The sequence below is a fragment of the Methanobacterium alcaliphilum genome, assembly GCF_023227715.1.
GTDB classification, from domain to species: Archaea; Methanobacteriota; Methanobacteria; order Methanobacteriales; family Methanobacteriaceae; genus Methanobacterium_E; species Methanobacterium_E alcaliphilum.
In genome coordinates this window covers 57,672-115,342 of the sequence record NZ_JALKIF010000001.1, presented here as the reverse complement: position 1 = coordinate 115,342, position 57,671 = coordinate 57,672, and the positions used below count along the sequence as shown (strand labels likewise).

Sequence of the window (57,671 nt, the reverse complement as noted above, 5' to 3'; positions counted from 1 at the left end):
ATGGAAGGTGTGGACAAAGTTCGAACTACTACCAATGATATCCACGAAGTAGAGAAAGTTTTAGGGATAGAGGCAGGCCGAAACGCAATTATTCATGAAGCACAACGTACAATGGATGAACAAGGTCTTACAGTGGATGTAAGGCACATTATGTTGGTGGCTGATATGATGAGTGCTGATGGTTCGATAAAGTCCATAGGTAGGCATGGTATTAGTGGTGAGAAGGCCAGCGTTCTTGCCAGAGCTTCTTTTGAAGAAACTGGAAAACATCTTCTCAGAGCCAGTATAAGGGGAGAAATAGATCACCTTACTGGTATTATAGAAAATATTATTATTGGACAGCCAATACCTCTCGGAACAGGTTCTGTTGGCGTCGAAATGAAACAAAAGAAATAGGAGGCAGTAGATGGACGTAGATAGAGGAATACGGGTCGCTGTAGACACTGGTATTGTTACTTTAGGATCAGAAAAATCAATTCAAGCTTTGAAATTAGGTGATGGTAAATTAGTAATCGTGGCTGATAACAGCCCGGAAGATATCCAAGAAGATGTCAACTATTATGCCAAACTATCCAATATTCCTGTTTACACTTACCAAGGAACCAGTGTGGATTTAGGTTCAGTTTGTGGTAAACCTTTTACCGTGGCCACTTTAGTCATTAAAGATCCTGGTGATTCTACTATACTGGAATTAATGGGGTAGTTTTTGTGACAATCAAATTCACTACAAATGAAATAAGATACATTGCACTTTTCGAAAGTATGACTGGTGCAATGGTAAAAGATTGCATTGTGGATGATGAAAACGGCAAGATCACTTTCCTTGTTAAAAAAGGGGATATGGGTCTAGCTATTGGAAAAAAAGGAAGTACTGTTACTAAAGTACAAAAAACCGTTGATAAAGGTGTTGAAGTCATAGAACATTCAGATGATCCTGTAGAGTTCATAGGCAATTTAATGGCTCCTGCTAAACTTAGAAGTATCAGAATGCTTCAAAGAGAAAACGGTGAAAAAATAGCTACTGTAGAAACAGATGCCAAAAATAAAAGAACCGCTATTGGAAAAGGTGGTCAAAATATTGAAAGAGCCAGATTACTGGCTAAAAGACAGCATAACATAAACAATATTGTTATAAAATAATGAAATAATTTTTATTTATTATTTCTTCAATTATTAGTAACGTTAAAGTTATAAGATAACTATTTTATAATTAAATACTTGTTATGATATATTGTTAGACTAATTAAATTACTAGTTGATTATGCTAATAACCGGAATTATGGTTTAATTACGGGATTAATTAACATAAAATTTCATAAGGAGGAATCTTATTTGCCAGGACTTTTCGCAGCTAAGAAGCTAAAAAAGAATAGACAACATTTTAAATGGAAAGATACCGAGTACAAAAGGAAAGCATTACGTTTAGACGTTAAAGCAGATCCATTAGAAGGTGCACCTCAAGCTCGAGGAATTGTAATTGAAAAAGTAGGTATTGAAGCTAAACAACCTAACTCTGCTATACGAAAATGTGTACGAGTACAACTTATTAAAAATGGTAAACAATTAACTGCTTTTGCCCCAGGTGATGGTGCTATAGGTTTCATCGACGAGCACGATGAAGTAGTCATTGAGGGTATCGGTGGACCTTCTGGAAGATCCATGGGTGATATCCCTGGTGTACGGTGGAAGGTAACTAAAGTTAACAACGTTTCCTTAGAAGAAATGGTTAAAGGAAAAATAGAAAAACCAGTGAGGTAATTTCATGACTCAAATATTTGATAAGTGGGATTTAGAAGAGGTGAAAGTGGAAGACATGGGTCTGACTAATTATCTATGTCTCGACGAAATCTTAGTCCCCCACACTATGGGCCGCCACGTTAAAAGACAGTTCGCCAAATCAAAAGTCTCCATTGTGGAAAGACTAATGAACAAGATTATGAGAACTGAAAGAAACGCCGGTAAAAAAAATAAAGCTTATAAAATAGTTCAAGGATCTTTGGATATAATCAACAAACGTTCCAAACAGAACCCAGTCCAAGTACTGGTTAAAGCAGTGGAAAACACTTCTCCTCGGGAAGAAACCACTCGTATTAAATACGGTGGAATCGGGTACCAAGTAGCAGTGGACATTGCTCCTCAAAGAAGAGTGGATTTATCATTAGGTTTCATAACCAAAGGAGCCATGCAATCCGCATTCAAAAGCAAAAGATCTATGGAAGAATGTCTGGCTGATGAACTTCTTTTAGCATCTGAATACGATACCAGAAGCTTCGCTATTCAGAAAAAAGAAGAAAAAGAAAGAATAGCCAGATCTGCCCACTAATTGCAATTAATATAACATTTTTCAGGTGATTTTAGTGAGTAGACGTACTAAAATGATTAATAAAATTAAAGAGCTGATGTACCAGCCTAAATACATCCGGAACATCGGTATCGTGGCTCACATCGACCACGGTAAAACCACTTTATCTGATAACTTACTCGCCGGTGCTGGTATGATTTCATCCGAGTTAGCTGGAGACCAGCGTTTCTTGGATTTCGACGAACAAGAACAGGCTCGAGGTATCACTATTGATGCAGCAAACGTATCTATGGTACACCCCTATGAAGACAATGAGTATTTGATAAACCTCATTGATACTCCTGGTCACGTAGACTTTGGTGGGGATGTAACTCGTGCTATGAGAGCAGTAGATGGTGCAGTAGTAGTAGTCTGTGCAGTAGAGGGTATCATGCCTCAAACTGAGACTGTACTAAGACAAGCTCTAAAAGAAAATGTTCGACCAGTATTATTCATTAACAAAGTTGACCGTTTAATAAACGAATTAAAACTTGATCCTAATGAATTACAGGCCCGATTCCTAAAAACTATCGCCAGTGCTAACAAACTCATCAAAAACATGGCTCCTAAAGAGTTAAAGGACAAATGGCAAGTTAAAGTAGATGATGGTAGTGTAGCATTTGGTTCTGCTTACCACAACTGGGCAATTAATGTTCCAATCATGCAGGAAAGTGGAATCAACTTTAATGATATCTTCAACTACTGTAATGGGGACAACCAGAAAGAACTTGCACAAAAAGTACCTTTAGCTGATGTGCTGTTAGGGATGGTAGTAGAACACTTACCAAGTCCTGACGAATCTCAAGCTTACAGGGTACCGACCATCTGGCCAGGAGACCTGGACAGTGAAGAAGGTCAAGCTATGATCAACACCAACCCAGATGGGCCACTAGCAGTAATGATTACTGATGTGAGTATTGATAAACACGCCGGTGAAATTGCTACTGGACGGGTATACGGTGGAACCATAGAAAAAGGAACAGAAATCTTTTTTGTAGGATCACATGGTAAAAACAGAATCCAGCAAGTAGGTGTCTACTTCGGACCAGAAAGAGTAAACACTGATAAAGTACCTGCAGGTAACATTGTTGCTATTACCGGTGCTCGAAATGCTGTTGCAGGGGAAACTGTGTGTAATGTTGGCCGTAAAATCGAAGCATTCGAAGGTTTAGAACACATATCTGAACCTGTGGTTACTGTGGCGGTAGAAGCTAAAAACACCAAAGATTTACCTAAACTCATTGAAGTACTAAGACAAGTAGGAAAAGAAGATCCTACAGTAAAAGTAGATATTAATGAGGAAACCGGAGAGCACCTTATATCAGGTATGGGTGAACTTCATTTAGAAATTATCACTTACCGGATTAATGATAAAGGTGTGGAAATCGAAACTTCCGAACCAATTGTTGTTTACAGGGAAACTATTGCCGGCACCGCGGGACCAGTAGAAGGGAAATCCCCTAACAAACATAATCGGTTCTACCTTGAAATTGAACCACTAGAAGATGCCATATTCCAAGCCATCCAAGATGGAGATATTAAAGAAGGAAGAGTCAAAGGTAAAGACCTGGCTTCAAAACTCATAGAACTAGGACTGGAAAAAGACCAAGCTAGAAAAGTATGGGATGTCAACAACCGGTCTCTCTTTATAAACTCCACCAGAGGTATACAATACCTGGACGAGATCAAGGAACTTTTAATGGAAGGTTTCGAAAGCGCATTAGATGATGGCCCAATTGCGCGAGAAAAAGTCATGGGGCTTAAAATAAGACTCATGGATGCAAAGATTCACGAAGACGCAGTACACAGAGGTCCTGCTCAAGTATTACCAGCTATCCGGAAAGCAGTTTACGGAGCAATTATGTTGGCTCAACCAAACTTACTGGAACCTGTACAAAAGGTATTCATCAATGTACCTCAAGATTACATGGGATCATCTACTAGGGAAGTCCAAAACAGAAGAGGACAGATCGTGGACATGTCTCAAGAAGGAGATATGGCAACTTTAGAATCCAAAGTTCCTGTTGCAGAAATGTTTGGATTTGCAGGTGACATACGATCTGCTGCAGAAGGTAGATGTCTGTGGTCCACTGAGAACGCAGGATTTGAAAGACTACCTCGTGAAATGCAGAAACAAATTATAAAAGAAATCAGGGAAAGAAAAGGTCTTACCCCAGAACCTTATGGGCCTGATCACTACCTGGGCTAAATAAGTTAATGAAAAACCCCCTCCTATGGAAAATCCATATAGGTGTTATGCCGAGTTAGTGTAACTCATAAAATTATACATTTATATGGGGGTTTAAACTAAACTTAACCTAAGCTCAGACTACTGACAAATAATGCTTACGCATATTAAATGGAGGTATTTTTAATGGCTAAAACAAAAGAACACATGAACTTGGCGTTTATTGGACACGTAGACCACGGAAAATCAACCCTTGTGGGACACTTATTACTCCAAGCCGGAGCTATTGCTGAACAGCAATTAGCAGACGGAGAAAACAAGTTCAGATTTGTAATGGATAAATTAGGTGAAGAAAGAGAAAGAGGAGTAACCATAGACTTAGCTCACGCTAAATTCGAAACTCCAAAATATGAATTTACTATTGTGGACTGTCCTGGTCACCGTGATTTTGTTAAAAACATGATTACTGGTGCATCACAAGCTGATGCTGCTGTATTAGTAGTGTCTATTGACGACGGTATCATGCCACAAACCAAAGAACACGCTTTCTTAGCAAGAACCCTGGGTATCAACCAATTAATCATTGGTGTAAACAAAATGGATCTTGTTAACTACGACGAAGGTAAGTTCAACGACCTCAAAGCTGAAGTCTCTGACTTAATCAAGACTGTAGCTTACAAACCAGATGAAATTAATTTCATCCCACTGTCTGCTTTCGAAGGAGACAACATAACCACTAGCAGTGACAACACTCCATGGTACAAAGGCCCATCTCTCGTAGAAGCTTTAGACACCTTCACTGCTCCTGAAAAACCAACCGATTTACCACTACGAGTACCTATCCAGGATGTTTACTCCATCACTGGTGTAGGAACAGTACCAGTAGGAAGAATCGAAACCGGTATTATGAGGAAAGGTGAAAATGTAATTTTTGAACCTGCCGGAGTAACTGGAGAAGTAAAATCCATCGAAATGCACCACGAAATGCTGGATTCAGCAGAGCCTGGTGACAATGTAGGATTTAACGTACGTGGTGTAGGTAAAAATGATGTAAGGAGAGGAGATGTAGCAGGACATCCTGACAACGCTCCAACCGTTGCTAAAGAGTTTTCCGCACAGATCGTAGTATTACAGCACCCTGGTGTTATCACCGTAGGATACACTCCCGTATTCCACTGTCACACCGCTCAGGTCGCATGTACTTTCTTAGAATTATCTCAGAAAATGAACCCCGCAACTGGCCAAGTTGAAGAAGAAAATCCTGACTTCCTCAAAACTGGTAACGCTGCAATCGTGAAAGTTAAACCAACTAAACCTATGGTAATCGAAAAAATCAAGGACATTCCTCATATGGGTAGATTCGCTATCCGGGACATGGGTCAAACCGTGGCCGCTGGAATGTGTATTGATATCGAGCCAGCTAAATAGGTTTAATTAAACTTTTCACCTTCTTTTTTCTTTTAACGGAGGAACAAAATGCACAATGCACGAATTAAACTCACAGGAACTGACCCAGAAAAACTGGCCTATGTATGCGAACAATTAAAAAAGATTGCAGAAAGGACTGGTGTCGACCTCTCAGGCCCTATTCCATTACCAACAAAAAAACTAGTAGTGCCAACCCGAAAATCACCTGATGGTGAAGGGAAAGCTACATGGGAAAAATGGGAACTTCGAATCCACAAAAGATTAGTGGGAATCGAAGCCGATGAAAGGGCTATGAGACAGGTTATGAAGGTTAATGTACCTGATAACGTGAGTATTGAAATTGAATTAAAGAGCTAAATTGCAACGGGGGTTGCAAAATAGCTAAAACCCCTATTTTTTATTATCTTATTCATCTGTAATCCGTATGCCGGGATAGTCTAGTCTGGTAAGGCGCGGGACTTGAAATCCCGTGGAGACTCTCTCCGCCTGGGTTCAAATCCCAGTCCCGGCGTTTAATTTTATTGTTTTTAATTAATTAAATTTCAAACTAATAGCTTAAAAATAAAAAAAATATTAAATTACCATTTTTTTACTATAATTTTCCCATTCTCTTTTCCTGTATAACTGTAGGAACATACATAATTGCAAAACCAATGACAATGGACAGTATAAGGTCGAATGTATTCAGTATTCCAGATCCCCAGACATTATAATAAATGTATAATGCCAGAGGAGTATATATGGCACTAGCAGTCACGACTCCGGGAGAATATTCCCCCGTATATAACGTGTATCCTGCGTGGATTAAAAAATTTGAAAATATCCATGCTGCCGTGGAAAATCCAAGAATAAGTGTCCATGCACCGGTATAAAAGATGGCAAGAGATACAGATATAAGAACATACGCCATGAAAATAACGTTTCCCAGAACGAACTGACCAAAGGTTTCCGGTGCACCAATATATTTCTTTGCCCAAGGCACAAATCGCGGTGATTCTTCTAAAATATGTATAAAATAGGCTACTGGCACTAGCCATAAAATTGTTAATTCCATTGAGATTATCTCCTATTATAATATTGGTTTATTATCTGGATATTGATCTACCTTTTAATCACAGAACCAATGGTTCCCCCAATTCCTCCAACAATACCATATAAAATTATAACCACAATAGCCATTATAACACTGGTAACTGGCCAGAGCTGTTTTGCATAATCTCCAAATCCAATCAGATATAAAATCAGTATAATCAATCCGCCGATAATACCACCGACAATCCCCACCAGCGCCCCGTGTGCGGCACCATTTAAATAATTTTTATCAGCTCTGTAACCAACATACATTGTTGCTGCGAGAAACCCAACAACCCCTCCAATATCTCCGGCAACCTCTCGAAGAACCATCCACAGGACCAGGGATAACAACAAACCCCTTCTCACGGTAAGCCAGTTTATCTCCATCATACAAATAACCCCCTTTTAAATCTTGATTATAATATGTCCTGGATTAATTAAATTATTTTTCATAATAGCTACCTTAAATTCTAAGTAATTCTGTGTCAATAAATTCTAAAGATTTTATGCATCACTAAATTTAAATTCTAAAATTTAAAAAAAAATATTATAAGTGGTAAGCAGGGTTTTGGATCTTTTTAGCAGCAATTATTTTAATATTAGTGATAATTCTGGCCATTTTACCAAGGCCTTATACTCCTTAAATAGTCGGTGCTAACAGCATAGTCTCATTGGAAAATGTTGATCTGGGAGGAGTAAGACAAACTATTCATCAAGAGAAAAGATAATCCTAGGGGTTTACTTGCATGGCGGGCAGGGTATTCTTTATGCCTCATGCCCATGTATTTGACGCAAACTGGAAGAAAAATTTCTGCTTGTTCACTGGGACCAGATGGTCGTGGTAAATCATATAATAAAAACACCATCCCGAAGATTTAAAGATGGAGAAACAGATCTTTACATGGATGTGCTTATCATAAATTATTGGATAAATGAATGAAGTAAAAAATCAATATATGATGGGGGAATGATATGTCTAAAACCATTGAAGAATACTTTAAAAATCAAAAATCTCCTCAAAAAGAGATTTGTCTGCAATTAAGGGAAATTATTTTAAAAACATTCCCGAATATTAAAGAAGAAATGAAATGGGGTGTTCCCACTTATGGGGATGGCAGATATTATATTGTTGCACTTAAAACCCACGTGAATCTGGGGTTTGCCATAAAAGATTTATCTGAGGAGGAAATTGCATTATTCCAGGGCACGGGTAAGACCATGAGGGTTATAGAAGTTTACTTTGAAGATGAAATAGATGAAGAAATGATTGTAAAACTTTTAAAATTGATTCCGGAGAATTAGTATGGATGATATGAAAATAATTGACTTAAATCCAGATAATATCTCAGATTATGGGGTTTGTGGCTATAAAGACCTGAAAAAACACGTGGAATTAAGGAAAAAGATTGAGTGGTTCCAAGAGTATTATCCCCAAGGTTTGAGAATAAAGATAGTAATGTCTAAAAAGGGTGGTTATCAGGGGATGCTGGAATACATTCCAGGAGAATATGCCCACCGTCCGGTTGAAGCCAGGGGGTATATGTTTATCCACTGCGTCTTTGTAGGTTTCCGGAAAGAATATAAAGGGCAGGGGATGGCATCCATATTATTGGATGAGTGTATCCAAGAGACCCGGAATCAGGGGATGCTGGGAGTGGCTGTGGTTACCAGAAAAGGCCCTTTCATGGCAGGTAATGATATATTTCTGAATAGAGGTTTTCAGGTGGTTGATAGTGCTCAACCTGATTTTAATTTGATGGTTAAAAAATTTGATGATAAATCTCCAGATCCTAAATTCCGGGAAAATATGAATGAGTCTTTAAAAGAATACAGTAATGGATTAACTATCCTTCGCTCAGTCCAGTGTCCCTACACTGAAAAAAATGTAAATGCTATTATTGAATCGGCTGAAAATAAATTCAAACTGGAAACCAATCTGGTTGATTTAGAAAATGCCGTGGATGTTCAAAATTCCCCCTGTGCTTTTGGATCATTCTGTCTTATTTATGACGGCAAAATATTGAGTTATCACCCCATCAGCAAGACCCGATTTGAGAATATTATGAAAAAAGAACTCAAATGACTTAAAGAATATAATCAAATTCTCTGGTGAATAAAATGGAAGTTAAAGTAGTAAATTTTGAAGAAAAATTCTCTAAATTAGAAGAACTTCACTCTTATAGGATCATAGCTCAGATGAATGATTATTATTTTAAAATTGTGAAAGCTAAAAGAGAATTCATCTGGCACACCCACCCTGAAACCGATGAAGTTTTTGTTGTTATAAACGGAGAATTAAAAATAGATTTAAGAGATAAAACAATGCATTTAAAGTCGGGCGATATGGTGGTTATTCCCCAAGGAGTTGAACACAAACCATCTTGTCCTGATGAATGTCATATTTTATTAATTGAACCTACTGAAACAGTCAATACTGGGGATAAAGAATCTGAGCTGACTGATACTGATTTAGAATGGATATAAAAACTTAATTTTAGATCGGAATATGAGGACCATGAAAATAAGAAAAATGATTAAAGAAGATGTATGGGGGTTAGCATCACTTTATAAACAATTTTTGGAATGAAGATTCCTCAATTGCATTAATGGAAGAAAAGTTTATAGGATTACGGGAAAATCCCCACTATATTTTTTTAAGTGTTGTGGAATGTAATCAACTGGTTGGTTCTGTGATGGAGATAAATATATTGCTATAAATAAAATTAGATTTTTTCAACCTTATAAAACTGTTTTTGAAGTGATTGCCCTGAAGTTTATAGGAGATTAAATCACTTTTTAACTACAACCCCCACAATACCACCAATTAACCCTAAAATCAGGTTTATAGTTAATGATAGTTGAATAGTGATGTATCCATTGATTAAAAAGTTATCTGTGACTCCGATGAGGACATATAAAGTTACCCCACCTAGAAGTATTATTGCACTGATTATTAAACCACCAATTATTCCAGACATGGTTCCTATAACTGCCCCATCTTTTTCATCCATTTCATCATAATCTTCAAATCCTTCGCTTAGATAAGCTGCTACAAATCCTCCAATAATTGGCCCTATAAAGAATAATGGGAGAAATAGTGAGGATAAAATAGTAGTTATGATGGCATTAACGGCTGCACCAATCCCAATAGTTTTCCAGTCCATTTAATCAACTCAAATAAGTTTTTGTATTCTTCTATTACATATTCTTTTTTTAAAGACACCATGGGGATTTTATATTGTGGATATTAAATACCTCCAAGGGAAATATTTTTATAATATGAACCCAAACTTTAAAAAGCAGTTCATTTGCCGGGATAGTCTAGTCTGGTAAGGCGCGGGACTTGAAATCCCGTGGAGACTCTCTCCGCCTGGGTTCAAATCCCAGTCCCGGCGTTTAATCTTTTATAAAAACAATCTCTTATTTTAAAATTTTCCTTAACTTTTCATATACATTTCATGTATTTTACAAATTTTTAAAGGTAATCTTCCCCATATAAACTATTAAAAATAAAATTTAGAATGGATGGTGGTGATGTGAGCATATTAATTATAATTGGAATTATCCTGGCTTTGATATTAGTGATATCCTTACTGACCTGGATAATCGGAGTAATTAGGAGTAAAATTTCTCTAACCCTAAAACCAGACGGCGATAGTAAGGGCAAAGCCATTATTGTTTATGATCCGGGCATGACCAGCGGAACAAAAAATGCAGCTTTCTATATTGGTGATGAATTAAAAAGCCGTGGATTTGAGGTTAAATTGGCGGGGGTCAGATCCAGCGATGCTTTAGATTTGTCTGGAGCAGATATTTTGGTGGTAGGAAGTCCTACATATGGCGCCCAACCCACGGGACCTGTGAAAACTTATCTAAATAATTTACAATCACCTGAAAATATTATAGCTGGCGTTTTTACTCTGGCAGGGGCACCTACACAGGATTCTAATGTGATTATAGCTAATAACTTGGAAAATAAGTCCATTCCAGTTAAGGTGTCAACTAAATACGGTGCTTCAGCTATCAGTGCGCCTTCTGATAAAAATATCTACTCTGAATTTGTATCGGAGCTTTTAGGATAAATATTTATTAAAAAACTCGATCAAAATAGGTCATGCTTTCATCCACAGCAGATTTTTCAAAATATCTGCTGATTTGCCAGTTTTAACTGGCTTTCTCCCTTATGATTTTATTAACTCATGGGGTTTCATTGAAATATTTTTGAAAGAACTATTTTCATGATAGGCTTTTATTGAAGTTTTATTTACATAAAATACATGCTAAAATGAGGGAATAATAGGTATTCTTCTTCTTTTTTAAAATTTTTACTAATTTAGCAGGGACTTTATATTTAGGTATTTAGCTAATTAGTTGGATAATTTTGAGGAATTATAATCATGGATTCGTGGGCTGGACTAATCGTAAGATATGGGGCATTGTTAGAAAACACTAATCTTATTCATAGAATTTATTTAATTAAAAATATAAAATATAATTTAGTTGATTTTTGTGAGAAATGTTCAAATTGTGCTGGTAGATGGAAACATAGAAACAAAAGATATTAAAAATACTTTGGAATCTATTGGTTTTAACGTTCCTGCCGTGTTCTCCACTGGTGAAGAAGCATTAGAAAAAATATTTGATATTCGGCCAGATCTTGTTTTAATAGATATTTCGCTGCCTGGTGAAATTGATGGTATTGAACTTGCTCATAAATTTAAAGAGATGGAAATACCTTTTATATTCTCAACGAGTCATTACGATGGACCTATAATTTCCAGAGCAATGAAAACTCAGCCCTATGGCTATCTAGTCAAACCATATGAAAAAATTGAGCTGAAAATAGTCATAGAAATGGCTCTTTATAAAAAAAATGCAGAAAATAAACTCATCTGGACTAAAAACCGTCTACAAATCGGCATGGACATGGCCAAAATGGTATACTGGGAATATGATACTGAAAAAGATCTTTTCACATTCGATGATCAGTTTTATGCATTATATGGTACAAGTGCCGAGGAAGAAGGGGGCAATTTGTTATCTGCCAATGAGTATATTGAACGTTTCGTTGATCCCAGTGCCTATGAATTAATGGAACTGGAACTTAAAAAGACATTCGAAGTGAATGATCCTGATTTTATAAGTACGGTTCGCCACTGGATAATAAGGGGGGGCGGAGAGAGAAGATTTATAATTGTCCGTTTTAGAATCATGTTTGATAGAAATGGTCAAAAAATAGGAACAATGGGGGTAAATCAGGACATAACTGAACAAAAAGTTGCTGAAGATGCTCTGGCCAAATCATTGGATGAAAAAAATATCCTACTTAAGGAAATACACCACCGGGTGAAAAACAATCTCATGATTATGTCAAGCTTACTAAATCTCCAGTCGCGACAGATTAAAGATCAAGATGCACGTGAAGTTTTCAAAGAAAGCCAAAACCGTGCTAAATCCATGGCGTTGATTCATGAGAGACTATACTTGTCTACAGACCTTAAAAAAATAGATTTTGGTGAGTATATACGCAGCCTCGCCACGGATCTATACCACTCAATGGTTTCTGACCCAAACCAAATAAAACTTCAAATTGATGTGGAGGATTTGAAGATTGATATCAACACAGTGGTTCCAATGGGCCTTATTGTCAATGAATTGGTTACTAATAGTATTAAATATGCATTTCCTGACAATAAAAAAGGATATATTAATATAGGACTCTATAAACAAAATGAAAAAATCATTTTGAGGGTTATTGATAATGGTGTGGGTTTTCCTGAAGATTTAGATTATAAGAATACTAATTCATTGGGTTTACAGTTAGTGAATAATTTAATCATACAAATCAACGGCGAATTGGAACTTGATAAAAAAAACCAGGGAACTGTTTTCACTATTATTTTTGAAGAAGCAGAATAATCATTTCATTACCTTAAATGACTCATTATCTAAAGATTGTCAAATAATTCTAAATTTCATAATTATTAATAGCAGGAATAGTTTTAGATTATTTTAAACGATACCTAGTAAATAATAAATAACAATCTTTTTGTAATGGAGATTTTTCAGATGAATCAAAGGCACCAGGAATATGTAGAATATTATCAATCAAGACTGAAGAAATATGAAGATAACCCCCTATATCCTCATTCTTACAATTCTGAAAAAGCATTATATGATGCTATATACAACTCAGAAGATCTTGAAGAATTTGGTCTAAAACTTGAAAAAGAAAATCTTGCGGTTAAAAATGCCATAGCGCTTGTAAAAGATCAGGAAACGGCACGAAAAAATTTACTCATAAAATTAAAAGAAGAAATACGCTTACACGCCCCATTAAGAATTCTTGATATCATTGACTCTATGGAGACAGACGTTGAACTGGTAAATGCCATATCCGAAATTGAGGGTGAAGTAAATGTGGAGATTATTCTGGACTTATTCACAGACCAGCTTCGCTATGACCTGATGGTTTTAGAAGAGATAGAGGTTTATCAGTCTGCAGAAGTTCCTGAAGAATGGAAAAAAGAAATAAATCATGATAATCCTCAAAAAATTATAAATCAGGGCCGCAATGATTGGAAAGAGGAGATTCTTCCTAATGCCCGTAATTGGGATCCACAGTGGAACTACAATTTTGACCTGATATGGGAAGAAAGGCACCGCAGACTCATTCCCATACCAGATGAAGTTCTGGAAAAAAGAATCGAACAGTTCAAAATATACAGGGGAATTTAAAAATGCCTGTGGATGAAGAGATGGCTAATACTATCCTGGACACCTACCGCAACATGTATCGGGAAATGGAAGAAAAGGGGGCAGTTGGTGAATCTTTCCAAAAGATGGGCCGAGCATTGGGCAGGATGGAATCAGTGGCCAAGGAAACTGATGATGTAGCCAGTTTCACAGCACAACTTACCACAGAGAATTTGTTCATTGAGTTCACCAATGCATATTCTGAAACTTTGGGGGTGATGATGAAAGGAGAACACTCTGCTAGTGGAGGGGATGAGTTACTCATGGAGAAAACATTGGATGCCTATGAAAATTCCATTAAAAGCCTAAAAGGCCATCCTAATTATGAACTCCTCAAATCTCCAATACAGGAGTTAATTGAGCTTGGAAAATCGGGATTATCCTATCCTGTTTTTTTAAAAACTGCAGAGGAGAGAGGCCTTTACCAGGCTTTGCAGGGAGATGTGGTTGTGAGGAAAGCCATAATTTCTGATAAAATGTTTGCTGAATTCATGCACCTTCCCCTTGAAGTGGAAAAATACGATAAAATCCTTAAGATTCACGATGAACTAGCAGATCGTTCACAATTTAATTTGGTGGATAGCTTTGAATTTGGATTGGAAAGGCAAAAAATAGATTGGGAGTATGCGCCACTTATTAATAAATGGTCCATGATCATAAGGTCCTGGGAAAAGATGGTGGAGAATGTATATGATTGGCTGGATTCATTCTGCAATTTTGCACCATATGATGAGCGATGGACAGATTTGAGAGGCCATAAATATACCATGAGAAACATTAAACGTACTCAAGAATGCAATCCTGGAATTCTTAAGGCTAGGGAGAAAATATTCCAAGACCACTTCCAGTTGGTATGGGATGATATATTTGGTCATGAAACCTTTTTGAGCGAATATAAAGCCAACCGAGTATGGTATTCCGACGAAACTCTGGAATTGATAAAACAAGCTTACAAGCAGTGCCAACCATTCAACAAACCAGATGTAAATTTGATCCACGAAGCAGAAGCTATAAATTCTCAAAAGAGATATAAAAGACCTGAAGCTTTCCAGTATTCTCCTGAAGATAAAAAAAAGTTCATAGCCCTTTTTGGTAAGGAGAAGTGGGAGGAATTTTTCAAAAAACAGGATCAATAACATAGTATTGGTTAGGTTTGATGGGGGATTAGGGGGAATAATAAATAATCTAAACCTTAAACCGTTTAGTTATGGTCCCTAAATACTTCCATTGTCTCACCATATAATCAATCTCACCTTTTAGATTCTTATTATAAATTTTTAAAATATCGTCTGCTTTTTCACAGGATATTAATGCTTCAGCAGCTGCATAACCACTAAAAAGAGCACTGGATATTCCTTCACCTAAAGGATTTAATAAATTGGCAGCATCGCCTGCAAAGAGAATTCGTCCTTTCCCTAAATCTGTTCTAAAATTAGGTTGTATATGGGGCATTAAACCGGTTTCAGCTTTTTCAAAAGATTCAATTTTTAAATTATAATTGGTTTTAAGATATGAAACAAAACAAGAATGATAATCTTTTTTCTTAGAAGCATCTTTAACACCTACGCCTATAATAATGTAACCGTCTTTCACATTGAGCCATGCATCGTACTGGGAAAGAGAAGAATCTAAAAAAGCATGAAAAAATCCATTATCTAAATCTACACGACCATTACAGAAAGTTTGATAGGTGATAATCTGATCTAAGGGCACGTCCAGAACCCTTCTTTTAATTTTACTTCCAGCACCATCACATACAATAACTGCCTTGGCTTTTTCTACATAACCTTTAAAATGGACTTCTACATAATCCTCTTTTTCTACACAGTTTAATGCTGGAGAGGAAGTTCTAACTTCTGCTCCCGCATATTGGGTTTGCAGAGTCAACCATTCATCAAGTAGATTCCTCCAAATATTGTAACCATCACTTTCGAACTTGAATTCACTGCCTTTTTCATTGTAGATTATGATACCTTTGTTTATAGGTGGACTTGAGAAAACATCCTCTGGAATTTCACCAAATTCTTTTTCTATAATTTTAATTGATTTTTGGATGAGGATTCCTGAACATGATTTTTCCCGGGGTAAATCTCTTTTTTCAACTAGTAAAACAATGTAACCGGCATTAGTGCTTATTTTAGCTGCCATGGAACCTGCAGGTCCGGCACCTATTATTATAACATCGTACACGTTTATTTCTCCAAATGGTGACATCGGTTTATTTATTTTTTAAATTACTGCTTTTATTTTTCTAACAAAAAACTGCTTTTATTTGATTAAAAACAGTAAAATTATGAAATCAAGAAAATAAAAGATAGATTAATTGTATTCATTTAAACTACTCCCTATCTAAATTTTTCCATTCTGCAGGGTTTCTTTAACTTTAGCATCTAAATTGTCGGCATGGTGTAGAGTAATAGCTTCGGGAGTTTGGGGACTAACTGCAGAACCCCAACCATTTTGAACATCACCGTGATGGCTTAAAATAAGGTGCAACAATTCATTAATCAAATCTTCAGATATTTCAATAGTATTCATCTTATTTTTAACCATATCTGCAGAAATAAATAAATGATCCAACATTTTACCTTTTTCAGAATAGAATATGCTGCATGAATCAGACTCATAGGTCTCTATTTTACCAATATCATGGAGAATTGCACCGGAATAAAGCAAATCTTTGTTCAATTCTGGAAATATCACGGATATTTTTTTACATATTTCCAGCACTTCCACAGTATGTTCTAAAAGACCGCCTTGATAATTGTGGTGGTGAAACATGGCTGCTGGTGAAATTGAGAATTTTTTTATAAAAATTTCGTCATCAAAAAAAGATTGGAGAAGATTTTTTAAATGGATATTTTTTATATGGGTTATTGTTTTTGTTATTTTTAATATTAATTCATCTTTATTTTTATTTGAAACCTTTAAAAAGTCTTTAATATCATATTCATTTTCAAAAGTAGAATTTATTTGATTAATGATTATACTAAATCGTCCAGAATTTTTTGGAAATTCATTAGCATTACCCGAGATTTGATATACTTTACCTAAAATAATGGAATCATGAATAGATTCATCATCTGCATTTGAAAAATATCTCCCAATGATATCGCCTGTTTTATCTGATAAAAGGAACTCAACATATTTTTTCCCACTTTTAGCGATTCTAATTTCTTTATTTGAAATAATAAATCGTGATGAAATAGTTCTATTGTCCTGAATATTAGCTACAAAGTCTTCTTCCTTTTTAGACATTTTTTTTGGACCTCATTAAAACTTTTTTTATTTTTGGTTTGAACCAAAATACTGCCCTTAACTATTGTCTCTCCCTGGGAATTAACTGAATTTTGCCACCAATGTAAATGGTTTTTCCATCACTGGGAGTTACCACCATTTGTGAAAATCCCGGGTTATTTATTGATGTATCGGGATTAATATATTGAATTTCTTTGTTCATAAAATCATTCTCCTCAATCTTGTTTATATATTATTAATCAATAATATGGGTGATGTATATGTTAGACTTAAATATGAGGCATGGATTTTTAAAATATTTCCAAATAATTCTTTCAATAAAAAAGTTCAGATAGTGGAGTCTTGTGCCGTTTATAATTAATTATCTTAAGATCAGTGCTATAATATTAATTTGAAGTTTAGCTGTCTAAACTATTATTGCCCATCTAACTTATCTTTAGTATAACAAACATAGATTATCTTTTTTTATCTTTCGTGTTAGTTTAAATTAATAATTTTAAGAAAAAAAGTAATTGGGATTATTTATATTGTGAATTTCGATTTATAATTTGCAAAATTTATTAAATAATGGGATAACACTAATTTTAAGTAAGAATTATTCACACTCCAATTAAATTCATATGGTGGTATGATGGACGTTCTAATTGCGGAATATGAATCCGGCACTATTTTAGATTTAAAAAATGTTTTAGATGAATTGGGACATAATGTAATTGCTGTAGCTTCCAATGGGGAAGAAGCAATCAAATATCTTGAAGATTTAAGTCCTGATCTGATAATTATTAATATTCAGTTAAAAGGGAAAATTAGTGGGTTGGAAACAGGAAAGGAAATAGAATATATTCATAAAATACCAATTATATTTTTAACAGTTTTTATAAAAAATTGTCTGAATAAATCTCTGCAATTGCCAGAGGGGGCTATTGTTTTGAGTAAGCCCCTAACTCAAGAAAATGTGAGATATTCCATATACCGAGCTTTTTCAGGATAATAATCTTTTAAAACAAGTATTATTAAAATTCTAAAAAGCATGATTATTTTTTACTATTAATCTTTTGCAATGATATTTATTTTTTCATTTAAAATTCTATGATATTTTAGATTGGTATTATGATTCACTTAAAAATTTGATATTGGTGGAAAAACATATTTTATATTATAAAATGGGGCAGTAATGTTGGGAGATGATTCAGTATATTGCCTCTGTATCAAACTTGGCATGAGTAAGGACGCGATCAGGTGTAAAATATGAGTAGCATAGAAAAAGTTAAGGATGAATATCCGGAAGAATATTGTACCATACTTGAAGTGGCTTATGGCGATGGGTTTTTATCAGAAGGTGGCACTGAGGCTATTGATAATTTATTGGTAGGATTTGAACTTGAAAATAAAGAAATACTGGATATTGGTTCTGGATTAGGGGGTGCAGCAACATATATTGCTCAAAAACACAGGGCTCTGGTCACTGGCATTGAAATCAACCAACAGATGGTTGATGAATCTAACTGCAGATTAATTGATTCTCTAAAAGATGATGTTAAATTTTTATATTACAATGATATTAACCACCTCCCATTCCCCTCAGAATCTTTTGACCTTGTTTACAGTAAAGGAGTTTTTTTACACCTGGATGTTCCTGATAAATTAGCTTTATTTAAGGAAATTTTTCGAGTTTTAAAAAAAGACTCTTACTTCATAATTGGGGATTGGTTAAGTCCTAAAAATGGGGATTGGGGGGATAAAATGAAGCAGATGATGGAATCTGATGGTTTAACTTTATTTGCAAATACCGAAGAGGACTACCGCCAAGTAATCACTCGAGCGGGATTTAAACTTATTTCTATTTCAGATTTTAATGACCAGTATTTAAAATATAATATGGAAATAGTGGAACACCTAAAGAAAAATGAGATCCAAAAATTATTGAAGAATAAATTCGATGATAAAGAGATTAATAGCACTATTCACGGATATCAATTGATAGTGGACTCTATAAATGAAAAAGAATTATTAGTGCGAAAAATTCTATCTAAAAAGATTGATCCATCATCTTGATTTGGAAATTCAGAGTTGATAAACCTGATTTTTTTATTCCTAAAGAATTATAATTAAAATTATTCTGCAGCAATTTTTAAAAGTATCTGCACAAAATCTTTTGGAATAGAAGCCATGGGGATGTGAGACGTTTTTAACTCGATATAATTCCATTCAGATGGATTTAATTTAATTTTATCCATAATGGGGTGAGTAACTGCATTAAATTCGCTTTCAGTACATAAAATGTATGTTTTATGAATGTCCACTAAATTTCCCGGCTCAAAATCTATTTTTTCAATATACGGGGCATCCGGTTCTAACCCAATAAAAGATAGAGGGTCGCGACCACTAGAATAGATAAGATCAAAGAGTGATTCTCCAGGATTTGGAAGCGCAGCATCAACATACACTAAATGTCTAATTCTTTCAGGAATTCTAGATGCTACCGCTGTAATTATCATCCCTCCATAACTGTGTCCGGTTAATATAACTTCTTTTAGATTATTTCTTATTATTAATGCATATATCTCATTAATATGGTCATTAAGGTGGCTGACATGTTCATCCTGTAAGGTAGGTGAAAAAACATCATGCCCCTGGGCTTTAAGATCCGGCACGATACTATCCCATATCTTACCACCTAAAAGTTTCCCTGGAGGGTAATCATCGCTTTTGGCAAGAGCATTCCATGTCTCTGTGGACATATTTCCGCCGTGAACCATGACAAAGGGAAACTTTTTTTCACTATTCAACAATCCATAAACTCCTTTTTCTGCTTATTATCATTATTTATAATTTCAGTTGCTTTCACGGATTTTCAGGTTCTTCCAGACCTTAGACCTCAACAATATTATTGAAAATACAGCTATAATTACAGAACCATAGATTCCAGACCCAAAAGAAAACACGGGATGGATAGATATTGCAATATATGTTTCTGATGGTACTTGCATCATATCAATAATTAAATGGATTAATACTGCTATCCAAACACTACCTGTTTTTAAAACAGCGTAACTTAAGATGATACCAACTGCAATGGTAAAAAATATCATGGCCACATTTCCCAGAATAGGTTGGCCTGGAAAATTATTTCCAAGTAATATAGTGGGTGTGTGCCATATTCCCCAGATAATACCCAATACTAAAACGCCCCTATATCCACCTAGCAGGGGGAATAATCTGTCCTGGAGATAAACCCTCCAACCGTATTCTTCTCCAAAAACAGAAGGCCACAATAAGAAGATGCCCATAAACATCATATTTATAAATGTAACAAAGAATAAGTAAAGGTTAAATTCCTGGGAAGGAACACCTAACCCTGTAATGTAGTTTAAAATTAGACTAGCAAGGATTACAGTGAATATGGCAACAGGGAGAATGATGTAATATCTGAGATTTTTCCCAATGAATAGTCTGGATGGTTTGAGCCCTCTTCTCCACTGTTTTTTTAAGTGCAGCATAAAAACAGTTAAAAATCCTAAAATTGCAATAACTGATGATGCTAATGGTAAAACACCAATAGTTCCCATGATTGGATAAACATACGTTTCAAAGAAAAATAGAACCATATAACTGAAAAATAATGCGAATACAATTTTTGTTTCTCTAGTCAAGGCAGAGGATTTAAAATAAAACATACAAATTATGGCAGCGGCAGCTGGAAAGAGCATATGCGCCACAGGTGTGAGCCCCCATACTGTGGCGTTAGAAGTTGTTTTTAAGCCATAGATCATGTAAACCATAAAATCCAGCAAATAAGTTGCTGCAAAAGTAATAATTAAAAATACGAACAACTCTTTTTTAAGCTGTCTCTTTTCTAAGAACATTTCAGTCAAGATTCAACCCCCATTTAGTATTTAGCGAAAATCACCTGGATTAATCACATTAGAATCTATATTTGTTTTTCCACCTTTTTTATAACGAAAATCACATTTATCATTCCCTTCAGCTAAGGTTGTAGTCCTGCTAAGTCCCAGTCCACCCCACTCACTTTCTGCAATATCTGTAGCACACATATATGGGACGAATTCATCAGCTCCTTTAGAGTGGAAGAACTTACAAATTGCACATTCTTTAAAATCCAGGCCATAATCAAAATCTTCACCTTCACCATCCACGAATTCATAGACAAAGTTACCAGGATATTCACGCTTCTCAGATTCCGCGGCCAAATATTTTAAAAAACCTATGGCGCGGGGATCATCCATGCTCATGATTTCATGTCTATTCTTTTTAAAGGACTCCCAATGTCGATGGTAACAAAGCTCTCCAATATCCTGCAAATATTTACCCATTCTCTTTAAAACTAGATAAATCGCTAGATCTGGTGTGGTGGATGTAACTGTGATGGTTAAAGGGTTCTTTTCACCACCAATGTATGGAATTTCTTCAAGAAGAGATTTATATTCTTTTTCTATTTCTGGAAGGGCTTTTGAACTGAATTCTCCTCCAAAACGTTTTTCCATGAGTTTTTGAATATCTTTGAGGTCTTCTTGAAATCTTCTTGAAAGTTTAGATTTTTCTTCTGTAGAATAACCGGTCATACTTATTATTTTGTTAGGGATATGTTAAGATTTTTACTAAAACAGAGAGCTTATTGTTAAGTGGATTTTAATACTATTGTTGTGAATCAATTTTTTGTTTTTCAAGTATATTCGCATGTTTTGATTATTTATTAAATCTAGTTTGTAATTATAGGGTATGGTATGAGGGCCTACTTTGGTAATAATTTCGAAATATTTTTAATTAAAGCCATTATAGTTATAATCATTATACAAAAATTTTTAGTATAGATTGGTCTTTTTCACTTTATTTAGTTTTTAAAAGTGCACTATCTCCTTTTTTTTCAGTTATTTCCATTAAGATTTATCAGGCATAAAGGGGGTGAAAAAGATAAGAAGACAAGAAATTACAAATAAAAAAAATACAAAGACATTCAAACCAAAATTATCGATCATAGTAATCTTGCTAGTGCTGTTTTTCCTCTTTAATTTCACTATTTCTGCTGTATCTGCAGATAAAAGTACTATTTATGTGAATGATTCCAGTGGAAATGATAGTTGGGATGGGGAATACCAAGAGTGGTTATCTGGAACTATTAATGGGCCTAAAAAATCCATTAAAAATGCTATCGAAACGGTAAATGATAAAGGTGTAGTTCATATTGCAAATGGAGTATACACTGGTGAAAATAATACCAACATTGTGATTGACAAGAACGTGACTATTATTGGTGAAAGCCAAGAGGGCACTATAATTGATGCTCAAAAATCTGCGCAGATATTCAATGTTAACCCTTACTTAGTTTATAATATGGATGTAAAAATCCAGAATTTAACGTTAATAAATGGAACTGCTGATAATGGTGGTGCTATTTATAATCTTTATGGTACTTTAACGGTTGAAGATTGTACTTTTATAGGCAACACGGCCACTACAAATGGTGGAGCTATCAACAATAACATTAATGGAAATTGTATAATCACAGGTAGTACTTTTATTAATAATAGTGCCGGCTTAGGGGGGGGCCCTATTTAATGTGAATACTATGACGGCTAATTTCAACAGGTTCTACAATAACAATTATTTCACTATGTTTAATGGATTAGGTACAGCAAACTTAGAAAATAACTGGTGGGGTTCCAATAACCCTGATTTTAACAGCTTAATATTCGTTGTTGGTGGTTCAGTATCTAATAATACCTGGTTAAAATTTAGCCTCACGGCAAATCCGCTTTCAATATCTCCGGGTCAAATTTCAACAATCACTTTAGATTTTACCCACAATTCGGCAGGTCAAGATGTTTCGGCGAATCTCATAGGGTTTCCAGTAACCTTTAGCTTAGTGGATGGTCCGTTTGGAACACTAAACGAGCCCACTTCTAAAAATACTACTAATGGAATAGCTTCAGTACTATTCAAGTCACTTATATCTGGAATTCAACGCATTAGTGCAGTTGTAGATAATCAGTATGCGGAGGTTTCCGTAAATAGTCAGGGACCTCATAATACTGCTGATTTGGTGATTACGAAGACATTTGTGGATGCTTTGGGCAATCTCATTGACAACGTAAACTATCAGGGTACTGTATATGTCAAGATTAATGTGACTAATAACGGCCCTAATATAGCAAACGGAGTATATATAACAGATATTTTCCCAGATGAACTAACCCCAATTATAGCATCATCTAAGTACAGTTATGATAATGGGGCAACATGGATAAGCTATTTAACAGATTTTTACGCAAGCATTAATGGCCAATATTTCATTTGGGATCTCATTGATGGTCGTTCTGGAAGTTCTCCAAAACTTTCTATTAATTCTGGCCAATCATTTATTGCATTAATACCTGCCATAAATACGGGGTATGGGAACGCAATAATATCCAACACAGTTAAAATAGATGACTGGCTTTTAGAACAATATGATCCAAACAAAGCAAATAATGTGGCTACTGATTCTTATACTGCAACAAATGCAGTAGCACTAATCACTATGACTAATGAATTCCGCTACACACCCGACGGTCCCGCTATTACCACAGCTAACTTGGGAGACACCATATACACTGTAATCACCCTAATAAACCATGGTCCAGATGTAGTTAGCATATATCTCTCAGAGCTGACAGAGGGTATAGATTTGAATCCTGGGGGAATATCACAAGGATGGATACATACTCAAGGTGTTTTTAATGATGGTGTGGCGTCTATTTATACGAGTTGGGATGTGATCTACACAACAGAACAAATACTTGCAGATATAGAGATTCCTTTATTTTTATCAAATGCAACATTTTCAGGATATGCAACAGTAATCATTAAAGGTGTGGTTACAGAAGTAGGGCGGGTTAATAATACAGCTAATATGGTCTGGTCAGACCCATATTATTCTGGAACACTTCCTTCTGCAACAGCACAATTAACAGTGCCTGGAGCTCACGTCACCTTAGATAAAACTATGACTGGAACACCGGAGTACTGGCAATTGGTGACTTTTCACATCACGGCACATAACAATGGACCCAGCGACGCAGAAGGAGTACAAGTAAAGGACTTATTGCCTGAAGGTTTGACCTATGTGTCTAGCACACCTTCTGGAACCACAACCTATGATGATGCAACAGGTATCTGGGATATAGGAACTCTAGTACTCGGAGGAGCAGATGCCACTCTGGATATAGTGGCTAATGTGACTGGTACTGGTACCATTGTCAACTGGGCAAATGTAACTGCTCAAACCACTCCAGACAGCCGTCCATTTAACTCCACTAATTTCACATTCAATGTGGAACCGGCTTCAATAATCACTATGACTAAGGAATTCCGTTCTACTATTGATGGTACAGCTATTACTACTGCAAATTACATGGATACCATCTATGCCGTATTAAATGTGACTAATAATGGTCCTGACGATGCTACTAACATCAATATAAATGATGTTTTCAGTGGATTTAATTACCAAGGCTCTTATTGGGTTAATTATGGTAGTGGTTGGATTTTCCAGGATACAACTTCACCTTTTAATGGTGTGAATTGGATTATTCCTTCTTTAAGTAATGGAAAATCTATTCTGCTTGCATTGGGAGGTACCGTGGATACTACGGGTGATGATTCAGTGACCAACACAGCTACACAATATGCTCAAGATCAAGACCATGGTGATACTTGGCCTAGTGCTACTGCATCGTTAGATGTTCCTGAAGCAGCTTATGTGGATGTTTCCAAGCAATTTAGAGATTCACCATGGGGTGATATTATAACCACCACACTCTACAAGGACACGATTTATGCAATAGTGAAAGTAGAAAACCAGGGACCTGACTTTACTTCCTTAACTCTTGGGGATTTATTAACTGGCATGAACTGGACTGGAAATTATTACACACTATCGGGTACAATAAATCCATCAGATCCTAATAATTGGGTATTAAATGACCTAGTTAATGTATTTGATGGAACTAATTGGACTATACCTAATTTAAGCTCTGATTTAGGCGGTAATGTTAAACAACTAGCCATAGAAGTAATTGTTAACCAGACTGGTATATTATCCAATTATGCAGAAACAACATCTCAAAGTGCCTATCCTTGCAATGGATTAGACTCAGATACTGCATATATAACTGCTAATCATAGTCCAACCAGTTTAACAGTAGATGATGTGACTGGAAATAAAGGTACAACCGTGAATTTAAAAGCAACTTTGATTGATACTGCCCACGCCAACATACCAATCAGTGGTAAAACTATACTCTTTAAAGTTAATGGTGTTGATGCGGGTACTGCAATTACAGATGTCAATGGCGTAGCTACTTTACCCTACTCTATTAATTTGGTAGGTGGTACCTACACTATAGGTGCAGAATTCGTTACCGACGATCAATATATGGGATCTACAGATACTGGAACACTTAAAGTACCACAATCAAGTATCTATGTGCTTACAACTGTAAGCAACAGTAATCCGACTGTTGGTGAAATCATCACGGTGACTTTTAAATTGGGAAATAATGGACCTGATGCTGCCGATGATGTTGTACTTACTTACATCATACCGGAGGGTATGGAGTTTGTAAGCTTGCAAACTCAACCCGGTTATCCTGAGGGGGTTTATAACCCTGCAACCAGAACTATAACTTGGAATTTGGGAACTGTGCCAATATTGGATCCATGGATTAAAATCAAGTTAAAATCTTTAAAATCAGGAACTTTCATCATAAAACCTACAGTAACTACTTCAACATATGACCCGACTATAAACGAGAGCGTACAAAGTGCAACTGTTAATACAGTTATAAAAGCCAGTGCATACAGCGACACAGTAAGGATGCAAAACACAGGTATGCCATTAAATTACTTAGCAATAGCTGTATTGATGGTGATAAGTGGTTTAATACTACCAAAAATAAAATAAAACCTTTTTTTATTTTTTATTTTTTAATAAGGAAATTTTAATTAGTTATATTGTGTATAATTATTTAACCAAATTTTTTTGCTATTTGAGCAGACTATACTTCCTTTAAATATAGAAAAATCAGTTAAAAATTAAAATAAAGATATTTTTATTAATGAATAAATTAAAAAATTAGTTAATTGGGAGAAGCTGATATGTCTGATCAAATTAATAAATCATCTTTTAGTAAATCGAGATGGTCTTTAATAATCATCTTTTTAATTGTAAATCTACTTTTGATTTTTACTTACAAAAACCCAAATTTACTGGCTATAGATAGCTTTCTGGTAACTGCTATTCTATTCATACTAGCAATTCTCCATGGAAAAGAGAGATACGGGTGGAGAAATATTGCTATTTTCTTTTTGATTACTTGGGTGGTAAGTTTCTCTTTTGAGAATCTTAGTATTGCCACAGGTTTTCCATTTGGGTTTTATCATTACTCTCCTAGTTTGGGTTTGTTAACAGTTCCTTTAATCATAATATTTGCCTATTTTTCCATAGGGTACTTGGCCTGGGCATTATCGCATGTTTTAACTGGACAATATCATAAAAAACTAGAAGGAAAACAAATTTTCATAGTCCCATTTATAGCCGCATTTCTCATGGTCATGTGGGATTTAACTATTGACCCCATATCATCAACTCTACAAGGATTATGGGTATGGACAACTCCGGGAGCTTATTATGGGGTTCCTATCTCTAATTTTGCTGGCTGGTTTCTGGTGGTATTCATTTTCTTCCAGATATTTGCAATATATATCTCGAAGTATGACCATGTAAAAATTGAAAAAGTATTCAATAAACCATATTGGAGTGAAGCAGCAGCTGTTTATGGTATAACTGCACTGGGCACTATATTGTCAATATTCTACCAGTATAATGATATCACATTGTCCATGGCTTTAATCACTGTTTTTACTATGGGCTTTGTTGCATTACTGGCTTTAATTAATATTTGGAATAATGGATATTTAAAGTGATAAATTATTTTTTAAAAAGAAATAGGGGATTAAAATGATGATGGTATCTTTGATAACTCGCCGATTAAAATAAGGAAAGACTTATGGAGACTTTAAAAAAGCATGGCATCTTTTCATGCAATTTTTACTCATTTTACCGAAAAGTATATTACTCGTAAAAAAAAGAAGTAATTCTCTATTTTCACAATTTGACATAAATTGTTTTGATTCTTATTTGCTAAGATGAACTCTATTATTATGTTTAATTTCAATATTAAGGAGTAATTAGTTTATTTGAAGTATAAAAATAGCATACGGTTTTTTAAAGATATAATGGAGAAAAAGATGAGTTCTAATAATCAAAATTTGAATAGTGAAGTGGATCAACGTATATCCATGGTGACTGGGGACCCTAAAAAAGCTATCCGTGCGCTTTCAGTACCTATGATTATTTCAATGCTTTTAATCATGGCATATAATCTTGCAGATAGTATTTGGGTTGCAGGTTTAGGACCCAATGCTCTCGCTGCTTTGGGATTCATTAACCCTCTATTTATGATAGTCATAGGGTTGGGTAATGGATTAGGTGCAGGTGCAACATCATTAATTGCCCGTTGTATAGGTGCTAAAAATAAGAAAAATGCAGATAACGCGGCAATACACTCCATAATTCTTACTCTAGTAATATCTGGAATTTTTACTATATTCACATTGTTATTTCTCCAGAATATTCTCCTCTTAATGGGTGCTGGTGAAACAGTAAATCTAGCTATTCAGTATGGTCAAATCGTATTTGGAGGTTTAGTACTATTTATATTTTCCAGTGTCGCCTCTGGTATTTTAAGGGCCGAGGGAGATGTAAAAAGACCAATGTATGCAATGGCTGCCACAGCTATATTAAATATCGTTTTGGACCCCATATTTATTTATTACTTGGGATGGGGCGTTAGTGGGGCTGCATGGGCCACGATAATATCTTCAACCATAGCATGTGCTTTGATGGTTTACTGGTTACTATTAAAAAGAGATACTTATGTTTCATTTACCCGCAAAGATTTTAAACCAAGCTGGCTTGTAATAAAAGATATTTTGGTGGTGGGTTTACCTGCCAGCGCAGAATCATTCGTAATGTCTGTTTTAGGAGTAGTTTTAAATCTTATATTGGTTATAACTGGTGGAGCAGAAGCAGTGGCAGTATATACTGCGGGATGGCGGGTAGTTATGATGGCCATGATACCTCCGATAGGTATTGGGACTGCAGCCATAACTGTTTCTGGTGCAGCATATGGTGCTCATAAATACCAGAACCTTTCCATAGCACTAAAATATTCTGTTAAATTAGGAGTGGGGATTGCTGTAGTTACCTCATTATTCTCTTATTTCTTTGCAGGGAATATAGCCAGCATATTTGCTTATTCTTCACAAAGTGCATTTATGGCTCCACAAATAGCGGCTTTTCTGCAAGTAATGTGTCTATTTTACCTTACAGTGCCTTTTGGGATCACGGCCAGTTCTATATTTCAGGGCATGGGAAAAGGTGTAACTTCCCTCCTATTAACTGTACTTAGAGAGGTGGTATTTGTTTCCTTTTTTGCCTATCTATTTGCCTTCACACTCAACTGGGGATCATCCGGAGTATGGTGGGGAATAGTTGTAGGGGGCGGACTTGGATGTGTTGTAGCATATATATGGGCTAATTATTACATTAACCGACTTAAAAAGAGTTATGTGAAATAAGATTATCAATAATTTATTTTTCATCTTTTTTCCCCAATTCCACCATTTTAATCAAAATTCTCTCTTTTTCTTCATCAAATTCGCATAAAAACTGCAGATCGAATATATGGAAAACAATGGTACTGAACTTTTTTTCTTGATTAAATAGATATAAATTCGGGGTTTAACCAATAAAGCAGATCTATTAAATTTTTCTGATAATATCAAGCAATTTATGGATCAGCACCTGGAATTTCTCTCAACCATCATTAGATCTTTTTTTCAGCTTAAGCACTATGGAATATCTGTATTAAATTAATCATCATTATATGGAAATTATCCTGTCGATCATTATATTTTGAATATTATCAGTAATTAGTTAATTAACGAACATTTATCTGTTAATAACTAAAAAATAAATATTATACTCTATTTTAGGGAGGTCTATCATGGGAAAAATGTCTTATGTTGTTATGGTGGGGTTTGTGTTGTGTTTGGTAGTTGCAGCATCGGGATGCACGCAGGATAATGGAACAGGAAATCAGACAAGTGGTAAAGTGAATACTACAAAAGATGTGAGTGGAGTTACTAATGTAATATTAACTGGTCCTGGCACGTTAATTATTCAGCAAGGAGATAATGATTCTCTTGTAATAGAAGCTGAGAGTGATATTATGTCAAAAATTACAACTACTGTTGCAGGAAACAGCTTAGCTATCAGTAATTACAATGCTATTAGTAACAGAGCAGTGAAGTTTTATTTGACACTTAAAAATATGGATACAATTACCGGTACGGGTGGTGGGGAAATTCAAGCATCTAAATTGAATACAAATAAACTCATAGTTACAGTGGATACAGGTAAAATAACCCTAGAAGGTAAATCTCGAAATCTGTTGGCTACTATAAATGGTGGTGGGAGCATTCTGGCTGGTGATATGCCAACTCAAACAGCAACTGTAACCATCAATGGTGAAGGTAACGCAGAATTAAATGTGGTAAAAACCCTCAATGCTATAGTTAATGGTGGCGGTTCAATAATTTACCAAGGAAGTCCAAAAGTAACCCAGCAGGTAAATGGTGAAGGATCGGTGAAAAAAAGTAGTTAATTAAGTGAAATCTAAATACTTAGATTTCAAATTTTATTTCTTTTTAAAATCATGTTAATATCATTGCTTAAGATTCTATTTATCTGAATAACTACTTTTTCTGCTTTTCGTAAAAATTTGCTCTAAGATAATCCCATAAAACCAGTATTAAACTTATTAAGCCCATAATCAAGTCTTTTATGTATCTGATGAATTAATCATCGTGTTCCATCACAAATGAAGACATTTAATGAATTCATTTTTAAAAAAGAGAAAAAAGTTTTTATTAGTTTATAATCAATTCAATTAATGATTTCATATTCTGCAATTTTGAATTCATATGTATTCCAGACTTTTGCTTTGAATTTAGAGCCAACTTTAAGTCCAGGGAGTATTTTTTCTTTATTATAATGGCCGTTTATTTTAAATACAAAATATCCATTTTCAAAAGTGATATTTGTAGGGATAATTGAATGGGAAACAGTCTGGTTATTTTGCCAGGTTCCACTTTGTACTCGAATTATCCTGGCGGGCCTTGCAGTATAAGTGAAACCAACAGAAACTTCACGGCCTTCTTCTAAACCTATGGAAGTCCAGTTGAAGTTAGAACCACCTGTCCTAATAATTTTGTCAATTTTAATCAATGCTGTATCATTAGGAACGATTTCTAAACTACTTCCGTTCTGATACGTTTCATTGTCTAAAGATAAAGAAATAACAGTTCCCTCAAAAACTGCGTAAGGGGATAATGCAAGATCTAGTTCATGGCTATGTTTCTCTGCTGAAATAAAAGTAAAAGCCATTCCAATACCAAGTATAATGATTATAATTCCAACAATCCAAAAATATTTCTGATCCATATTATCATCTTTTTCTCTAAAAAAATTTCATTAAATATTAAGTATAATGCTCAATGGGAATTATAAAATACTATTATTTCATGTTATAAAGTTTTTTTCTATTTTTAACTTTATTATTAGAATTATTGTGGTTTAGCATATTAGGTAGATATTTAATGGATTAAACCTTTAAAAATAACTTTCACAGTATTCATTAAACTAGTGAATGTAATTGATCAACTACCAATTAAAATTGTAGTTATTATTTGTGCTGAAAAAAGAAGTCATCAGTCATTCTAAATCTAATAGTTTAATCATTTTTTAGTAAATAATTTATATGATATTAAATAACATTAATATGGGGGACTTGTATCTTTTTTTAAGTCGTTAACTCCTTTTATATAATCTGAGAATTCATCAGATTCTGACTTTATTTCAAGTAAACTTGATATCATGTTTATTAAATGAACATAAAGGAGGTGAAAAACTGAAAAAAACTCAAAAACGACTGACTTTAATAGCACTTACTTTTATTTTCATTTTCACACTATGTGGTGCCGTTTCAGCTGCAGATATCTACGTCAACGACACTGGGGATGATGATAACGGAGATGGATCTATAGAAAACCCTTATAAAACAATCAACTGGGGGGTATCTAAAGCCAACGATGATGACACCATAAACCTGAATGCAGCAATCTTCAATACTTATCAAGACAATGATCATAAAGATTATGATATTACTATTGATAAAAATTTGAAAATAAAAGGCGCAGGCCGCGATCAGACTACTATAGATGCTAGTGGCAATGGTAGGATATTAACCGTGCTTCCAGGATACACATTAATCGTATCTGACTTAACTATGATTAATGGTAAAGCACCGGATGGGACTGCTGGAACATCTGGTGGTGACGGTGGAGCTATCATTAACAGAGGTACACTAACTCTGGAAAACTGCGCCATTACCAACTGTCGCGCTGGTGATGGTGGTGATGGAAAAAATGGTGTATATTTGATTAGGCCTGGTGGTAATGGTGGTGATGGTGGTAATGGTGGTGCCATATATAACACTGGAAAACTAACCATAAACGACTGTATCCTTTCTGACAACAAAGCCGGTAACGGTGGTAACGGTGGTAACGCCTACAACCAAAACGCCCCATATTGGGGTGGTAATGGTGGTAATGGTGGTTACGGTGGTGCAATCTACAATCAAGAACTTATTTTTGATCATATAGGCTGTGAAGTAACTATCACAAGAAGCATAATCACAGATAATTACGCCGGTAACGGTGGTAATGGTGGTAACGGATTTTTCCGTGGTAGTGGTGGTAGTGGTGGTGAAGCAGCCATCTATGTTCGAGGTAATAATATATTAAATTGGGCTTACCTGGATATGACTCGAAGCATACTGAAAGATAACCATCCTGGTACTGGAGGTAGCCGTGGAACTGGAAGTAGTAGTGGATCAAGTGGAAGTGATGGAGAAACTGGCGGAATATTCGCTGATCTTTATTCAGATGCCACAGTACACTATAACTACCTGTTTAACAATGGAGACTACGACATACGAAGACACGGTACTGAAAAAGTTGATGCTCGGTGCAACTGGTGGGGTTCAAATGAAAGCCCGGCTTCCCGAGTTAAAGGACCTGTGAATTTCACACCGTGGTTGATACTCACAATAAGTCCTCTACCAACACCCAATATGTTCTACACCGATACCTTAGAGGTTATTGCTGAAATAACACATACCAATGATAACTCACCATTAATTCCTGGAGGCCCTGTTGCTGATGGAATTCCTATAACCTTCACTGCTGATTGGGGAAGTTTAGATCCAATATCATCTACAACAGTAGATGGGGAATGTAAAACTACTTTCACTGCTGATGGTACATTACCTCTGCCGGTAGATCTTGTGCAGATATTTGCCATTGCAGACAATGAAAACAATGTTAAAACCCAAGTTAACATCCAAAAAATGCCAACAACAATTGAAGTGGAAAATGCTCAGGGGTTTAATGGCCAGAACGTGAATCTCAAAGCTAATTTGAAAGATAACAACGGTGATCCAATTGAGGGTAAAACGGTTATTTTCAAAGTAGATGGGAATCAGGTAGGCACTGCTCAAACTGATGCTGATGGTGTAGCTACTTTATCATACACTATTGCTAAAACAGCAGGAACATATGTGATTGAAGCGCTTTTCGAGGAAGATGATGGATATCTCGGTTCAAGTGACACGAGTACTTTGACTGTAGATAAAACACCAACCAATTTACTGGTTTCCAATATTATTGGTAATCACGGTAAAATTATAAACTTGAAAGCTACTTTAACTGATTACTATGGTAACCCTGTTGCAGGAAAAACTATAGTTTTCAAGGTGAATGGTGCCAATGCAGGCTCTGCAATTACTGGGGCTAATGGTGTTGCTACTTTAAAGTACTATGTTGGTCTTGTAGGGGGAAAATATGCTATAAATGCTAAATTCGTTGAAGACAATATATATTTGGGTTCAACTGGAAAAGGTGAACTTAAAGTACCTCAGTCAAATGTATATGTCATTACGACTATTAGCAAAAAGAAAATTATCCTCGGAGAGACTGTAAAAATAACTTTCAAGTTAGGTAATAAAGGTCCAGACACGGCTGAAAACGTCATATTCACGCTTGTTTTACCGAAAGGATTAACTTTCGTGAGTATGAGTGGAAACCCAAAATATTCATATAATCCTTTAACAAGGACTATAACCTGGACTTTGGGAAATGTGCCTGTAGGTGATCCATGGCTGTACGTCATAGTAAAAGCCACCCAAACTGGATCATTTAAAATCGCTCCTCGCGTAAGTACCATAACCTACGATCCAAACTTGAAAAATAGTGTGCAAGCTGTAAATATTAACATAGTTAAACCAAAAGCAGCAAACGGTACTGTACCTATGCAGAGCACTGGAATTCCTATACATTACTTAGCAATGGCGATGCTGTTAGTCGTAAGTGGATTTTTAGGGTCTAAAAGAAAATAAACCTTTTTATTTTTTTCTTTTTTTTTAAACTTAAATATCGTAGATTTTAAGCAGTTAACTTTTGAATTATTAATCTATTGGGGTTTTTAATCATTTTGCCGGTGTTAACTAAATACTGATATAAAACAAATAATTGTATTGAATTTCAAAATTGGAATATGGTTTGAAAAAGAAAAAGAGGGAATATGGATTTTTTTAATAATATTTAAAATAAGTTTTAATTCAGATTTAAAGCAGATTATTCTCTTCAAATACTTCTTTAGCAGTAAACATGCCATTTAAAGCTGCAGGAAATCCAGCATAAACTGCCATTTGGATTATTATTTCAATTATTTCTTCTTTAGAGCATCCTACATTAAGGGCTGCATTGATATGCACCTTAAGTTGTGGTGTTGCATTACCTAAAGCAGTTAATGCGGCAACGGTTGCAATTTCCCTGGACTTTAAATCCAATCCTTTTCTGGAATAAATATCTCCAAATGGAAATTCTATAGTGTACTTTGCAAGGTCTGGAGCAATATCTTTAAGACTTTCAATAACATTTTCACCGGCTTTTCCATCTATTTTTTTTAATTTCTCAAGCCCTTTTTGGTAACGGTTTTCCATTTTTTTCACCTCTATAAATTAATATTTAAATAAATTAATATATTCCTGTCCGACAATAAATTTTGGCTGTTTTTGCAATCACGTTCTGCTAAATTAAATCACAAACTTTTTATGATATGAATTCAAATCTTAGTAAGCTGTTTGTTAGCCGGGATAGTCTAGCCTGGTAAGGCGCAAGACTGGAAATCTTGTGGAGGTATCCTCCGCCTGGGTTCAAATCCCAGTCCCGGCGTTCATTATTTTTTAAAATTTTTAAGAATCAGTTTTATCTAAACCAAATAATATTAAAAAGCTCTTGTTCATTGCTTATGGTTTTAATAAAAATAGCTTAATTTATTTTACAAGTTTAACTAATTACTATTGATTTAATCATGGATTATTTAATTTGCATAAAGATTAAGAAACCATGAGGTAAACTAAACACCCTGATCTGTATCAACACTTCTCAAAAATAGAAGAATGAAATTTATCTAAAATCTTTCGATAAATGACTTACTTATATTTATCTTTTAAATAATGCTTTTCGGATTTCTTGTCATGACAAGGGTTTTTATTCAATGAAAAAAAATTAATTAAATGAATTAATTCTCAAATGATTCTGTATTTAGAATTAACTTATAAAAACCTGAATTAACTCAAAATATATATTGACTTAATCTAAAAAAGAAGTGATTTAATTACCGTAACTTCAATATCATAAATATAAAATTTGCCGAGATAGTCTAGTTGGGTAAGGCGCAGGATTCGAAATCCTGTTGAGCTATCGGCTCGTCCTGGGTTCAAATCCCAGTCTCGGCGTTTGATTTATATTTATTTAACATTTTTCATTGTTTATTGTGATTAACGAGAAAAATTAACTGTTAGCTACTTTTCTTCTAAGTGATAGTAAACTATCAAAAATTGGCAAAATGAAAGAACCCACTACTTTTGTTTTTAAACCAAATCCGCGTCCACCTAAGTCTTTAGACACGGTCTCTAATAATTCTGGAATATCTAATTTTTGAGGGCATGCTTTTACACATTTTCCACAATCAATACAAAGCCCAGCATGTGTTGCCCCATCATTAAAAACACCACCCATTCTTAAGATATAAGTAATGCCTGCTGTTCTATCCTTGAACAGGTACTTTTCATTATAAAGATCAAAGCATCCAGGGATATCTATGTTTGCAGGGCAAGGGAGACAATAACCACAGGTAGTACAGTTGATTTTCATTAAATTAGAATATACTTGTTTAACTTCATTATACAGTTCTAACTCGACTGATGTTAAAGAATTTGGTTTAATATCGCCGGCTATTTGCAAATTTTCTTTCAACTGATCTGTACTGTTCATTCCAGAAATAACACATGTGATTTCGGGATGATTGAGAACCCATCTCAATGCCCAATTGGCTGGAGTTCTTTGTTTTTTAGAGTTGGCCCATATTTTTTCTGCTTGTGGAGGAATGTCTCCAGCCAGACGACCTCCTTTTAAAGGTTCCATAGCAATAATCCCCATACCTTTAGAGTGAGCATATTTCACTCCTTCAATTCCTGCCTGACTGTTTTCATCCAGAAAATTGAATTGTAACATGCATACATCCCAATCGTAGGCATCTACTATGGGTTTAAAGGATTCCTTGTTGTCATGGAAAGAAAATCCAGAATATTTTATTTTACCTTCTTTTTTAGCATTATTTAGAAATTCTAAAATTCCAAGTTCTTTCAATCTTTCAAAACTGCTTTTACCAATACTGTGTATAAAATAATAGTCAATATGGTCTGTTTTTAAGGTAGCAAGCTGCTTATTTAATATATTGTCCATGTCCTCGTATTTTTTAATTGACCATTGAGGCATTTTTGTAGAAATTTTAACTGTATCCCGGTATTTTCCAGATAATATCTCTCCTAAGAATGATTCGCTACCTCCCCCATGATACGGTACTGCTGTGTCAATGAAGTTCACGCCATGGTCGATTGCATAATAAATCTGTTCTTTAGCTTTTTCTTTATCAATCATTCCATTTTTGGTAGGTAAGCGCATGGCTCCAAAACCAAGAGCAGATAATTTGTCTCCTGTTTTTTTAATAGCTCTTTTTTGCATTTATTAACACCTCATAGACTGACCTGTCAGTCTAATTTTCCACTTTAAAAATATCTTTAACATGAAATTCCATCCCAGAACAAATCAAAGGCCATATCTTTATTTTCAGGGTTTAATTTTTCAGGGTATTTTTCAAAATAATTGATGGTGGCAACTATGCTACCCCATAGAAAATCCATAATCAGTTCACAAGAAACATCTTTAATCAATTCCTTTTTTATACCTATAATATATGCTTCTACCACACTTTCTGATCTGGTTTCTATTTCTTTTTTAGTAAGGGATGTAATATAAGGTGAGCAGTGAAAACTGAGAATAAACTGAAACATTTCTGGCTTATTTATTCCAAAATCAATCAGTGTAGTCCACAATGATTTCACATTGTCTTTAAGGGATTCATCTCGGTTGTAACTGCTACTAATTTCATTGAGCATGCATTCTTTAGAATATAAATAAAGCCGATTAATTAATTCTTCTTTTGTTTTGAAATAGTGAAATAATGTGCCGGTGGCTACTTCTGAGGATTTTGCAATTTGTGCTGTAGAAGTACCATGAAAACCCCGCTCTACGAATAGTTTTAACGATGAATTAAGGATACGCAACTCTTTTTCTTTCAACCGTTTCACCTTTTTCCCATATTGTTAGATTGATTAGTCGGTTTAGTATTTAAATATTTTGTTTTTTTAATGATAAGTCTTAAAAATAGTTTAATATGACTTTAATCTGTGTAATGCGGTTCTTTAAATGTAATTTCAAAATCAGTCCCATTTTCTCGATTTAATTCAATTTTTCCATCAATTTGATTAGTTAAGTTAGTAACCAATTGCAATCCTAAAGTAGTTGTGTTGAAAATATCTAAATCTCTGGGGATTCCCACCCCATCATCTTTAATTCTTAAAATAAATTCGTCACCAGTGTGTCTGAAAAATATTTCAATGTCTCCGGATTCGCCTTTAGGAAAAGCATATTTCATGGAATTAGTAATAAGTTCATTAACAATAAGGCCCAGTGGGACTGCAGTATTTATATCCACCATTTCATTTTCAACATTCAATTTAAGATTTATTTTAGAAGGTTCAAGCACATATGTATGAAAAAGGTCACTGCTTAATGTTTGAATATAATTGCCAAAATCAATTCTTTTTAAATCTACAGAATTGTAAAGCCTTTCATGGATTAAGGCCATGGATTTAGCTCTATTCTGACTTTCTTTAAACACATCCAGGGCTTGTTTATCTTTAATTAACCTGGATTGTATATTGAGTAAACTAGATATAACCATTAAATTATTTTTAACCCGGTGATGGATCTCTTTAAGGAGCATTTCCTTTTCTTCAAGTGATTTTTTAATTTGCTCTTCCATTGCTTTTCTCTCAGAAATATCATAAAGTATGCAGTGTGTGCGCTGGAATTTACCAGTTTTCGGATCTTTTTGAGCACTACCTGTTAGTAAAATTGTTTTTGTCGTTCCATCTTTTTGTGATAATTCAATTTCAATATTATCGACCCATCCTTCATTTTTTAAACGGTTAAATTTTTCAGGGAACTGATCTACAGTTTCTTTTGACCAAAAATCACTGAATTTTCGACCCAAAATTTCAGATGGAGGATAACCTAATAAATGAGAAAGCTGTTCATTAAAATCGATATACTTTCCATTAATATCCAATGATTGATATGGTACTGGATTATTTTCAAAGAGAGATTTGAAACGTTTCTCACTAGTTTTTAATTCTTTATAAGCGTTTTTTAAATCAGTAATATCTAGCACTGAAGTAACATATTCTTCAGAATTAGGAATTTTATCCACGGTAATTTTGGTATTATGTATATTCCCTTCCCGATCGATAAATCTGGTTTCATAGCTTTTAGGTGCACTGCTCGGTTTTTTTTCACGGATCTTATGGTATTTCATCATTTTTTCTAAATCATCAGGATGAACAAAGTCGATCCATTTCAACTTATTTTCAATTTCTTCAGGAGAATAATGAAGTAAATTCTTTATTTGCCTATTAATCAATGTAACAATGTTTTCTTCATTGAATATAGCTGTTGCAGCACCAGTAGTTTCAAATATTGTTCTAAAACGTTCTTCACTTTTTTTAAGAGCTATTTCACTTTTTTTGCGTTCTGTGATGTCTCTTATAGATCCTTCAATCCCAACAGGCTGATTATCATTATCTAAAAGAAGATGTGCATTAACTGATGCATTTATTATATTGTCTGCACGGTCCTTTAATTCTAATTCATAATCAGAAATTTCTCCTTCCTTTTCTATGATTTTTAACATTTCATCTCTCTTTTGAGGATCGGAATACATATTTTTCGCGGGCTGGCCAAGCAGCTCTTCTCTTTTAAATCCCGAATATCTTTGGATAGAAGGGCTGATTTCGATTATATTTCCCATTAAATCGGTTTGATAAAAGACATCTTGCACATTATCGAAAATTTTCCTATATTTTTCTTCACTCTTTTTAAGAGCTTCCTCTGCCATTTTCATTTCTGTTATATCTTGATTTGCACCAAAAATTTTTATAGTTTTACCTGTGTCATCTTTTAAAATACTATTTCTAACAACTATAAAACGCTTTTCACCATCAGAGCGGATTATACTGTGTTCCAGTTGATTGGTGTAGTTTGGATCGTCAGTAGTCAGTGTTCTTTCAATCTCTTCACGCACTAATGGTAATTCTTCTGGGGGTAAAAATTTATTTGCATAATCTTTAGAAGACATATATTTGCCTTCTTTCTTGGCACTGGTGCCGTATAATGAATAAAATTGATCATCAAAGGTAAATGTATCTGATTCTACATCATATTCCCAACTACCAATTTTTGCCAGATCTAAAGCAACCCTTAGTCTAATTTGAGTAGTACGCAATAATTCTTCTGCTTTTTTACGTTCAGATATGTCCCGTAAATAACCTTCAATTCCCTGAGGTTGATTATTTGAATCATATATGATGTGTGCATTAGTTGATGATGAAATTATATCTCCCGTTTTGGTTTTTAAGTTAATTTCATAGTCAATAACTTCGCCATTTTTTTTCATGGCATTTAATAATGCTAATCTATCCTCTGGGTTCTCATATGCTATTTCTACAGGTTTTCCAAGAATTTCTTCTACTTTATAACCAGAATATCTCTCAACAGAAGGACTAATCTCAGTTATAATCCCCTCATTATTTGTTTGATAAAAAATATCCTGCACATTTTCAAAGATCTTACGATATTTCTTTTCACTAGCTTTCAGCTTTTCTTGAGTTTTTAAAAGATTTTCATTTGAAGTTAATTCTTCAATGAGTTTTTGTTGAGAAGTAACGGTCTTTTCTAAATTAGAAATAATATTTTGTGATTTCTTCAATTCAGCAATGAGCTCTTTTTCTGTATTCTCTTTTTGCTTCATTGTAAACCCTTCAAATATATAAAAATAATAAATGTATATATTTTGAATTTTATTATTAAATAATTTATTTATAAAAATCAGGATATTCTAATAATTTATTTTAAATATAATAGAGTTTTTTAATCAACAAATGTAAAAATAAATGATTAAATGAACCTAGTACAATTCATGGATGGAGTTTGAGCTATATTTCATCAATAAATTGAAATAAAAACGAATTTAGCCAGGTAATATTTAACTAACTGATCCCCAAATATTTTTGACAATAGGGATATTTTTTGCTAAAACAATTAATAATAAATAAATATTAATACATATTAGTTGTTAAAGGGGTTTTATCATGGAAATAAAAGAGAAAACTACGGATAAAGTGAAAGTCGCTTATATGGTATGTTCTGGGTCTTATGAAAAGATTCCTGATTACATTCAGGAAGTTGGTAAATGGGTGATGGAAAAAGAACTGGAAATGACGGGTATGGTCTATGGGACCTATTTCAATAGTCCTGAGGAAGTCAGTGAAGAAGAACTTCAATATGAAATTGGATTTTCTTTTAAAGGGGAAGTAGGAGAAGATGAAACAATAAAAATCAAGGAAATTCAATCAAAAATGGTTTTAACAGCTATTCATAAAGGTCCTTATACTGAAGTAGGTCCGGTAATCCATGGTATTGCTGAATATGCCATAAATAATGGGTATGAGATTGTAGGGCCTGTTACCGAAGTATATTTAAATGACCCGGCAATGGTTGATGCAGGTGAACTACTCACAGAAGTACAGTTTCCAGTTATGAAAAAATAGCAATTGCATGTGGTTATCAAATATCTTCTTTAAAAAGGAGTAATGCTTTAAAATCCAATTTGTGGGGAATTAAATGAGTCATGATAATACTACGCCGTATATCTCAGAACTTTATGATGCGCATGTTATAAACACACTACCTTATTATGCATCTTATCATCAAGAAACCATAAATCTAATAAAATCATTACCTGAAAAACCAAAAATTTGGATGGATACGGGGTGTGGAACAGGGTCTCTTATAACTAAGGCACTTAGAGTTTTTCCAAAAACTCAGTTTCTTCTTTTAGATCCTTCTGAGGGTATGATAGACCAAGCTCAGAAAAAATTTTGCACTTTAAGTAAAAACCGAATAAAATTTTTAGATCCGTCCCCCACTCAAGATTTCAGTCAGAAACTTGATGAAAAAGTAGATGTAATTACTGCAATTCAATGCCACCATTATCTATCTAAAAATGACCGAAAAAAAGCTGTAAATATTTGTCATGATCTTCTTAAGGATAGAGGGGTTTTTGTAACTTTTGAAAATATCCGCCCTCTCACAGAAAATGGGGTGGAGATCGGTAAAGCCTATTGGAAAAATTTTCAGCTTGAACAGGGAAAAGATGAAGAAGAAATAGACGCTCATCTTGCTAGATTTGATGTTGAATATTTTCCCATCACAGTGGAAGATCATCTTACTCTTTTAAGAGAATCTGGATTTAGATTAGTAGAAATATTATGGTATTCTTATTTGCAAGCTGGATTTTATTGTATTAAATAGTTTAGGGGCATATGATGTTAGTGAATAGATTATGTATTATTCTCACTATTAATGGGGTGTTTTAATGACTAATAAGGATACTGAAATGTATTATAATCAAGCAATGGCTTTTTTAGGGCAGGGTGAAACTGAAAAATCTCTAGAATTTTTTGATAAAGCATTAACTTTTGATAAAGATTATACTCCCGCATGGAATAACAAGGGGATAGTTTTTTTAGATAAAGGGGACTATGAGCAAGCATTGTACTGTTTTGAACAGGTTATCAAATTAAATCCTAAAGATCATATGGTTTTGTATAATAAAGGATATGTTCTACTGATGCTAAATCGGTTTCAGGAATCTGTGGACGTTATGGGATTGTTTTTAAAAAAATATTCTCTTAAGGATGATTTTTATAAATATGCTCTTTTTTTACAAGCCCAGGGATTTTATAATCTTCAGGAATACATGCAAGCCAAAATATTATTAGAACGAGTTATAAAAATTGATAAAAATTTCAAGGAAGCAAGTGATCTTTTAGATCAACTTTTAAAGAAAATAAAGTAATTCTTTAATATTTGGCTAAATTTTCATCTTTTTAACTCTCTTTTAGTTTGAAAAATCTATTTTTTCCCGTTTCACATAAGCCATACCCTGGAAAATTGCAATTAATTTACCTTTATTATCCGTTATTTCAATAGTGTATGTCCCAAGTTTGGGGTTGCGGGAAATCTCTTTAGCTTCTGCAAACAACGTTCCGTTTATAGCTGCTGTCATAAATGAAATATCTGCATGTATGGCCACTGAAACATATTCATGAGAATTTGCTGCTGCTGCAAAAGTTAAATCAGCTAGAGTGAATATTGCTCCCCCATGAACAGTTCCAATACCATTTAGATGATTTTCTGTAATTGGCATCTTTGCTTTAGCATATCCTCTTTGTACTTCTATGAGCTGAATGTTATTATATTCTGCGAATTTATCTTTTTTGAAAAATTGTTTTATATGCTCCATTTTAATGCCTCTTGTACTGAATTTTTTTATAGTAATATTTTTTCTAAGTCAGGGGATATAAATTGTTTTTTATATATTAATTGTATAATGGGGATACTATGACTTATTCTAAAATAAGGTGAATGTGGCATGATTTGGGCATAGTTATATAAGATATGTTTTAGATACAAAAAGTAGTTATAATACAATTAAGATTTTAGTATGTGTTTATTAATTTAAAATAAATTATTTGAAGATTGACATATACTATAAAAATATAATGAATAAATAATATAAACTTGATTTAGAGGAAAAAAATGCATAATAAAGAAAAATTTTCATTTAAAGATTACTTACCTATAAAAACAGGCAGTTCTGGAGCAAAAAGTATGGGTCTTTTAGTGGATGGTCCAAATATGCTTCGTAGAGAATTTTGTTCTGATTTGGATGTAGTTAAAGCTTTGATAATTGAAAAAGGAAACTTAAAAGTTGGAAAAGTGTTACTTAATCAGTATGCTTCAGATAAACTCATTGAAGCAGTGGTAAATCAGGGATTTTCCCCAATGATTGTAGCTGGAGATGTAGATGTGCAACTGGCAGTGGAAGCATATGAACTAATTAGAAATCCCAATATTGATGTTATTGCTTTGATGACCCGTAATGCAGATTTCTTACCATTAATTAATATCGCTAAAGAACATGGAAAAGAAACTATTGTTATTGGTGCAGAACCGGGGTTTAGTATTGCTTTAAAAAATTCTGCTGATGAAGCAATTGTTTTAGAAACAGAACCAGTTCCTGAAATTAACCTAAATTAATTATATTCTTAAGTTGAAATTAGTAATTATCATATTTTACTTTTGAAAAAAAATTATTAATGTGTTTCTATAATGAGTTACACAATTGCACGGCTTTTTTAGCAGCGGATTCCATGGATGTTTCAAATGAAATACCGGCTGCATCTAACAATCTTTGACCTTCTTTTTCATTAGTTCCAGTGAGCCTTATAACCAGTGGAACTTTTCTTTCGGATTCTTCCAGGGTTTTAATCACTCCTTTAGCCACATCATCAGCACGGGTAATCCCTCCCAGAACATTTAAGAAAATTACTTTAACTGGGGAATAAGAAATTACAAGATTAAGAGCTTTTTTTATAATGTCCGGAGATGCTCCACCACCTATGTCTAAAAAAGTAGCTGGTTCTCCTCCATTGAGTTTAATCATATCCATGCCAGTTAAGGTTAAACCTGCACCGTTTCCAATGACTGCTATGTCTCCTTCTAGTTTAACAAATGCAAATTCTTCTTCCTGATACTCATCTAATTCCATAAATTCTTTATGTTTGTATAGCGAATCGTCTTCTAATTCTAATTTAGCATCTGCGGCAATTATTCCTTTATCTGTAATAATTAATGGGTTGATTTCAGCAAGTTGGGCATCATATTTTTGGAATACTTGATAAAGTTTCCAGATTATACTCCCTACGGGAGATATGAGTGAACTACCCACCCCCATTTTACGAGCAATTTCACGCCCTTCGTATGGTAAAAATTCATCCAAAGGATTAATATGATATTTAACGATTTTTTCAGGGTTAGTGGATGCCAGTTCTTCGATTTCAACTCCACCTTCAGCACTTGCCATAATGAGAGGTTTTTTATTGGCACGATCAAAGGCTACACTAACATAAAACTCTTTTTGAATAGATACTTTTTCTTCTACAAGAAGTATATTCACTTTTTCTCCTTTAATCTCAGTTGATAATAATTCTTCAGCTACTTCAACTGCATTTTGAGGATCTTCTGCAAATTTTATACCTCCTGCTTTCCCTCTTCCCCCTACCAACACTTGCGATTTTAAAGCTACAGGCTTATCCATTTTTTCAAATATTTTTTTAACCTCGGAGGTATCGCGGGCAGTGTAACCCTCAGGTATCGGAATACCCTCGTTTTTAAATATTAGTTTAGCATTATATTCGTAAAGTTTCATGTTAAAACCCTTAAATAATTTTTAATTGCTTTTATTCAAAGAGAGCAACTCCGGCTTCAAATGCAGATAGATTTTTAGATTCAGTTCCAGGAGGAACACTATCTTTAATTGCATTTTCCGCGGCTTCTATTGATATAACATTTGTAATTTTAGTTATAGCTCCAATCATAACTATATTAGCGACAATGCTAAGTCCAACTTCTTTTTCAGCAGTCCTGGTGGCTGGAGCTTTATAATATTTTATGTTGTGTTTGTTTATAAACGGAAGAATTTCTTCTTCAACAATCATGTCAGGGTCTACTATTAATGTACCCCCGTCTTTTAAATCATCAAGATAAGCCATCATGGCTTGATGGGACATTGCTACAAATATATCGGGGTTTTGAACTTTAGGATAATCAATTTCCCCATCGCTAATCACTACTTCTGTTCTGGAAGCACCACCTCTTGCTTCGGGCCCATAGGATTGGGTTTGAACAGCATGGATTTCATCGTATAATGCTGCAGCTTTACCTATTACTATTCCGGCCAGTATAATACCTTGACCTCCAAATCCAGCGATTCTAATTTCTTTTCGCAATTTAATCATCTCGAATATTTAATCTGCACGGTAAGCTGATTTTAAGGCATCAGATTTTTTACCATATTTTTCTTCAATTAATTTGTAAAGTTCTTGGGAATATTCTTTTTGTGGCTGATTGGAAAATTCGCCAACTATTATCTTTCCTTCCAATTCCTCAACACTCATTTTATCTGCTTTTCGTTTATTGATGCTGTTTTCTTTCATCCATCTCATCATTTCTAAAGGAGATTTCATTTTATTTTTTCGCCCATAATAAGTAGGGCACTGAGAAATTACTTCAATAAATGAAAAGCCTTTATTTTGCATTCCCTTTTTTATGGAATTTGCTAATTGTAATGCATGTGATGTTGTCCATCTGGCCACATAACTGGCACCTGCTGCAGTTACTAACTCTGAAAGATCAAAAGGCCTTTCAAATGCTCCATATGGTGCTGTTGTCCCATAACTTCCCTGTGGGGATGTGGGGCTGATTTGCCCGCCGGTCATTCCATATATGCTGTTATTAATACAAATAACTGTGAGGTCGATATTCCTTCGAGCTCCATGAATAAGATGATTTCCACCAATAGCAGCGGCATCTCCATCTCCAGAGAACACTACTACATTTAAGTCGGGGTTTCCCAATTTGAGACCTGTTGCAAATGATATGGGTCTTCCGTGTGTGGTGTGCAGGGAATCGCATTTGACATAACCTGGAATTCTTGAAGAACATCCAATACCAGATACCATGGCTATACTTTCAAAGTCAATTTCCGCTATTTCCATACCTTTAAAGAAGGTATTTAGCACTATACCGTTACCGCATCCTGCACAAAAAATGTGGGGAAGTCTATCCTTTCTCAAATATTTCATAAAAGGACTTTCATTTTTTTCTTCCATTTCCACAACTCCTAAGTGTGATATTATTATTAATATTTTTAAATAAAATAGTTATTTCCCTATTTTTGATATTAAATACTTTTTTCGATTTTTGATAGTATTTCAAGGGGTTTATGTATTTCTCCACCAATTTTAGGCATTAATAATACTTCGGCCTGCCCTGCAGCAACTCTTTGGATTTCGTAAAACATCTGACCTAAATTCATTTCCACTACTATTAATTTTTTAGCACTTTGGGCTGCCATTTCTATTTCTTTGTCCGGAAAGGGCCATGGTGTGTCTATTTTGATGTATCCAGCTTTTATTCCTTCATCTCTAGCCTTTTTTACTGCTGTTGCGACGGAACGAGATGGGGCCCCATAAGATATGAGTATGATATCTGCGTCGTCACAGAATTCTTTTTTAATACTAATAATTTCGTCTCTATTTTTAAGGATTTTATCACAGAGCCTTTTTACCAGTTTAGAATGGTTGGTTGGATTTGATGCATCAGGATAACCGCGCTCGTCGTGGGTTAATCCAGTTACATGTAAATTATAACCATCTCCAAATGAAGGCATTTTGGCGGTTCCGTGAGGATCAGCATAATAGGGTAAAAAATTTTCTTTGGATTCAGAGGGCATTTCACGTGGTTCAATATGAACTTTATCTGGAATAGTGATTTTTTCCCTCATGTGACCTACGATTTCATCGCTTAATACTATAACTGGAACCCTATATTTTTCAGCTAAGTTGAATGCCTGAACTGTAAAATCAAAACATTCCTGTACTGATGATGGAGACAATGCAATTATTTCATAATCTCCATGTGAACCCCATCTGGCCTGCATCATATCACTTTGGGCTGCCATAGTGGGCTGTCCTGTTGAAGGAGATCCTCTTTGAACATTTACAATAACCAGTGGAGTTTCGGTCATTGTAGCATAACCTATGTGTTCCTGCATTAATGAAAATCCGGGGCCTGATGTGGCAGTCATAGCTTTTAAACCACTCCAAACTCCACCAATAGCTGCACCTAAAGCGCCTATTTCATCTTCCATTTGAATAAAAGCCCCTCCTTCTTTTGGAAGGAAGAGAGCCATATCTTCAGCTATTTCTGTGGAGGGAGTAATGGGATAGCCTGAAAAAAACCTACAACCTGCCTTAATTGCTCCACGAGCACATCCTTCGTTACCCGGAATGAAATATTTTTCACTCATCTGTTTCATCCACCTGTATAGCTTGGTCTGGACACATTAATGCGCATAAATTGCATTTTGTGCATTTTTTTTGATTTTTAGGGAAAGGAATACGCACGCCTTTGTCCGATGTCTCTGATTTTTCATAGACTCCTTTAGGACAAAATTCCATACATATGTCGCATCCCTTGCATAAGTGAGGGTCTAATTTAATCATACCAATCTTTCTCATTTTTTTCCATATATACCATAAGTTAGATTATTCAGATTTAAATAATTTTTTTAAAAATAAGTATATATTTTATTTTTTTTGCATTTGTTAATAGAACATTTTAAAACTAGTATAAACTTATGTCACTGAATATAATTGATTATTGAGGTGGGGATGTATTTGATGATTACTCATTGCTTTTTATCTTTTCTACATACATCAAAGGATATTCTAATTCATTGATATATTCCATTTTAATTAAAACATAGGCTTCATCAAACTCTGATATAATTTGTACGTTTAATATATCTCCACTTAGTGAAATATAGTCAAATTCACTATTCAATTCCCCCAATTTTTCCAGATTTATTTCAACCTTAACATCACTTATACATGGTTGCAGTTTAAGAGAATCTTCCATAGTTTTTTCGAGTTGGTGGGCTGTAGCTGAGCTTACAGGTGTCCCTATAAACTGATGGAATAAAGCACCCATACTTATTCCGCCTTCAAATATTGCCCTTTCTCTATTTGAAAGATTACTAAAATATTTTTCATTAACCCCATTTTTTTCATTTACATTCATTTAATCACCCACCACTCTTGTTGGAATTTTTGTTATTATTATAATGAAGAATTTTGAAACTTTAAATATATTAAATCTTTCAAATTCCCAGTAAATTGTTTATAGTGGACAATTGGGAACTAATAAAATCTGGGGGTATAGGGAATAAATAACCTAATACTAAAAATAGGGTGCATCCAATCACTGCACTTAATAATATGATTTTGTCTTCCTGAACTGGGTAAAAATAGGTTAAAACCAAACCACTAAGTAAAAATCCTACTATGATTAGCAAAGCATAGTAATTTTGAGGATTATCTTTATAAACTTGTTCTGATAGAGGGGATATTTTTGTAAGATTACTTTCTACTATTAAACGCTGTCTGGAGGATCCTAAGGGGTGGCATGTGATTAAAAAGAGTTTTTTGCCTTGTTTTATTGATATTCTGTATGATGCTGGAACTATAAATGTTTTGGAGACAACATATTCTGCTTTACCAATACCTGGCCATTCTAAGTATATTTTTTGGCCGACTTTAAGTTTATCTAATTCCATAAATGGCGATCCATACATGGTTCTATGTCCAAATATGATTACGGTTCCTTTATTGGGTTTTTTTGATTCTGGCTCGTGATAGACTCCATAAAAAACTGACTTGTTGTTGATTTTTTCAGTAACATCAATTGATGGAATATTCACCAATGGAGTATTAGATGTGTTATAATGTTCTGTAACAGATACCTGGGATGCATAATAACTTACATCTATTAAACAATACATGGATATTATCAGCATGCCTAAAATGATAAAAATAGTCGATATTCTCATTGTTACGCCGGGGTCTGTTTTTTAGAATTTATTGTATACAATTGGTAATTTATTACTTGTAATTAATTAGGTTTTAGAATTCAATGTATAATTAATTCTTAATTGTGAATCTTTGTATATTAATAGCACCATGACTTATTACATTATTCTCTTAGATTAATAATAGTATTTATAGTTAAGGAATTTAAAATTAGTATTTTTTAATAAAAATAAAAAAAATAAGGAGTTTATTTACGCATGAATTTAGCGTAACCGACTCCTGCAGCAGTAACCAATGCCCCTACAACTAATAGCCCATAAGGAACTCCAGTTTGTTTTGTTGGAACTGATGATGAACTGGATTTGGAACTACCACTAATGCTTTTGGAATAAGCACTGGATGTTGGTGGTGCACCAGATGTGGATGTTGGCCAGGTATATGTATATTCAAAGTGTTTTGAAGAACTGCTTCCTGCAGCCCAAACAACATCCCATGTTGCTATATTTGCATCAACAGCAGTTCCTTTGTCAACAAATGCTTTGGGGCTGCTGTAAGTTAATTTTGAGTTGACCGGAACTATTGGTGCTCTCACTAACCCTTCTATCTTCTCATCAAATGAATCATTTTTAACTAAATTGAATGTAAAATGACCTTTCCATTTCTTAATATCTAAAGTCGGGTTTAAGAGTTCTAATTCGCTTGGAGAGAACCATGAAGCCATAAGTCCGGGTTCATTAATCAGCGGCCAATAAGTTGCATTATCTGAATCTTGTTTTACGATGTACACTGGGATACTACCCATTCTACCGGTGGCATACAATTTAAAACACACGGTCTTAGTGGATTTTGCCGGAATCTTCCATCCGTAATCTCCACCAAGTTCACCATATCTCGATTTAATCATTCTAACAGCTTTTGGATCGGCCCAAGCTATTTTCCAATAGATATATTCTCCGTCTGCTAGACTACCCTGATAAGCCTGGCTCATTTTAAAATATTGGACATGGTCTGCTGTGTTTTTTATGGTAACCTTTATGGTGGCAGTTAAACCGGAATACTTAACTGCAGTGTAAGCTGGATCTTCACTAACCCAAACTTGTGCTGCAGATGCTACTCCTCCAAAAATTATCATTACTATTGCTATTAAGCATATTTTGTCTATGAGTTTCATATCATTGACCCCCGTAGTTAATAATAATATATAAATAAAAAAATAAAAAAGTTTTGGTTGATTTTATCAACCATATATTTTTCGAAGTTCCTGTATCATCCATGTAGGTGCTTGCTGTGTTGGCACGGTAAGCATTACACTGTCCATATTTTGTATGAGGAATAATACATTTTCCCTTGGCACTTCTAAGAGAACCAGGTACTGTGCATCCAATTCTCCCAGATTAGATGCTCTTTCGTAGTCAGACAATTTTATTCCATAATTTTGGAGCAGTGCTGTTGTTTCAGCTTCATTAAATCCTCCTGAAGCAGCGGCTCTTAGTAACTGTTCCACATCGGTGGATGATGTCTGTGCCCTTTCACTTTGGGATGTTAATGAATCAAGTGTGTATTTCTGAGAATTGATGAGGTTAGCATCAATCGTACCACTGTCTTTTGCTCTGAGAATGGCTAATACTGTTGCACCACTAATATCTGGTGTGTTTGACTGTGAAGTTGTAGTGGGTTGCTGTTCTGTTGTGTTGTTTCCTGTGCTTTCTGCAGGGGCCTGTTTAAGATATACATCAACGCTGTTTCCCACGCTGATTAAACCACCTGCGGCTTGTAACCTTGAAATCATTATAGGCACAGCAACAGTGTCTGGGGTCTGTATTTCCATATTGGCTAATACAGTTGCATCAGATTGGTTAACAAATTTTTGAGCTTCAGAAACTTTTAAGATAACATTTTTCTGTGAAATTGTTGATTGATCACTGGTATCTGTTGAAGATTGCGTATCTGTCGAATAAACAACCATAACCCTACCAAAACGATCTTTCTTTGTATTTATTTGCTGGTTCTGATATACTCGCCATGCCTTGGTAGCAGGACCAATAACATCTATGGCTAATACTTCTTCTCTTGTAACTCCATTATTGATTTCATCTAGAAGTGTTTGCCTCTCAGAATCAACAGCTAAAGAACCTTTATAGTAAGCATTTACTTCAGTAATCTTTTGATCCTTAGCACTCTGCAAATCTTCTTGATATGGTGCATAAACCAGGAAATAATATCCTGAGGCAACTAATATAATCAATATAATACCAAAAACAGCTGCACCAATCAGGGTTTTTTGATCATCATCTGGGACTCTTCTACCAAAGCCACCACCAATTCCACTGCCTGGTTTTTTAGGAGGGGCAGATGTCCTCGGTTTCAATTTAGCTTTGTCTACAGTCTTAGGTTTAATTCGAGGTTTAGGCATAGGCCGTGGCATCTTTTTAGGTTCTTTTTTGGAATCACCTGGTGATGCAGATAAACCTTTTTTATCCCCTTTATTTCCAGACATTTTCCCTACCAGATCTTTGATCTTACCTCCCACGTCAGATGACTCTTTCTCGTCACCTTTTCTCAAATCTGGAGGGGTGTCTTTATCTTTCTTCTTACTACCTTTCAACTTATCTAACATGTGGACCACTTTTTAGATTTGTGAATAAGGCCATAAAAGGCGTAAATATTAAGTAAATTATACTTAAGATGAATAATGCCTTAGCAGGTATATTCATTATGGATATTTGGATGTTCTGAGGCAAGCAGACCATTAGTATTAATATTAATGCAATGCTAGCGATTTTCACATTCTTAATTTTAGGATACTCAATAGTGCTTATCATTAATATCGATATCGTTCCCATGATAATTATTGAAATATCTTTTGTGAAGAAGCCGCTTAGATAAAATGATGATAGAACTACAGCAGTTGTAGGTATGGGTAAACCAACAAATTTGTCTTTGATAGTTCCAATATCTGAAATCACATTAAACCTAGAGAGCCTCAGTATACCACATATTACTATTAGGAGACTTACTAATATATTAATGTATCGTATATCTTGAGTTAAAGTGGCAAAATACAAAAATATTCCCGGCGCAACACCAAAGGATATCACATCACATAATGAATCTATATTTTTTCCAAATCCACATTCATCATTTCTATTTGTCTTGCGTGCCACCCATCCATCAATGGAATCAAATATAACTGAAATTAACATAAATTGTGCGGCAAGTATTAATTCACCATTTATTACCATAACTATTGCCAAAAATCCGAATGAAGCATTTAAAATAGAAAATAAATCTGGAATAGAAATAAAATCAAGTATACTGAGATTATTCGAACTCATTTTTTTATCCCGCTCTTTTTAATATATCTGTGTCAACAGTAACGAATATTATAAAATTTTTATTGTTTCAATGGCTTATAATTACTTATAATTTAATAAGTATCATTAATAATACTTTTCATGTAAATTGATTTTAAGTAATTATTAAAATAATTATTCATCAAGGGGGTCTGATTTGAATTGGGCCATAATAGTTTCCCCGGCTTTAGGTCTGCCTCCAACCTCTACATTTAATTGGAAATTCTTTTTTGGAATTATTAAATCAACCCTGGAACCAAATCTGATCATTCCTAACTTACTTCCAATCTTTACCTCATCACCTATATCCACATACTGCACAATCCTTCGGGCTACAAACCCTGCAATTTGAATGACGCCGACTTTCCCATATTTTGTGGAAATAACTATTAAATTCTTCTCATTTTCAGTCAATACATTCCCTTTAGCAATTTTAAATTTGCCTGGGCAATATTTTGAAAATATCACTTCACCTGCAACAGGCGCCCTATTAACATGCACATCAAAGGGCGACATGAATGTACTGATTAAAACTCCTTCTTCACCTTCTTCCAGTAAATATTCCATCAAAGGATCTTCTGAAGTAACAACTTTAATTTTGTCTATTTTTCCGGTTAAAAGTCTACCATCTGCAGGGGCAACTACAATATCTTCTCCAATAGGGACTCTACGTTTAGGGTCTCTAAAAAATTGCAGAAAGAATGCAATAAAAGTAAATAAGATGAATGTGATTATGGAGTAACCTAATAAGAAAGGCAGAATAGAAATGGTAAGTAGAATACTGACTTTTTTTGTGGTCCCTTTTACGAACATTTAATATCACCATTTTAAAACTAGGAAGTTTACGAATAATTATTGATAGATTAATTAATGCTAATGCACTTTTTTTAGATTGAATTATGTTTGTTTACATATGATTTTTAATACAATATCCTGCATATTTTTAATACTCTTCATCATTGTGAATATTTATTATATATGTTTTCACTGTAAATAATATCTAAAAAGTTAGGATATAATCAAGTATTTATAATATAAAATCTGTTATAGTATATTTGCAATTTATCAATTTATCTGGATTGTATTTAATTTAATAATTGGGTTTATAATGAAATTTATTTGATTATATATAAATTGCAGTTTTGTTCTAAGGTATTTACAATTATTTTCAGAATTGTAAATTGAATAATATTTAACTAAGATATGTGTAGTACATATCAAAGTACGATCCTAACGAAAGTATATATAAACCATTATTGAATATTTAATCCAGTATAAATAAATCTTCATGGCTGGAGAGAGACTTTTATTAAATCAAAAGACAATGATTAAAATAGTCTCTAGATAGTAAAGTAAGTCATAATGAAATATTATTCAATGATCCATTACCATGAACCTAAGACGTGGTAGTAATGATAGAAAGTAAGATTAAAGTTCTCCGAAAAGCAGCACAAGTTTCCACCACCCAAAGTTCTGATAAAATATGGTGTGTAATTGCAGGAAACGAAGAAATGGTTAATAATGTAGCTTATGCTGCAATTTCTTCTAAGGAACGGGTGAAAATACTGTTTCGAGAACATGTAAATTTAAAAGAGTCTTATGTAAGGAAAAAGTTTGATTTTATAATGCTTTATGGGGATACTCATAAAATAAGAGAATTAAGTTTAATATGTAAAGAAAATGGTGGTTCCTATATTAAGATAGCCCCATATTATGTTGAAAAAGAACCTAATTTGCTTTTACTGGTTGCACCAGATACTTCAATTAAGAAACTTGCAGGTGATGCTGAAAAAGCAAATATTAAATTTTCTTTTATTCTGGAAGATAAAACCACTGGATTTATTGAAACCGATGTTTATTTAACGGATCGTTTACCTCAATTCGTACGCAAAATAGTTGATCCATTATTTAAAATGACGGATGTAATTTTATCCACTATTCTTATATCTGTTCCAGGGGAAGATATTGAGAAAATCAAGCAAGTGGCTAATGATAACAAAGTATTCGTGGTAGAATTTAATAAAATTTTAGAGGATGAATAACATGTTTGGATTTGGAAAAAAGAACGATGATAAAAAAGTAGAACGTAAAAAAGGACTTACTAACACTTTAGGTATTGATTTAGGTACTTTAAACACAGTAGTTGCTAAACCATCCGGAGATAAATTTGATTTATTTAAAATTCCATCTGTAGTGGCTGTAAAAAAAGACGATCCTTCATATGTGTTGGCTGTTGGTGAAGAAGCAAAATCCATGTTAGGGCGAACTCCTGAAGATATAATTGCTGTTAGGCCATTAAGAAAGGGAGTCATTGAAAGTGTAGCTCAAGCTGAAGCACTTTTGGTGTATTCTATGGAAATGGGGTCTGCTGAAGATACTTCCAGTATTGATAGGATTGTCATTGGTATTCCTGGAGATGCTTCGGAAGTAGAACGCAACGCAGTAGAAGAAATTGGAAAAAAAGCAGGCGCAAGCTATGTTCTGGTTATAAGCGAGGGTTTAGCAGCAGCAATTGGTGCAGGTTTGCCTATTGCTGAAGCTTCTGGAACTATGGTTATTGATATAGGTGCAGGTTCCAGTGATTTGGTTGTAATTTCCCTGGGTGGAATCACTGATATTCAAACCATCCGTTGGGGTGGCGATGATATTGATGATAATATAGTGGATCAGGTTAAACAAAAATATGAAGTAGAGATAGGAATTCACGAAGCAGAAAAAGCCAAAATTGCCGTTGGAATGGTTCACTGTGATGTGGATATGGAAAATGAAAAAACACATGTTATTGGTAAGTGCATGAAAACCAATAAACCAAAAGAAATAGAGCTTGACTCAGTCATGGTTGCTAATGCTGCAGAGCCTATAGTTGTAAAGATTATAGAAGCACTTGCTTTAGTTCTAGAAAGATTATCCCCTGAACTGATTTCTGGTGTTTACAATAAAACTGTGGTAGTAGGTGGAACTTCTCAATTAAAAGGCCTTAAAGAAAGAATATTTGAAGAAGTAGGTATACCTGTTGATATATCAGATGACCCTATGACTGTGGTAGCAAAAGGCGCAGCTATTGTTGCTGCAGAACCTCGTGCTCTGGAGCCTGAAGTTCGATTAAAAGCAATGAAATAATTTGATTTTTTCAATCAATTATCTCTTTTTTTAATTTTAATTTTGAATTATTATGAACAATATTTGTTAATCATCTTTTTTACAACCATTATATATGGGGGATTAAATCCAAATTAAATAAAGATGATTTTTTAATTTATTTAAAAACAAAACGACTGATTCTATGATAATACTTGGTATTGATGAAGCAGGAAGAGGCCCGGTTTTAGGGCCGTTAGTGGTTTGTGGAGCAGCTATACCTGAAGACAAGTTAGATATTATGGAGAGAATGGGGATTAAAGATTCTAAAAAACTCACTCCTAAAAGACGGAATGTACTCTCCAGAAAAATACAAAAGATTGCAGATTGTCATATTGTAAAAATTACTGCCAGGGATATTGATAACCTCCGGGCTAGAGATGTCAATCTTAATGAAATAGAAAAGATTGCCATGATTAAAGTAATAAATATGGCACAACCTGATTCGGTAATTATTGATTCTGTAGATGTTGATCCTGATCGTTTAAAACGTGAGGTGCAGGATGTAATTGGGGAGGGAATATCAGTTAAATCGGAGCACGGTGCTGATGATAAATACCTTCCAGTGGCTGCTGCATCAATAGTTGCTAAAGTTGAAAGAGATTTGGAAATAGAAAAACTAGCAAGAAAATTTAGAAAAATAGGCGAAATTGGATCTGGCTATCCCAGTGATCCTCGCACAAAGGCATTTTTACAAAATTTTGAATATGATGAAATGCCAGATTGTGTTAGAAAATCATGGGCAACAGTAGAAAAACTTAAAAATAAAAAATAAGATCTTTATTCTTGTTCAAATGACTCTTGTATTTTATTTTCAAAAAATATTAATTCAAATCACTAATATGAAATCACTATTTTTAAATAATCCATTTACAAATCAATTTACAATAAAACTCAGGGAACAATTTCCTACAATTTAATTAAATCAAAGAGGATAATATGATTTTAGACTTTTTTACTAATGCATTTGGCACTATCTTGGAGATGTTCAAGAACGGAGGGATTATAACATATATCATAACCATAATCGGAATTTATGGTTTAATCAGCTCCTTTGAAAAGATCCATTATTTGCGAAAAATATCAAAAGTAAGCACCCCTCAAATAATTGGGGCAGTTAATGAAGCTATGGAAAGAGGAGGTTCTTTAGAAGCACTGAAATCCATAAACCAGTATCAAAATCCTGTTTCCAGAATAATTTCTGAAGCCCTTAAAATAGGATATAGAAATAAATCTGAAGTGGAAGATGCAATGGAACGGGTTTTCATTGTTGAAATGAGTAGCATGACTAAAGGTCTGGATACTCTTAAGACAATTATTGAGATAGCTCCTTTGCTTGGTCTTATCGGTACGGTAATTGGTATTTGGTATACATTTAAAGCTATGGGGATTGGAGGTAATGCTGCAGCCATGGCTGAGGGGATATACGCTGCTTTAATTACTACAATTGTTGGTCTGGCAGTTGCCATTATTTTAATGCCTTTTTATTCACATATATTGGTACGCATAGACAAAGAGATGGATAAGATTGAGCTAGCCAAGAAAATGACTAATTGGGGATATGCTGTAATGAAAATAAAAGTTGATACTGATGTTTCCAATGCTATGGAGGCTCTTCTTGAATCTGAGGGAATTGTTAATGTTAAGGAGATTAATGAACCTGATGCTAATATTTGGGTAGCCTTTAAACCGAGTATGCTGGAAAAGAGTATTAACAATATTATTTTAGAGAAATGTAATGCCAGCTCAGAAATTGTGGAAAGTAAACTCAAACAGTAAATAAAAAAATAAAAAAGGGTTTTAATATGGCTATGGATGTAAACAAGTACCGAAAAAAACTAAAGGATAATAATCCCCGTTTTAATATGGTTCCTTTCATTGACATTCTTTTCACATTATTAATATTTGTAATTGTGACCAGCAGTTTTCAAGTTGCAGATGAATCTGCTACATCGGGTAAACCAGAACAGGTTGAAAGTTCAGGCCCATCGGAGTACTATCAAATTCCAGTGGCGGGACTAAAAAAAGTGACAGTAAATGGTGTTGACATGTCGCAGTATATTCGAAATAATGCCATAGCAGTTCATACCAGGGTAATTGATGAGGGAGAAATAATTATAAAGCCAAAACAGGGTTTAATTATTATTACCGCACCACCGGATATGGCAGTAGATAAAGCAGTCAAGGCACCCACATAATAGGAATAATTGTTTAAAATTTTTCAAGGTGTAAACATGTATTTAGGTAGAATGTTATCAGTAGGAAGTAATGAAAATGGTTCTTTTGCGGCTTATAGGGTTTCAAGCAGATCTTTTCCCAACAGGATGGCTAAGTCATTTGAAAATAGTGTGGCTATTATCCCTAAAGAAGGACACGAGAAAGATGTCTTTGAAAACCCTTACATTGCGTACAACTGCATAAAAATAGTTGAAGATATTGCTGTGGTGTCTAATGGTTCACATACTGATGTTATAGCAGATAAAATATCAGTAGGAATGAATATTCGAGATGCAATTGCGCTTTCTTTAATTGCCATGGACTATGAGAAAGATGATTTCAATACTCCGCGCATTGCAGGTGCTGTAACTAAAGATGGTGAAGCTTATATTGGGATCATTACTCATGAAAATGTAATTGTAGAAAAAGTTCCT

General features: G+C 34.4%; 60 protein-coding genes and 4 tRNA genes (2 of these 64 cut by a window edge). 37 read left to right on the top strand and 27 right to left on the bottom strand.

Going from position 1 to position 57,671, the window contains the following annotated elements:
• The 9 genes from rpoA2 to MXE27_RS00555 form a co-directional block, all read left to right on the top strand.
• Positions 1-396, top strand: partial view of a DNA-directed RNA polymerase subunit A'' gene (rpoA2, locus tag MXE27_RS00595; RefSeq protein ID WP_425438250.1) — the 3' portion only. 753 nt of this gene lie to the left of the window's left edge; only the last 396 of its 1,149 coding nucleotides appear in the window; the start codon falls outside the window, past its left edge; it ends in the stop codon at positions 394-396.
• Between the two features lie 10 nt (positions 397-406).
• The gene (locus MXE27_RS00590) at positions 407-703 is read left to right on the top strand and encodes a 50S ribosomal protein L30e (protein WP_248610449.1); all 297 of its coding nucleotides are present in this window, start codon (positions 407-409) and stop codon (positions 701-703) included.
• 5 nt (positions 704-708) lie between these two features.
• Positions 709-1,140, top strand: coding sequence for a NusA-like transcription termination signal-binding factor (locus tag MXE27_RS00585; RefSeq protein ID WP_248610448.1), 432 nt, complete (start codon positions 709-711; stop codon positions 1,138-1,140).
• Positions 1,141-1,332: 192 nt separating this feature from the next.
• Positions 1,333-1,758 carry a 30S ribosomal protein S12 gene (locus tag MXE27_RS00580; RefSeq protein ID WP_248610447.1) on the top strand — a complete coding sequence of 142 codons (426 nt, stop codon included), beginning with the start codon at positions 1,333-1,335 and terminating at the stop codon, positions 1,756-1,758.
• A 4-nt stretch (positions 1,759-1,762) separates the two neighbouring features.
• On the top strand, positions 1,763-2,323 hold the full coding sequence (rpsG, locus tag MXE27_RS00575; RefSeq protein ID WP_248610446.1) for a 30S ribosomal protein S7: 561 nt from the start codon (positions 1,763-1,765) through the stop codon (positions 2,321-2,323).
• Between the two features lie 34 nt (positions 2,324-2,357).
• Positions 2,358-4,550: an elongation factor EF-2 gene (locus MXE27_RS00570; RefSeq protein ID WP_248610445.1), complete on the top strand. Its 2,193-nt coding sequence runs from the start codon at positions 2,358-2,360 to the stop codon at positions 4,548-4,550.
• Positions 4,551-4,715: 165 nt separating this feature from the next.
• On the top strand, positions 4,716-5,957 hold the full coding sequence (gene tuf / locus MXE27_RS00565; protein ID WP_248610444.1) for a translation elongation factor EF-1 subunit alpha: 1,242 nt from the start codon (positions 4,716-4,718) through the stop codon (positions 5,955-5,957).
• Positions 5,958-6,005: 48 nt separating this feature from the next.
• The gene (gene rpsJ, locus MXE27_RS00560) at positions 6,006-6,314 is read left to right on the top strand and encodes a 30S ribosomal protein S10 (RefSeq protein ID WP_248610443.1); all 309 of its coding nucleotides are present in this window, start codon (positions 6,006-6,008) and stop codon (positions 6,312-6,314) included.
• A 69-nt stretch (positions 6,315-6,383) separates the two neighbouring features.
• Positions 6,384-6,468, top strand: a tRNA-Ser gene (locus tag MXE27_RS00555).
• Between the two features lie 81 nt (positions 6,469-6,549).
• Here MXE27_RS00555 and MXE27_RS00550 read toward each other — a convergent pair.
• The 3 genes from MXE27_RS00550 to MXE27_RS00540 all read right to left on the bottom strand — a co-directional run bounded on the left by MXE27_RS00550 (position 6,550) and on the right by MXE27_RS00540 (position 7,897).
• Positions 6,550-7,011 carry an HXXEE domain-containing protein gene (locus tag MXE27_RS00550; protein WP_248610442.1) on the bottom strand — a complete coding sequence of 154 codons (462 nt, stop codon included), beginning with the start codon at positions 7,009-7,011 and terminating at the stop codon, positions 6,550-6,552.
• A 47-nt stretch (positions 7,012-7,058) separates the two neighbouring features.
• Entirely contained in the window at positions 7,059-7,421 is a 363-nt protein-coding gene (locus tag MXE27_RS00545) for a DUF5518 domain-containing protein (protein ID WP_248610441.1), read from the bottom strand.
• A 278-nt stretch (positions 7,422-7,699) separates the two neighbouring features.
• Positions 7,700-7,897 carry a hypothetical protein gene (locus tag MXE27_RS00540; RefSeq protein WP_248610440.1) on the bottom strand — a complete coding sequence of 66 codons (198 nt, stop codon included), beginning with the start codon at positions 7,895-7,897 and terminating at the stop codon, positions 7,700-7,702.
• A 106-nt stretch (positions 7,898-8,003) separates the two neighbouring features.
• Between MXE27_RS00540 and MXE27_RS00535 the strand changes: the two genes are divergently transcribed.
• The 3 genes from MXE27_RS00535 to MXE27_RS00525 are packed head-to-tail and all read left to right on the top strand — an operon-like array spanning position 8,004 to position 9,515.
• Positions 8,004-8,333, top strand: a complete 330-nt coding sequence (locus MXE27_RS00535) for a DUF1801 domain-containing protein (RefSeq protein WP_248610439.1) — start codon at positions 8,004-8,006, stop codon at positions 8,331-8,333.
• 1 nt (position 8,334) lies between these two features.
• Complete coding sequence (locus MXE27_RS00530; protein WP_248610438.1) at positions 8,335-9,114, top strand: GNAT family N-acetyltransferase; 780 nt, start codon at positions 8,335-8,337, stop codon at positions 9,112-9,114.
• A gap of 35 nt (positions 9,115-9,149) precedes the next feature.
• Positions 9,150-9,515, top strand: coding sequence for a cupin domain-containing protein (locus MXE27_RS00525; RefSeq protein ID WP_248610437.1), 366 nt, complete (start codon positions 9,150-9,152; stop codon positions 9,513-9,515).
• A gap of 305 nt (positions 9,516-9,820) precedes the next feature.
• Here MXE27_RS00525 and MXE27_RS00520 read toward each other — a convergent pair whose 3' ends face one another.
• Positions 9,821-10,195, bottom strand: coding sequence for a DUF5518 domain-containing protein (locus MXE27_RS00520; protein WP_248610436.1), 375 nt, complete (start codon positions 10,193-10,195; stop codon positions 9,821-9,823).
• A gap of 146 nt (positions 10,196-10,341) precedes the next feature.
• On the opposite strand from MXE27_RS00520, the gene MXE27_RS00515 reads away from it, so the two are divergent.
• From MXE27_RS00515 to MXE27_RS00495, 5 genes are all read left to right on the top strand, one after another.
• Positions 10,342-10,426, top strand: a tRNA-Ser gene (locus tag MXE27_RS00515).
• Between the two features lie 141 nt (positions 10,427-10,567).
• A complete protein-coding gene (locus MXE27_RS00510; protein ID WP_248610435.1) occupies positions 10,568-11,113 on the top strand; it encodes an NADPH-dependent FMN reductase family protein in 546 nt (181 codons plus the stop codon).
• Positions 11,114-11,540: 427 nt separating this feature from the next.
• Positions 11,541-12,950, top strand: a complete 1,410-nt coding sequence (locus MXE27_RS00505; RefSeq protein ID WP_248610434.1) for a histidine kinase dimerization/phosphoacceptor domain -containing protein — start codon at positions 11,541-11,543, stop codon at positions 12,948-12,950.
• A gap of 150 nt (positions 12,951-13,100) precedes the next feature.
• On the top strand, positions 13,101-13,769 hold the full coding sequence (locus MXE27_RS00500; RefSeq protein WP_248610433.1) for a hypothetical protein: 669 nt from the start codon (positions 13,101-13,103) through the stop codon (positions 13,767-13,769).
• A gap of 2 nt (positions 13,770-13,771) precedes the next feature.
• Entirely contained in the window at positions 13,772-14,923 is a 1,152-nt protein-coding gene (locus tag MXE27_RS00495; protein ID WP_248610432.1) for a hypothetical protein, read from the top strand.
• Between the two features lie 49 nt (positions 14,924-14,972).
• Here MXE27_RS00495 and MXE27_RS00490 read toward each other — a convergent pair whose 3' ends face one another.
• From MXE27_RS00490 to MXE27_RS00480, 3 genes are all read right to left on the bottom strand, one after another.
• On the bottom strand, positions 14,973-15,977 hold the full coding sequence (locus tag MXE27_RS00490; RefSeq protein ID WP_248610431.1) for an NAD(P)/FAD-dependent oxidoreductase: 1,005 nt from the start codon (positions 15,975-15,977) through the stop codon (positions 14,973-14,975).
• Positions 15,978-16,136: 159 nt separating this feature from the next.
• Positions 16,137-17,045 carry a 3'-5' exoribonuclease YhaM family protein gene (locus tag MXE27_RS00485; protein WP_248610430.1) on the bottom strand — a complete coding sequence of 303 codons (909 nt, stop codon included), beginning with the start codon at positions 17,043-17,045 and terminating at the stop codon, positions 16,137-16,139.
• A gap of 61 nt (positions 17,046-17,106) precedes the next feature.
• Positions 17,107-17,247: a hypothetical protein gene (locus MXE27_RS00480; protein ID WP_248610429.1), complete on the bottom strand. Its 141-nt coding sequence runs from the start codon at positions 17,245-17,247 to the stop codon at positions 17,107-17,109.
• Positions 17,248-17,676: 429 nt separating this feature from the next.
• On the opposite strand from MXE27_RS00480, the gene MXE27_RS00475 reads away from it, so the two are divergent.
• Together MXE27_RS00475 and MXE27_RS00470 are read left to right on the top strand one after the other, a co-directional pair.
• Positions 17,677-18,036, top strand: a complete 360-nt coding sequence (locus MXE27_RS00475; protein WP_248610428.1) for a response regulator — start codon at positions 17,677-17,679, stop codon at positions 18,034-18,036.
• A gap of 257 nt (positions 18,037-18,293) precedes the next feature.
• Positions 18,294-19,100: a methyltransferase domain-containing protein gene (locus MXE27_RS00470; protein WP_248610427.1), complete on the top strand. Its 807-nt coding sequence runs from the start codon at positions 18,294-18,296 to the stop codon at positions 19,098-19,100.
• Between the two features lie 59 nt (positions 19,101-19,159).
• Here the strand turns inward: MXE27_RS00470 and MXE27_RS00465 are convergent, their stop codons facing one another.
• The 3 genes from MXE27_RS00465 to MXE27_RS00455 are packed head-to-tail and all read right to left on the bottom strand — an operon-like array spanning position 19,160 to position 21,628.
• Positions 19,160-19,834, bottom strand: coding sequence for an alpha/beta fold hydrolase (locus tag MXE27_RS00465; RefSeq protein ID WP_248610426.1), 675 nt, complete (start codon positions 19,832-19,834; stop codon positions 19,160-19,162).
• 45 nt (positions 19,835-19,879) lie between these two features.
• Positions 19,880-20,911: a CPBP family intramembrane glutamic endopeptidase gene (locus tag MXE27_RS00460; protein ID WP_248610593.1), complete on the bottom strand. Its 1,032-nt coding sequence runs from the start codon at positions 20,909-20,911 to the stop codon at positions 19,880-19,882.
• A gap of 30 nt (positions 20,912-20,941) precedes the next feature.
• Positions 20,942-21,628 carry an L-2-amino-thiazoline-4-carboxylic acid hydrolase gene (locus MXE27_RS00455; RefSeq protein WP_248610425.1) on the bottom strand — a complete coding sequence of 229 codons (687 nt, stop codon included), beginning with the start codon at positions 21,626-21,628 and terminating at the stop codon, positions 20,942-20,944.
• Positions 21,629-22,055: 427 nt separating this feature from the next.
• Here MXE27_RS00455 and MXE27_RS00450 point away from each other — a divergent pair, with 427 nt between their 5' ends.
• From MXE27_RS00450 to MXE27_RS00430, 5 genes are all read left to right on the top strand, one after another.
• Positions 22,056-22,622 carry a pectinesterase gene (locus MXE27_RS00450; protein ID WP_248610592.1) on the top strand — a complete coding sequence of 189 codons (567 nt, stop codon included), beginning with the start codon at positions 22,056-22,058 and terminating at the stop codon, positions 22,620-22,622.
• Between the two features lie 10 nt (positions 22,623-22,632).
• On the top strand, positions 22,633-26,007 hold the full coding sequence (locus MXE27_RS00445; RefSeq protein WP_248610591.1) for a hypothetical protein: 3,375 nt from the start codon (positions 22,633-22,635) through the stop codon (positions 26,005-26,007).
• Positions 26,008-26,201: 194 nt separating this feature from the next.
• On the top strand, positions 26,202-27,029 hold the full coding sequence (locus MXE27_RS00440) for a carotenoid biosynthesis protein (protein WP_248610424.1): 828 nt from the start codon (positions 26,202-26,204) through the stop codon (positions 27,027-27,029).
• A gap of 324 nt (positions 27,030-27,353) precedes the next feature.
• Positions 27,354-28,745: an MATE family efflux transporter gene (locus tag MXE27_RS00435; RefSeq protein ID WP_248610423.1), complete on the top strand. Its 1,392-nt coding sequence runs from the start codon at positions 27,354-27,356 to the stop codon at positions 28,743-28,745.
• A 428-nt stretch (positions 28,746-29,173) separates the two neighbouring features.
• The gene (locus MXE27_RS00430) at positions 29,174-29,833 is read left to right on the top strand and encodes a GIN domain-containing protein (protein WP_248610422.1); all 660 of its coding nucleotides are present in this window, start codon (positions 29,174-29,176) and stop codon (positions 29,831-29,833) included.
• Positions 29,834-30,114: 281 nt separating this feature from the next.
• On the opposite strand, the gene MXE27_RS00425 is transcribed toward MXE27_RS00430, so the two are convergent.
• Complete coding sequence (locus MXE27_RS00425; RefSeq protein ID WP_248610421.1) at positions 30,115-30,672, bottom strand: hypothetical protein; 558 nt, start codon at positions 30,670-30,672, stop codon at positions 30,115-30,117.
• Positions 30,673-31,096: 424 nt separating this feature from the next.
• Here MXE27_RS00425 and MXE27_RS00420 point away from each other — a divergent pair, with 424 nt between their 5' ends.
• Complete coding sequence (locus MXE27_RS00420; protein WP_248610420.1) at positions 31,097-33,685, top strand: Ig-like domain repeat protein; 2,589 nt, start codon at positions 31,097-31,099, stop codon at positions 33,683-33,685.
• A gap of 228 nt (positions 33,686-33,913) precedes the next feature.
• Here the strand turns inward: MXE27_RS00420 and MXE27_RS00415 are convergent, their stop codons facing one another.
• Positions 33,914-34,291: a carboxymuconolactone decarboxylase family protein gene (locus tag MXE27_RS00415; protein WP_248610419.1), complete on the bottom strand. Its 378-nt coding sequence runs from the start codon at positions 34,289-34,291 to the stop codon at positions 33,914-33,916.
• A gap of 147 nt (positions 34,292-34,438) precedes the next feature.
• Between MXE27_RS00415 and MXE27_RS00410 the strand changes: the two genes are divergently transcribed.
• A tRNA-Ser gene (locus MXE27_RS00410) sits at positions 34,439-34,523 on the top strand.
• A gap of 479 nt (positions 34,524-35,002) precedes the next feature.
• Positions 35,003-35,089: transfer RNA gene (locus MXE27_RS00405), tRNA-Ser, on the top strand.
• A 55-nt stretch (positions 35,090-35,144) separates the two neighbouring features.
• On the opposite strand, the gene MXE27_RS00400 is transcribed toward MXE27_RS00405, so the two are convergent.
• From MXE27_RS00400 to MXE27_RS00390, 3 genes are all read right to left on the bottom strand, one after another.
• Complete coding sequence (locus MXE27_RS00400; protein ID WP_248610418.1) at positions 35,145-36,377, bottom strand: aldo/keto reductase; 1,233 nt, start codon at positions 36,375-36,377, stop codon at positions 35,145-35,147.
• A 56-nt stretch (positions 36,378-36,433) separates the two neighbouring features.
• Positions 36,434-36,994 (bottom strand): TetR/AcrR family transcriptional regulator, encoded by a 561-nt coding sequence (locus tag MXE27_RS00395; RefSeq protein WP_248610417.1) that lies wholly within the window; start codon positions 36,992-36,994, stop codon positions 36,434-36,436.
• 101 nt (positions 36,995-37,095) lie between these two features.
• The gene (locus tag MXE27_RS00390; RefSeq protein WP_248610416.1) at positions 37,096-39,783 is read right to left on the bottom strand and encodes a PAS domain S-box protein; all 2,688 of its coding nucleotides are present in this window, start codon (positions 39,781-39,783) and stop codon (positions 37,096-37,098) included.
• Between the two features lie 340 nt (positions 39,784-40,123).
• Between MXE27_RS00390 and MXE27_RS00385 the strand changes: the two genes are divergently transcribed.
• The 3 genes from MXE27_RS00385 to MXE27_RS00375 all read left to right on the top strand — a co-directional run bounded on the left by MXE27_RS00385 (position 40,124) and on the right by MXE27_RS00375 (position 41,892).
• On the top strand, positions 40,124-40,582 hold the full coding sequence (locus MXE27_RS00385) for an AraC family transcriptional regulator (RefSeq protein ID WP_248610415.1): 459 nt from the start codon (positions 40,124-40,126) through the stop codon (positions 40,580-40,582).
• A gap of 73 nt (positions 40,583-40,655) precedes the next feature.
• Positions 40,656-41,345, top strand: a complete 690-nt coding sequence (locus MXE27_RS00380) for a methyltransferase (RefSeq protein ID WP_248610414.1) — start codon at positions 40,656-40,658, stop codon at positions 41,343-41,345.
• A gap of 64 nt (positions 41,346-41,409) precedes the next feature.
• Positions 41,410-41,892 (top strand): tetratricopeptide repeat protein, encoded by a 483-nt coding sequence (locus MXE27_RS00375; RefSeq protein WP_248610413.1) that lies wholly within the window; start codon positions 41,410-41,412, stop codon positions 41,890-41,892.
• Positions 41,893-41,934: 42 nt separating this feature from the next.
• Here the strand turns inward: MXE27_RS00375 and MXE27_RS00370 are convergent, their stop codons facing one another.
• On the bottom strand, positions 41,935-42,339 hold the full coding sequence (locus tag MXE27_RS00370; RefSeq protein WP_248610412.1) for a PaaI family thioesterase: 405 nt from the start codon (positions 42,337-42,339) through the stop codon (positions 41,935-41,937).
• A 296-nt stretch (positions 42,340-42,635) separates the two neighbouring features.
• Here MXE27_RS00370 and MXE27_RS00365 point away from each other — a divergent pair, with 296 nt between their 5' ends.
• Positions 42,636-43,136, top strand: coding sequence for a TIGR00288 family NYN domain-containing protein (locus MXE27_RS00365; protein ID WP_248610411.1), 501 nt, complete (start codon positions 42,636-42,638; stop codon positions 43,134-43,136).
• Between the two features lie 67 nt (positions 43,137-43,203).
• Here the strand turns inward: MXE27_RS00365 and sucC are convergent, their stop codons facing one another.
• The 11 genes from sucC to MXE27_RS00310 form a co-directional block, all read right to left on the bottom strand.
• The gene (sucC, locus tag MXE27_RS00360; RefSeq protein WP_248610410.1) at positions 43,204-44,307 is read right to left on the bottom strand and encodes an ADP-forming succinate--CoA ligase subunit beta; all 1,104 of its coding nucleotides are present in this window, start codon (positions 44,305-44,307) and stop codon (positions 43,204-43,206) included.
• 31 nt (positions 44,308-44,338) lie between these two features.
• Positions 44,339-44,887: a 2-oxoacid:ferredoxin oxidoreductase subunit gamma gene (locus MXE27_RS00355; RefSeq protein WP_248610409.1), complete on the bottom strand. Its 549-nt coding sequence runs from the start codon at positions 44,885-44,887 to the stop codon at positions 44,339-44,341.
• Between the two features lie 18 nt (positions 44,888-44,905).
• Positions 44,906-45,769, bottom strand: a complete 864-nt coding sequence (locus MXE27_RS00350) for a 2-oxoacid:ferredoxin oxidoreductase subunit beta (protein WP_248610408.1) — start codon at positions 45,767-45,769, stop codon at positions 44,906-44,908.
• A gap of 71 nt (positions 45,770-45,840) precedes the next feature.
• Complete coding sequence (locus MXE27_RS00345; RefSeq protein WP_248610407.1) at positions 45,841-46,968, bottom strand: 2-oxoacid:acceptor oxidoreductase subunit alpha; 1,128 nt, start codon at positions 46,966-46,968, stop codon at positions 45,841-45,843.
• Positions 46,961-47,164, bottom strand: coding sequence for a 4Fe-4S dicluster domain-containing protein (locus MXE27_RS00340; protein ID WP_248610406.1), 204 nt, complete (start codon positions 47,162-47,164; stop codon positions 46,961-46,963). Before MXE27_RS00340 ends, MXE27_RS00345 begins: the two co-directional genes overlap by 8 nt.
• Positions 47,165-47,345: 181 nt before the next feature.
• Complete coding sequence (locus tag MXE27_RS00335; protein WP_248610405.1) at positions 47,346-47,741, bottom strand: dihydroneopterin aldolase family protein; 396 nt, start codon at positions 47,739-47,741, stop codon at positions 47,346-47,348.
• 79 nt (positions 47,742-47,820) lie between these two features.
• The gene (locus MXE27_RS00330; protein WP_248610404.1) at positions 47,821-48,549 is read right to left on the bottom strand and encodes a class E sortase; all 729 of its coding nucleotides are present in this window, start codon (positions 48,547-48,549) and stop codon (positions 47,821-47,823) included.
• Between the two features lie 227 nt (positions 48,550-48,776).
• Complete coding sequence (locus tag MXE27_RS00325; protein WP_248610403.1) at positions 48,777-49,700, bottom strand: hypothetical protein; 924 nt, start codon at positions 49,698-49,700, stop codon at positions 48,777-48,779.
• A 66-nt stretch (positions 49,701-49,766) separates the two neighbouring features.
• Positions 49,767-51,146 carry a DUF515 domain-containing protein gene (locus tag MXE27_RS00320; RefSeq protein ID WP_248610402.1) on the bottom strand — a complete coding sequence of 460 codons (1,380 nt, stop codon included), beginning with the start codon at positions 51,144-51,146 and terminating at the stop codon, positions 49,767-49,769.
• Positions 51,136-51,864, bottom strand: coding sequence for an archaetidylserine synthase (locus MXE27_RS00315; protein WP_248610401.1), 729 nt, complete (start codon positions 51,862-51,864; stop codon positions 51,136-51,138). Before MXE27_RS00315 ends, MXE27_RS00320 begins: the two co-directional genes overlap by 11 nt.
• Positions 51,865-52,017: 153 nt before the next feature.
• Complete coding sequence (locus MXE27_RS00310; RefSeq protein ID WP_248610400.1) at positions 52,018-52,695, bottom strand: archaetidylserine decarboxylase; 678 nt, start codon at positions 52,693-52,695, stop codon at positions 52,018-52,020.
• Between the two features lie 599 nt (positions 52,696-53,294).
• Here MXE27_RS00310 and MXE27_RS00305 point away from each other — a divergent pair.
• The 6 genes from MXE27_RS00305 to MXE27_RS00280 all read left to right on the top strand — a co-directional run.
• Positions 53,295-53,924, top strand: coding sequence for a hypothetical protein (locus MXE27_RS00305; RefSeq protein WP_248610399.1), 630 nt, complete (start codon positions 53,295-53,297; stop codon positions 53,922-53,924).
• Position 53,925: 1 nt separating this feature from the next.
• A complete protein-coding gene (locus tag MXE27_RS00300) occupies positions 53,926-55,002 on the top strand; it encodes a rod shape-determining protein (protein ID WP_248610398.1) in 1,077 nt (358 codons plus the stop codon).
• Between the two features lie 163 nt (positions 55,003-55,165).
• Positions 55,166-55,795 carry a ribonuclease HII gene (rnhB, locus tag MXE27_RS00295; protein WP_248610397.1) on the top strand — a complete coding sequence of 210 codons (630 nt, stop codon included), beginning with the start codon at positions 55,166-55,168 and terminating at the stop codon, positions 55,793-55,795.
• A 164-nt stretch (positions 55,796-55,959) separates the two neighbouring features.
• The gene (locus MXE27_RS00290; RefSeq protein WP_248610396.1) at positions 55,960-56,799 is read left to right on the top strand and encodes a MotA/TolQ/ExbB proton channel family protein; all 840 of its coding nucleotides are present in this window, start codon (positions 55,960-55,962) and stop codon (positions 56,797-56,799) included.
• A gap of 26 nt (positions 56,800-56,825) precedes the next feature.
• Positions 56,826-57,218 carry an ExbD/TolR family protein gene (locus tag MXE27_RS00285; RefSeq protein WP_248610395.1) on the top strand — a complete coding sequence of 131 codons (393 nt, stop codon included), beginning with the start codon at positions 56,826-56,828 and terminating at the stop codon, positions 57,216-57,218.
• A 36-nt stretch (positions 57,219-57,254) separates the two neighbouring features.
• On the top strand, positions 57,255-57,671 hold the 5' portion of the coding sequence (locus MXE27_RS00280; protein WP_248610394.1) for an IMP cyclohydrolase. It continues 186 nt past the right edge of the window; the window shows 417 of its 603 coding nt (coding positions 1-417); it begins with the start codon at positions 57,255-57,257; the stop codon falls past the right edge of the window.

What these genes read in the sequence shown, in the direction of transcription:
- MXE27_RS00590 (WP_248610449.1), top strand. Translation starts at nt 407, where the DNA reads ATGGACGTAGATAGAGGAATACGGGTCGCTGTAGACACTGGTATTGTT.
- rpsG (WP_248610446.1), top strand. Translation starts at nt 1,763, where the DNA reads ATGACTCAAATATTTGATAAGTGGGATTTAGAAGAGGTGAAAGTGGAA.
- tuf (WP_248610444.1), top strand. Translation starts at nt 4,716, where the DNA reads ATGGCTAAAACAAAAGAACACATGAACTTGGCGTTTATTGGACACGTA.
- rpsJ (WP_248610443.1), top strand. Translation starts at nt 6,006, where the DNA reads ATGCACAATGCACGAATTAAACTCACAGGAACTGACCCAGAAAAACTG.
- MXE27_RS00550 (WP_248610442.1), bottom strand. Translation starts at nt 7,011, where the DNA reads ATGGAATTAACAATTTTATGGCTAGTGCCAGTAGCCTATTTTATACAT.
- MXE27_RS00545 (WP_248610441.1), bottom strand. Translation starts at nt 7,421, where the DNA reads ATGATGGAGATAAACTGGCTTACCGTGAGAAGGGGTTTGTTGTTATCC.
- MXE27_RS00540 (WP_248610440.1), bottom strand. Translation starts at nt 7,897, where the DNA reads ATGGTGTTTTTATTATATGATTTACCACGACCATCTGGTCCCAGTGAA.
- MXE27_RS00535 (WP_248610439.1), top strand. Translation starts at nt 8,004, where the DNA reads ATGTCTAAAACCATTGAAGAATACTTTAAAAATCAAAAATCTCCTCAA.
- MXE27_RS00530 (WP_248610438.1), top strand. Translation starts at nt 8,335, where the DNA reads ATGGATGATATGAAAATAATTGACTTAAATCCAGATAATATCTCAGAT.
- MXE27_RS00525 (WP_248610437.1), top strand. Translation starts at nt 9,150, where the DNA reads ATGGAAGTTAAAGTAGTAAATTTTGAAGAAAAATTCTCTAAATTAGAA.
- MXE27_RS00520 (WP_248610436.1), bottom strand. Translation starts at nt 10,195, where the DNA reads ATGGACTGGAAAACTATTGGGATTGGTGCAGCCGTTAATGCCATCATA.
- MXE27_RS00500 (WP_248610433.1), top strand. Translation starts at nt 13,101, where the DNA reads ATGAATCAAAGGCACCAGGAATATGTAGAATATTATCAATCAAGACTG.
- MXE27_RS00495 (WP_248610432.1), top strand. Translation starts at nt 13,772, where the DNA reads ATGCCTGTGGATGAAGAGATGGCTAATACTATCCTGGACACCTACCGC.
- MXE27_RS00485 (WP_248610430.1), bottom strand. Translation starts at nt 17,045, where the DNA reads ATGTCTAAAAAGGAAGAAGACTTTGTAGCTAATATTCAGGACAATAGA.
- MXE27_RS00480 (WP_248610429.1), bottom strand. Translation starts at nt 17,247, where the DNA reads ATGAACAAAGAAATTCAATATATTAATCCCGATACATCAATAAATAAC.
- MXE27_RS00475 (WP_248610428.1), top strand. Translation starts at nt 17,677, where the DNA reads ATGGACGTTCTAATTGCGGAATATGAATCCGGCACTATTTTAGATTTA.
- MXE27_RS00470 (WP_248610427.1), top strand. Translation starts at nt 18,294, where the DNA reads ATGAGTAGCATAGAAAAAGTTAAGGATGAATATCCGGAAGAATATTGT.
- MXE27_RS00460 (WP_248610593.1), bottom strand. Translation starts at nt 20,911, where the DNA reads ATGTTCTTAGAAAAGAGACAGCTTAAAAAAGAGTTGTTCGTATTTTTA.
- MXE27_RS00455 (WP_248610425.1), bottom strand. Translation starts at nt 21,628, where the DNA reads ATGACCGGTTATTCTACAGAAGAAAAATCTAAACTTTCAAGAAGATTT.
- MXE27_RS00445 (WP_248610591.1), top strand. Translation starts at nt 22,633, where the DNA reads ATGACGGCTAATTTCAACAGGTTCTACAATAACAATTATTTCACTATG.
- MXE27_RS00440 (WP_248610424.1), top strand. Translation starts at nt 26,202, where the DNA reads ATGTCTGATCAAATTAATAAATCATCTTTTAGTAAATCGAGATGGTCT.
- MXE27_RS00435 (WP_248610423.1), top strand. Translation starts at nt 27,354, where the DNA reads ATGAGTTCTAATAATCAAAATTTGAATAGTGAAGTGGATCAACGTATA.
- MXE27_RS00430 (WP_248610422.1), top strand. Translation starts at nt 29,174, where the DNA reads ATGGGAAAAATGTCTTATGTTGTTATGGTGGGGTTTGTGTTGTGTTTG.
- MXE27_RS00425 (WP_248610421.1), bottom strand. Translation starts at nt 30,672, where the DNA reads ATGGATCAGAAATATTTTTGGATTGTTGGAATTATAATCATTATACTT.
- MXE27_RS00415 (WP_248610419.1), bottom strand. Translation starts at nt 34,291, where the DNA reads ATGGAAAACCGTTACCAAAAAGGGCTTGAGAAATTAAAAAAAATAGAT.
- MXE27_RS00400 (WP_248610418.1), bottom strand. Translation starts at nt 36,377, where the DNA reads ATGCAAAAAAGAGCTATTAAAAAAACAGGAGACAAATTATCTGCTCTT.
- MXE27_RS00390 (WP_248610416.1), bottom strand. Translation starts at nt 39,783, where the DNA reads ATGAAGCAAAAAGAGAATACAGAAAAAGAGCTCATTGCTGAATTGAAG.
- MXE27_RS00385 (WP_248610415.1), top strand. Translation starts at nt 40,124, where the DNA reads ATGGAAATAAAAGAGAAAACTACGGATAAAGTGAAAGTCGCTTATATG.
- MXE27_RS00380 (WP_248610414.1), top strand. Translation starts at nt 40,656, where the DNA reads ATGAGTCATGATAATACTACGCCGTATATCTCAGAACTTTATGATGCG.
- MXE27_RS00375 (WP_248610413.1), top strand. Translation starts at nt 41,410, where the DNA reads ATGACTAATAAGGATACTGAAATGTATTATAATCAAGCAATGGCTTTT.
- MXE27_RS00370 (WP_248610412.1), bottom strand. Translation starts at nt 42,339, where the DNA reads ATGGAGCATATAAAACAATTTTTCAAAAAAGATAAATTCGCAGAATAT.
- MXE27_RS00365 (WP_248610411.1), top strand. Translation starts at nt 42,636, where the DNA reads ATGCATAATAAAGAAAAATTTTCATTTAAAGATTACTTACCTATAAAA.
- sucC (WP_248610410.1), bottom strand. Translation starts at nt 44,307, where the DNA reads ATGAAACTTTACGAATATAATGCTAAACTAATATTTAAAAACGAGGGT.
- MXE27_RS00350 (WP_248610408.1), bottom strand. Translation starts at nt 45,769, where the DNA reads ATGGAAGAAAAAAATGAAAGTCCTTTTATGAAATATTTGAGAAAGGAT.
- MXE27_RS00345 (WP_248610407.1), bottom strand. Translation starts at nt 46,968, where the DNA reads ATGAGTGAAAAATATTTCATTCCGGGTAACGAAGGATGTGCTCGTGGA.
- MXE27_RS00340 (WP_248610406.1), bottom strand. Translation starts at nt 47,164, where the DNA reads ATGATTAAATTAGACCCTCACTTATGCAAGGGATGCGACATATGTATG.
- MXE27_RS00335 (WP_248610405.1), bottom strand. Translation starts at nt 47,741, where the DNA reads ATGAATGTAAATGAAAAAAATGGGGTTAATGAAAAATATTTTAGTAAT.
- MXE27_RS00330 (WP_248610404.1), bottom strand. Translation starts at nt 48,549, where the DNA reads ATGAGAATATCGACTATTTTTATCATTTTAGGCATGCTGATAATATCC.
- MXE27_RS00325 (WP_248610403.1), bottom strand. Translation starts at nt 49,700, where the DNA reads ATGAAACTCATAGACAAAATATGCTTAATAGCAATAGTAATGATAATT.
- MXE27_RS00320 (WP_248610402.1), bottom strand. Translation starts at nt 51,146, where the DNA reads ATGTTAGATAAGTTGAAAGGTAGTAAGAAGAAAGATAAAGACACCCCT.
- MXE27_RS00315 (WP_248610401.1), bottom strand. Translation starts at nt 51,864, where the DNA reads ATGAGTTCGAATAATCTCAGTATACTTGATTTTATTTCTATTCCAGAT.
- MXE27_RS00310 (WP_248610400.1), bottom strand. Translation starts at nt 52,695, where the DNA reads ATGTTCGTAAAAGGGACCACAAAAAAAGTCAGTATTCTACTTACCATT.
- MXE27_RS00305 (WP_248610399.1), top strand. Translation starts at nt 53,295, where the DNA reads ATGATAGAAAGTAAGATTAAAGTTCTCCGAAAAGCAGCACAAGTTTCC.
- MXE27_RS00300 (WP_248610398.1), top strand. Translation starts at nt 53,926, where the DNA reads ATGTTTGGATTTGGAAAAAAGAACGATGATAAAAAAGTAGAACGTAAA.
- rnhB (WP_248610397.1), top strand. Translation starts at nt 55,166, where the DNA reads ATGATAATACTTGGTATTGATGAAGCAGGAAGAGGCCCGGTTTTAGGG.
- MXE27_RS00290 (WP_248610396.1), top strand. Translation starts at nt 55,960, where the DNA reads ATGATTTTAGACTTTTTTACTAATGCATTTGGCACTATCTTGGAGATG.
- MXE27_RS00285 (WP_248610395.1), top strand. Translation starts at nt 56,826, where the DNA reads ATGGCTATGGATGTAAACAAGTACCGAAAAAAACTAAAGGATAATAAT.